56 protein-coding genes and 1 pseudogene (2 of these 57 running past the window's edge) are annotated in these 54,713 nt (G+C 59.8%); 26 read left to right on the top strand and 31 right to left on the bottom strand.

Annotation, left to right across the window (positions count from 1 at the left end):
* On the bottom strand, positions 1-11 hold the 5' portion of the coding sequence (locus tag AC3ITY_RS32230; protein ID WP_489306886.1) for an alanine/glycine:cation symporter family protein. It extends 1,441 nt beyond the left edge of the window; the window shows 11 of its 1,452 coding nt (coding positions 1-11); its start codon is at positions 9-11; the stop codon falls past the left edge of the window.
* A 494-nt stretch (positions 12-505) separates the two neighbouring features.
* Complete coding sequence (locus AC3ITY_RS32225; protein WP_489306885.1) at positions 506-1,930, bottom strand: aspartate ammonia-lyase; 1,425 nt, start codon at positions 1,928-1,930, stop codon at positions 506-508.
* A 180-nt stretch (positions 1,931-2,110) separates the two neighbouring features.
* Here AC3ITY_RS32225 and AC3ITY_RS32220 point away from each other — a divergent pair, with 180 nt between their 5' ends.
* Complete coding sequence (locus AC3ITY_RS32220) at positions 2,111-3,022, top strand: LysR substrate-binding domain-containing protein (protein WP_489306884.1); 912 nt, start codon at positions 2,111-2,113, stop codon at positions 3,020-3,022.
* Positions 3,023-3,086: 64 nt separating this feature from the next.
* Here AC3ITY_RS32220 and AC3ITY_RS32215 read toward each other — a convergent pair whose 3' ends face one another.
* Together AC3ITY_RS32215 and AC3ITY_RS32210 are read right to left on the bottom strand one after the other, a co-directional pair.
* On the bottom strand, positions 3,087-3,656 hold the full coding sequence (locus AC3ITY_RS32215) for a zinc metalloprotease (protein ID WP_489306883.1): 570 nt from the start codon (positions 3,654-3,656) through the stop codon (positions 3,087-3,089).
* A 63-nt stretch (positions 3,657-3,719) separates the two neighbouring features.
* Positions 3,720-4,283 carry a zinc metalloprotease gene (locus tag AC3ITY_RS32210; RefSeq protein WP_489306882.1) on the bottom strand — a complete coding sequence of 188 codons (564 nt, stop codon included), beginning with the start codon at positions 4,281-4,283 and terminating at the stop codon, positions 3,720-3,722.
* A 519-nt stretch (positions 4,284-4,802) separates the two neighbouring features.
* Here AC3ITY_RS32210 and purE point away from each other — a divergent pair.
* The 4 genes from purE to AC3ITY_RS32190 all read left to right on the top strand — a co-directional run bounded on the left by purE (position 4,803) and on the right by AC3ITY_RS32190 (position 7,524).
* Complete coding sequence (gene purE / locus AC3ITY_RS32205; protein ID WP_223455273.1) at positions 4,803-5,294, top strand: 5-(carboxyamino)imidazole ribonucleotide mutase; 492 nt, start codon at positions 4,803-4,805, stop codon at positions 5,292-5,294.
* An 11-nt stretch (positions 5,295-5,305) separates the two neighbouring features.
* A complete protein-coding gene (locus AC3ITY_RS32200) occupies positions 5,306-6,388 on the top strand; it encodes a 5-(carboxyamino)imidazole ribonucleotide synthase (RefSeq protein WP_489306881.1) in 1,083 nt (360 codons plus the stop codon).
* Positions 6,389-6,654: 266 nt separating this feature from the next.
* Entirely contained in the window at positions 6,655-6,900 is a 246-nt protein-coding gene (locus AC3ITY_RS32195) for a GlsB/YeaQ/YmgE family stress response membrane protein (RefSeq protein ID WP_007928514.1), read from the top strand.
* Between the two features lie 87 nt (positions 6,901-6,987).
* On the top strand, positions 6,988-7,524 hold the full coding sequence (locus tag AC3ITY_RS32190) for a DUF3299 domain-containing protein (protein WP_007992832.1): 537 nt from the start codon (positions 6,988-6,990) through the stop codon (positions 7,522-7,524).
* 132 nt (positions 7,525-7,656) lie between these two features.
* On the opposite strand, the gene AC3ITY_RS32185 is transcribed toward AC3ITY_RS32190, so the two are convergent.
* Together AC3ITY_RS32185 and AC3ITY_RS32180 are read right to left on the bottom strand one after the other, a co-directional pair.
* Positions 7,657-8,556, bottom strand: a complete 900-nt coding sequence (locus AC3ITY_RS32185; protein WP_489306879.1) for a D-hexose-6-phosphate mutarotase — start codon at positions 8,554-8,556, stop codon at positions 7,657-7,659.
* Between the two features lie 68 nt (positions 8,557-8,624).
* Entirely contained in the window at positions 8,625-9,029 is a 405-nt protein-coding gene (locus AC3ITY_RS32180) for an acyl-CoA thioesterase (protein ID WP_007942704.1), read from the bottom strand.
* A 363-nt stretch (positions 9,030-9,392) separates the two neighbouring features.
* Between AC3ITY_RS32180 and AC3ITY_RS32175 the strand changes: the two genes are divergently transcribed.
* The 8 genes from AC3ITY_RS32175 (at position 9,393) to AC3ITY_RS32140 (ending at position 20,063) form a co-directional block, all read left to right on the top strand.
* Entirely contained in the window at positions 9,393-10,691 is a 1,299-nt protein-coding gene (locus AC3ITY_RS32175) for an MFS transporter (RefSeq protein WP_489306877.1), read from the top strand.
* Between the two features lie 243 nt (positions 10,692-10,934).
* Positions 10,935-11,936 carry a phosphate ABC transporter substrate-binding protein PstS gene (locus AC3ITY_RS32170; RefSeq protein WP_007992839.1) on the top strand — a complete coding sequence of 334 codons (1,002 nt, stop codon included), beginning with the start codon at positions 10,935-10,937 and terminating at the stop codon, positions 11,934-11,936.
* 412 nt (positions 11,937-12,348) lie between these two features.
* Positions 12,349-14,382 carry an ABC transporter permease subunit gene (locus AC3ITY_RS32165; RefSeq protein ID WP_489311053.1) on the top strand — a complete coding sequence of 678 codons (2,034 nt, stop codon included), beginning with the start codon at positions 12,349-12,351 and terminating at the stop codon, positions 14,380-14,382.
* 15 nt (positions 14,383-14,397) lie between these two features.
* Entirely contained in the window at positions 14,398-16,068 is a 1,671-nt protein-coding gene (gene pstA / locus AC3ITY_RS32160) for a phosphate ABC transporter permease PstA (protein ID WP_489306875.1), read from the top strand.
* A 116-nt stretch (positions 16,069-16,184) separates the two neighbouring features.
* Positions 16,185-17,018, top strand: coding sequence for a phosphate ABC transporter ATP-binding protein PstB (pstB, locus tag AC3ITY_RS32155; protein WP_007971742.1), 834 nt, complete (start codon positions 16,185-16,187; stop codon positions 17,016-17,018).
* A 111-nt stretch (positions 17,019-17,129) separates the two neighbouring features.
* Positions 17,130-17,891 carry a phosphate signaling complex protein PhoU gene (gene phoU, locus AC3ITY_RS32150; protein ID WP_046038908.1) on the top strand — a complete coding sequence of 254 codons (762 nt, stop codon included), beginning with the start codon at positions 17,130-17,132 and terminating at the stop codon, positions 17,889-17,891.
* Positions 17,892-18,058: 167 nt separating this feature from the next.
* A complete protein-coding gene (locus tag AC3ITY_RS32145; protein ID WP_489306872.1) occupies positions 18,059-18,961 on the top strand; it encodes a response regulator in 903 nt (300 codons plus the stop codon).
* Between the two features lie 205 nt (positions 18,962-19,166).
* Complete coding sequence (locus AC3ITY_RS32140) at positions 19,167-20,063, top strand: peptidoglycan DD-metalloendopeptidase family protein (RefSeq protein ID WP_489306871.1); 897 nt, start codon at positions 19,167-19,169, stop codon at positions 20,061-20,063.
* A 37-nt stretch (positions 20,064-20,100) separates the two neighbouring features.
* Here the strand turns inward: AC3ITY_RS32140 and AC3ITY_RS32135 are convergent, their stop codons facing one another.
* The 3 genes from AC3ITY_RS32135 to phoB all read right to left on the bottom strand — a co-directional run bounded on the left by AC3ITY_RS32135 (position 20,101) and on the right by phoB (position 23,617).
* Positions 20,101-21,441 (bottom strand): hemolysin family protein, encoded by a 1,341-nt coding sequence (locus AC3ITY_RS32135; RefSeq protein WP_046038913.1) that lies wholly within the window; start codon positions 21,439-21,441, stop codon positions 20,101-20,103.
* Between the two features lie 124 nt (positions 21,442-21,565).
* Positions 21,566-22,852 carry a phosphate regulon sensor histidine kinase PhoR gene (gene phoR, locus AC3ITY_RS32130; RefSeq protein WP_259674430.1) on the bottom strand — a complete coding sequence of 429 codons (1,287 nt, stop codon included), beginning with the start codon at positions 22,850-22,852 and terminating at the stop codon, positions 21,566-21,568.
* A gap of 75 nt (positions 22,853-22,927) precedes the next feature.
* Positions 22,928-23,617, bottom strand: a complete 690-nt coding sequence (gene phoB / locus AC3ITY_RS32125) for a phosphate regulon transcriptional regulator PhoB (RefSeq protein ID WP_003229608.1) — start codon at positions 23,615-23,617, stop codon at positions 22,928-22,930.
* A 153-nt stretch (positions 23,618-23,770) separates the two neighbouring features.
* Here phoB and AC3ITY_RS32120 point away from each other — a divergent pair, with 153 nt between their 5' ends.
* Positions 23,771-24,154: a COG4315 family predicted lipoprotein gene (locus AC3ITY_RS32120; protein ID WP_223455288.1), complete on the top strand. Its 384-nt coding sequence runs from the start codon at positions 23,771-23,773 to the stop codon at positions 24,152-24,154.
* A gap of 78 nt (positions 24,155-24,232) precedes the next feature.
* Here the strand turns inward: AC3ITY_RS32120 and ubiA are convergent, their stop codons facing one another.
* Positions 24,233-25,123, bottom strand: coding sequence for a 4-hydroxybenzoate octaprenyltransferase (gene ubiA / locus AC3ITY_RS32115; protein WP_489306870.1), 891 nt, complete (start codon positions 25,121-25,123; stop codon positions 24,233-24,235).
* Positions 25,123-25,686, bottom strand: coding sequence for a chorismate--pyruvate lyase family protein (locus AC3ITY_RS32110; RefSeq protein ID WP_489306868.1), 564 nt, complete (start codon positions 25,684-25,686; stop codon positions 25,123-25,125). Before AC3ITY_RS32110 ends, ubiA begins: the two co-directional genes overlap by 1 nt.
* Positions 25,687-25,885: 199 nt before the next feature.
* Here AC3ITY_RS32110 and AC3ITY_RS32105 point away from each other — a divergent pair, with 199 nt between their 5' ends.
* From AC3ITY_RS32105 to AC3ITY_RS32085, 5 genes are all read left to right on the top strand, one after another.
* A complete protein-coding gene (locus AC3ITY_RS32105; RefSeq protein WP_007995385.1) occupies positions 25,886-26,056 on the top strand; it encodes a rubredoxin in 171 nt (56 codons plus the stop codon).
* 18 nt (positions 26,057-26,074) lie between these two features.
* Positions 26,075-27,223: an NAD(P)/FAD-dependent oxidoreductase gene (locus tag AC3ITY_RS32100; protein ID WP_489306866.1), complete on the top strand. Its 1,149-nt coding sequence runs from the start codon at positions 26,075-26,077 to the stop codon at positions 27,221-27,223.
* A 194-nt stretch (positions 27,224-27,417) separates the two neighbouring features.
* Positions 27,418-27,693: an HU family DNA-binding protein gene (locus AC3ITY_RS32095; protein WP_003195589.1), complete on the top strand. Its 276-nt coding sequence runs from the start codon at positions 27,418-27,420 to the stop codon at positions 27,691-27,693.
* A 546-nt stretch (positions 27,694-28,239) separates the two neighbouring features.
* The gene (locus tag AC3ITY_RS32090) at positions 28,240-29,145 is read left to right on the top strand and encodes a leucine-rich repeat domain-containing protein (RefSeq protein ID WP_489306865.1); all 906 of its coding nucleotides are present in this window, start codon (positions 28,240-28,242) and stop codon (positions 29,143-29,145) included.
* Between the two features lie 282 nt (positions 29,146-29,427).
* Complete coding sequence (locus AC3ITY_RS32085) at positions 29,428-29,811, top strand: hypothetical protein (protein WP_008018281.1); 384 nt, start codon at positions 29,428-29,430, stop codon at positions 29,809-29,811.
* A 98-nt stretch (positions 29,812-29,909) separates the two neighbouring features.
* On the opposite strand, the gene AC3ITY_RS32080 is transcribed toward AC3ITY_RS32085, so the two are convergent.
* The 6 genes from AC3ITY_RS32080 to exbB form a co-directional block, all read right to left on the bottom strand.
* The gene (locus tag AC3ITY_RS32080) at positions 29,910-31,313 is read right to left on the bottom strand and encodes an aminoacyl-tRNA deacylase and HDOD domain-containing protein (RefSeq protein ID WP_489306864.1); all 1,404 of its coding nucleotides are present in this window, start codon (positions 31,311-31,313) and stop codon (positions 29,910-29,912) included.
* Positions 31,314-31,391: 78 nt separating this feature from the next.
* A complete protein-coding gene (gene recG / locus AC3ITY_RS32075; protein WP_223455300.1) occupies positions 31,392-33,467 on the bottom strand; it encodes an ATP-dependent DNA helicase RecG in 2,076 nt (691 codons plus the stop codon).
* A 9-nt stretch (positions 33,468-33,476) separates the two neighbouring features.
* Positions 33,477-34,406 carry a hydrogen peroxide-inducible genes activator gene (locus AC3ITY_RS32070; RefSeq protein ID WP_489306863.1) on the bottom strand — a complete coding sequence of 310 codons (930 nt, stop codon included), beginning with the start codon at positions 34,404-34,406 and terminating at the stop codon, positions 33,477-33,479.
* 180 nt (positions 34,407-34,586) lie between these two features.
* Positions 34,587-35,336, bottom strand: coding sequence for an energy transducer TonB family protein (locus tag AC3ITY_RS32065; RefSeq protein ID WP_489306861.1), 750 nt, complete (start codon positions 35,334-35,336; stop codon positions 34,587-34,589).
* Positions 35,333-35,761 carry a TonB system transport protein ExbD gene (gene exbD, locus AC3ITY_RS32060; protein WP_007989589.1) on the bottom strand — a complete coding sequence of 143 codons (429 nt, stop codon included), beginning with the start codon at positions 35,759-35,761 and terminating at the stop codon, positions 35,333-35,335. The genes AC3ITY_RS32065 and exbD overlap by 4 nt, the downstream gene beginning before the upstream one ends.
* A gap of 6 nt (positions 35,762-35,767) precedes the next feature.
* Positions 35,768-36,727 (bottom strand): tonB-system energizer ExbB, encoded by a 960-nt coding sequence (gene exbB, locus AC3ITY_RS32055; RefSeq protein WP_489306859.1) that lies wholly within the window; start codon positions 36,725-36,727, stop codon positions 35,768-35,770.
* 188 nt (positions 36,728-36,915) lie between these two features.
* Here exbB and AC3ITY_RS32050 point away from each other — a divergent pair, with 188 nt between their 5' ends.
* A complete protein-coding gene (locus AC3ITY_RS32050; RefSeq protein ID WP_489306858.1) occupies positions 36,916-37,773 on the top strand; it encodes an SDR family oxidoreductase in 858 nt (285 codons plus the stop codon).
* Between the two features lie 128 nt (positions 37,774-37,901).
* On the opposite strand, the gene AC3ITY_RS32045 is transcribed toward AC3ITY_RS32050, so the two are convergent.
* The 6 genes from AC3ITY_RS32045 to AC3ITY_RS32020 form a co-directional block, all read right to left on the bottom strand.
* Positions 37,902-38,642, bottom strand: coding sequence for a hypothetical protein (locus tag AC3ITY_RS32045; protein ID WP_489306856.1), 741 nt, complete (start codon positions 38,640-38,642; stop codon positions 37,902-37,904).
* A 68-nt stretch (positions 38,643-38,710) separates the two neighbouring features.
* Positions 38,711-39,091: a RidA family protein gene (locus AC3ITY_RS32040; protein ID WP_003229509.1), complete on the bottom strand. Its 381-nt coding sequence runs from the start codon at positions 39,089-39,091 to the stop codon at positions 38,711-38,713.
* Positions 39,092-39,128: 37 nt separating this feature from the next.
* Entirely contained in the window at positions 39,129-41,234 is a 2,106-nt protein-coding gene (gene spoT, locus AC3ITY_RS32035; protein ID WP_489306855.1) for a bifunctional GTP diphosphokinase/guanosine-3',5'-bis pyrophosphate 3'-pyrophosphohydrolase, read from the bottom strand.
* A gap of 57 nt (positions 41,235-41,291) precedes the next feature.
* Positions 41,292-41,555 (bottom strand): DNA-directed RNA polymerase subunit omega, encoded by a 264-nt coding sequence (gene rpoZ / locus AC3ITY_RS32030; protein ID WP_007921129.1) that lies wholly within the window; start codon positions 41,553-41,555, stop codon positions 41,292-41,294.
* Between the two features lie 167 nt (positions 41,556-41,722).
* The gene (gmk, locus tag AC3ITY_RS32025; RefSeq protein WP_046038947.1) at positions 41,723-42,343 is read right to left on the bottom strand and encodes a guanylate kinase; all 621 of its coding nucleotides are present in this window, start codon (positions 42,341-42,343) and stop codon (positions 41,723-41,725) included.
* A 12-nt stretch (positions 42,344-42,355) separates the two neighbouring features.
* Positions 42,356-43,219 (bottom strand): YicC/YloC family endoribonuclease, encoded by an 864-nt coding sequence (locus AC3ITY_RS32020; protein WP_489306854.1) that lies wholly within the window; start codon positions 43,217-43,219, stop codon positions 42,356-42,358.
* Between the two features lie 268 nt (positions 43,220-43,487).
* Here AC3ITY_RS32020 and rph point away from each other — a divergent pair, with 268 nt between their 5' ends.
* Both rph and AC3ITY_RS32010 read left to right on the top strand, forming a co-directional pair.
* Entirely contained in the window at positions 43,488-44,210 is a 723-nt protein-coding gene (rph, locus tag AC3ITY_RS32015; protein ID WP_007989575.1) for a ribonuclease PH, read from the top strand.
* A 28-nt stretch (positions 44,211-44,238) separates the two neighbouring features.
* Entirely contained in the window at positions 44,239-44,607 is a 369-nt protein-coding gene (locus AC3ITY_RS32010) for a DUF4870 domain-containing protein (RefSeq protein WP_046038952.1), read from the top strand.
* A 178-nt stretch (positions 44,608-44,785) separates the two neighbouring features.
* Here AC3ITY_RS32010 and crc read toward each other — a convergent pair whose 3' ends face one another.
* On the bottom strand, positions 44,786-45,565 hold the full coding sequence (gene crc, locus AC3ITY_RS32005) for a catabolite repression control protein Crc (RefSeq protein ID WP_003229491.1): 780 nt from the start codon (positions 45,563-45,565) through the stop codon (positions 44,786-44,788).
* An 82-nt stretch (positions 45,566-45,647) separates the two neighbouring features.
* Between crc and pyrE the strand changes: the two genes are divergently transcribed.
* Complete coding sequence (pyrE, locus tag AC3ITY_RS32000; RefSeq protein ID WP_011336558.1) at positions 45,648-46,292, top strand: orotate phosphoribosyltransferase; 645 nt, start codon at positions 45,648-45,650, stop codon at positions 46,290-46,292.
* Positions 46,293-46,497: 205 nt separating this feature from the next.
* Here pyrE and argB read toward each other — a convergent pair whose 3' ends face one another.
* The 4 genes and pseudogenes from argB to coaBC all read right to left on the bottom strand — a co-directional run bounded on the left by argB (position 46,498) and on the right by coaBC (position 50,724).
* Positions 46,498-47,403, bottom strand: coding sequence for an acetylglutamate kinase (gene argB / locus AC3ITY_RS31995; protein WP_008047078.1), 906 nt, complete (start codon positions 47,401-47,403; stop codon positions 46,498-46,500).
* Positions 47,404-47,420: 17 nt separating this feature from the next.
* A pseudogene (locus AC3ITY_RS31990) lies at positions 47,421-48,797 on the bottom strand (phosphomannomutase/phosphoglucomutase); the annotation flags it as partial.
* A 257-nt stretch (positions 48,798-49,054) separates the two neighbouring features.
* Positions 49,055-49,510 (bottom strand): dUTP diphosphatase, encoded by a 456-nt coding sequence (gene dut / locus AC3ITY_RS31985; protein WP_007975171.1) that lies wholly within the window; start codon positions 49,508-49,510, stop codon positions 49,055-49,057.
* 5 nt (positions 49,511-49,515) lie between these two features.
* A complete protein-coding gene (gene coaBC, locus AC3ITY_RS31980; RefSeq protein ID WP_007989564.1) occupies positions 49,516-50,724 on the bottom strand; it encodes a bifunctional phosphopantothenoylcysteine decarboxylase/phosphopantothenate--cysteine ligase CoaBC in 1,209 nt (402 codons plus the stop codon).
* Positions 50,725-50,859: 135 nt separating this feature from the next.
* Between coaBC and radC the strand changes: the two genes are divergently transcribed.
* The gene (gene radC, locus AC3ITY_RS31975) at positions 50,860-51,534 is read left to right on the top strand and encodes a RadC family protein (protein ID WP_489306853.1); all 675 of its coding nucleotides are present in this window, start codon (positions 50,860-50,862) and stop codon (positions 51,532-51,534) included.
* A 131-nt stretch (positions 51,535-51,665) separates the two neighbouring features.
* On the opposite strand, the gene AC3ITY_RS31970 is transcribed toward radC, so the two are convergent.
* A complete protein-coding gene (locus AC3ITY_RS31970) occupies positions 51,666-53,252 on the bottom strand; it encodes an ABC transporter substrate-binding protein (protein WP_489306851.1) in 1,587 nt (528 codons plus the stop codon).
* A gap of 446 nt (positions 53,253-53,698) precedes the next feature.
* Here AC3ITY_RS31970 and rpmB point away from each other — a divergent pair, with 446 nt between their 5' ends.
* Both rpmB and rpmG read left to right on the top strand, forming a co-directional pair.
* Entirely contained in the window at positions 53,699-53,932 is a 234-nt protein-coding gene (gene rpmB, locus AC3ITY_RS31965; RefSeq protein WP_007975166.1) for a 50S ribosomal protein L28, read from the top strand.
* Between the two features lie 11 nt (positions 53,933-53,943).
* Entirely contained in the window at positions 53,944-54,099 is a 156-nt protein-coding gene (gene rpmG, locus AC3ITY_RS31960) for a 50S ribosomal protein L33 (protein WP_003177274.1), read from the top strand.
* A 95-nt stretch (positions 54,100-54,194) separates the two neighbouring features.
* Here rpmG and AC3ITY_RS31955 read toward each other — a convergent pair whose 3' ends face one another.
* Together AC3ITY_RS31955 and AC3ITY_RS31950 are read right to left on the bottom strand one after the other, a co-directional pair.
* On the bottom strand, positions 54,195-54,413 hold the full coding sequence (locus AC3ITY_RS31955; RefSeq protein WP_150753847.1) for a peptidase inhibitor: 219 nt from the start codon (positions 54,411-54,413) through the stop codon (positions 54,195-54,197).
* Between the two features lie 167 nt (positions 54,414-54,580).
* On the bottom strand, positions 54,581-54,713 hold the 3' portion of the coding sequence (locus AC3ITY_RS31950) for a cupin domain-containing protein (RefSeq protein ID WP_150724895.1). 230 nt of this gene lie beyond the right edge of the window; 133 of the gene's 363 nt are visible here — the last part of the coding sequence; the start codon falls outside the window, past its right edge; it ends in the stop codon at positions 54,581-54,583.

Genomic DNA, 54,713 nt, shown 5'->3' with positions numbered 1-54,713 from the left:
ACTTCGAGCATGGATTATTCCTCGCTGTTTTTTGTGTAGGCAACAATGCTGACCGGACAGACACATCGAGTTACACCCCTTGGCGCACGGCACAATGGGCGGTTCGAAGTTCGTCCCGGTTTCATATCGCGGGTTTGTTATTAGTTCGGGTTTCGCATGGGTTGTGGCCTCGCTACCGACGACCGCTCATGCGAAGAGGGGCGGCACTATACCGATGACAGTGCCGTCCGTCTGCACGGTTGTGGTGCATGCGGTGAAGCGAAGCCTTTGAAACACCCGACGTTACCGGCGCCGGGCTCCTGTAGGAGCGAGCTCGCTCGCGAAAAACTCAAGGGCGCCGCTGGCCATCAGGTTTACGCGTTATCGTTAAACATCTTTCGCGAGCAAGCTCGCTCCTACAAAGCAGTTAAAAAAAAGGGCCTGGAGAGTAATCTCCAAGCCCTCAAAAGGTGAGAGGTGTCTAGTCCCTCGACCTGGTGAGCGGTGCTACAAGTAACGCGTCGGGTTATGCCTTCAGAGGGACCAGACGCGGAGCAATCATGTTTTCCGGGCGCAGGATGTCGGCGAGCATGGCTTCGTCGAGCAGACCTTCTTCGCGCACCAGTTCCAGCACGCCGCGGCCGCTTTCAAGGGCGAGGCCGGCGATGCGGGTGGCATTTTTGTAGCCGATGTACGGGTTCAGCGCGGTGACCAGGCCGATCGAGTGCTCGACCAGTTCACGGCAGCGTGCTTCGTTGGCGGTGATACCGACGATGCAGTGCTCGCGCAGCATGTCCATGGCGCGTTGCAGCAGGCGGATCGAGTCGAAGATCTTGAAGGCGATCAGCGGCTCCATCACGTTCAGTTGCAGCTGGCCGCCTTCGGCCGCGATGGTCAGGGCCAGGTCGTTACCGATGATCTGGAACGCCACCTGGTTGACCGCTTCCGGAATAACCGGGTTGACCTTGCCTGGCATGATCGAGCTGCCTGGCTGACGTGCCGGCAGGTTGATCTCGTTGATGCCGGTACGTGGGCCGCTGGACAGCAGGCGCAGGTCGTTGCAGATCTTCGACAGCTTGACCGCGGTACGCTTGAGCATGCCAGAGAACAGCACGAAGGCGCCCATGTCGGAGGTGGCTTCGATCAGGTCGGCGGCCGGTACCAGCGGTTGACCGCTGATCACTGCCAGGCGCTCAACGGCCAGGAGCTGGTAACGCGGGTCGGCGTTGATGCCGGTGCCGATCGCGGTGCCGCCCAGGTTCACTTCAGTCAGCAGTTCCGGGGCCAGCGTCTTCAGACGGGCCAGGTCTTCGCCCATGGTGGTGGCGAACGCACGGAATTCCTGACCCAGGGTCATCGGAACGGCGTCTTGCAGCTGGGTACGACCCATCTTCAGGACGTGGTTGAATTCTTCACCCTTGGCCGCGAACGCCTGAATCAGGCTGTCGAGGCTGGCGAGCAGGGCGTCGTGACCCAGCAACAGACCCAGACGGATCGCCGTCGGGTAGGCGTCGTTGGTCGACTGCGCCATGTTCACGTCGTCGTTCGGGTGCAGGTACTGGTACTCGCCTTTCTGGTGACCCATGGCCTCCAGCGCGATGTTGGCGATGACTTCGTTGGCATTCATGTTGGTCGAAGTGCCAGCGCCGCCTTGAATCATGTCCACCACGAACTCTTCGTGGAAGTCGCCGCGGATCAAACGTGCACAGGCTTCACTGATGGCGGCGTGCTTGGCTTCGCTCAGGTGACCCAGCTCACGGTTGGCGTCAGCAGCGGCCTGTTTAACCATGGCCAGGCCGACAACCAGTTTTGGGTAGTGCGAAATCGGAACGCCCGAAAGGCGGAAGTTGTTCACCGCTCGCAGGGTCTGGATACCGTAATACGCTTGAGCCGGTACTTCGAGGGCGCCAAGCAGGTCATTTTCTGTGCGGAATGATGCAGCGGAGGACATGATAGAAATCATCTCAATATGGACCCGGTCTGTGCCGGAACGCTGCGAATGCTAGGCCTGTGGAGAATTTTGGGCCAATGCTGTTAAACACTAGGCTATGCATATTCGGCATAATGCCCGTGTGACGCCGGCTTGACGGCGAACGTGTGACCTAAATTGGTGCGTGTCCGGGAGGACGTGATGAATCTGGAAAGCAAATGGCTGGAGGACTTCAGTGCCCTGGCCGCCACCCGCAGTTTCTCCCAGGCCGCCGAGCGGCGTTTCGTGACGCAGCCAGCGTTCAGCCGGCGAATCCGCAGCCTTGAGGCCGCGTTGGGGCTGACCCTGGTCAACCGTTCGCGCACGCCGGTGGAACTGACGGCGGCGGGGCAATTGTTTCTGGTCACCGCTCGCACCGTAGTCGAACAGTTGGGCGAAGTGCTGCGCCATCTGCATCACCTGGAAGGTGGGCAGGGCGAAGTGATGCAAGTCGCTGCCGCGCACTCCCTGGCGCTCGGTTTCTTTCCGCGCTGGATCGCGCAGTTGCGCAACGAAGGCCTGAACATCGCGACGCGGCTGGTGGCGACCAACGTCGGTGACGCGGTGCATGCCTTGCGCGAAGGTGGCTGCGATCTGATGCTGGCGTTCTACGACCCGGACGCCGCCATGCAGATGGACCCGGAAATCTTCCCCTCGCTGCACCTTGGCCACACCGAGATGCTGCCAGTGTGTGCCGCCGACGCCGACGGCAAACCGCTGTTCGATCTGGAAGGCGAAGGCAGCGTGCCGCTACTGGCGTATAGCGCCGGAGCGTTTCTCGGTCGGTCGGTGAACATGCTGCTGCGTCAACGGGCGCTGCGCTTCACCACTATCTACGAAACCGCCATGGCCGACAGCCTGAAAAGCATGGCCCTGGAGGGCCTGGGCATCGCCTGGGTGCCGCAGTTGAGCGTGCGCGCCGAGTTGGCACGGGGTGAGTTGGTGGTCTGCGGCGGCCCGCAATGGCACGTACCGCTGGAGATTCGTCTGTACCGCTGTGCGCTCGTGCGCAAGGCCAACGTGCGGTTGTTGTGGCGCAAGCTGGAGGGTGGGGCGGCGGGCTCGAGTACTTGAAAGATGGTAAAGAGTGAGAGCCATTTCTGTTTTCACTCTTTACCGCTGCGTGATTCAACGCGTTTCAAGCGTACTCTTCGAGATAATTGCGGATGTTTTCCCTGTTTTTGTCGCTGAAGCGCTTGGCATCTCCTCTGAGCGTGGAAAAAACTGTTCCCGACACCATGATGGTTTCGCCCCACCAGCCGTTGTAATAAACCTCATAGTCCTCATGAGTTGCACCGAACATGTGACCAACTTCATGGGCGGGATACTGGTTGCCGCGAATAGATGAAATTGCACAATACCCCTTGGGACTGGCAATCCCGGCAGTAGAGCTGTTGAGGTTGTCGCGTGTCAGCAGAAGGAACTTTCGAGTGTGATCGTCGTAGCTGCCGGAGGTGTAGGTCATTTTTTGTTCCTCGACTTTTAGATACCAGTCATGAAGCGCTTGTTCAGGCGTATCAATTTTATAAGAGTGGTCACTAAGCGTCGGCGCATCTGAGGGCGGTATGAAGATGATCGCAAATGGCCGTCCAGATAGTGTTTCGAATTCCTCTGATAGCCAGTTGAAATGGTTCTCATAAAGTTCCTCAGTCTTGTAGTCAGAAAGATCTTTGTGAATGAAAACAAGTAGCATTAATGGGCGTGGCATTGTAGAAGCTCCAAGAGGTTTTGGCTTCAGTGGTTGATATGCCGAAGGAGGCGTCATTCAGAATCAATCGATTTGATTGAGGTAGCGGCGGATATTCTCTTCGTTTTTTTTGCTGAAGCGGAACGCAGTAGGCCCTTCTGTCGTGGCGTACATGGTCGATTTGGCGGGGCCATAGTAAGTAGAGATACTTTCTTCGGCATCTTCATGATTCGCGTTGAACATGTGACCAATCTCGTGGGCAGCAACGAAACTAGGCGTAGTCGAAGCGACTCCTACAATGCCCGAGCCATAGGCAACTCCCGCGATTTTGTCGTTGATGTCGTCATGCGTTAATAGCAGGAATTTGTAGAGGTTGCTGTAGACATCGAGTTGGACTGACTCGACGTACTCTAAAACTTTACCTTCTAGTGTATCTAACAGTTTAGCCAGGTCCTCGGTTTTATAATCGAGGCTGCTTATAGACGGTGCATCTGATGGGGGGACAAATGTGACGTCCATTGTACGGCCAGAAATCCGTGCAATTGTATCTGCTACCCAGTCAAAATGATCGAGGTAGAGCTTGTCTTTGTTGTAGCCGGCCAGGTCTTCGTGGATGAAGACGGTCAGCATTATTTGAAGTTTTTGCATGGTAATAAGTTCTCTTAAAGATAGAAATAGTTATGGCGTTTTTTGTTTTGTTGTTCGATGGTTGGGATTATTTTTGAGTTCCTCGCAAAGAGCGCTTAATATAGTTTTGACTTCAGCTATCGCTGAGATGTATGTGTTTAAATAGACCTGCGATGATTAAGTTAGCGGCGGCGTGATGTATTTGCGAGTAAGCGTGTATTTCTTTCTATTACGCAGTGCTGACTATTATAAAAAGTTGGTTTAAGGCCTTTTAGAAGTATGGAAAGTTTCACGTTCGGCTGGCTGAATCGTCTTCTCCCGGATGAGGTATGCCGGCTGACCTTTGAGTCAATAAATACGCCGCGTTGAGGTGAATGACAGATGGTCGCAACAGGGGCTGTTTATCTGCTTCATTGAGGTATACTGCGCGGCCTTCGGCCGGTTACGACCGGCCATAATTCGTACAATCAAGCCACGCATCCTGCGTGGCTTGTTGTTTTTTGACGCGCCTGCGGGCGCCCAGAGAGAAGAGGCACGACGATGAGTGCACTGGTTGGCGTGATCATGGGCTCCAAGTCCGATTGGTCCACCCTTAGCCACACCGCCGATATGCTGGAAAAGCTCGGCATCCCTTACGAGGTGAAAGTGGTTTCTGCCCACCGTACCCCGGACCTGCTGTTCCAGTACGCTGAAGAAGCCGAGGCGCGTGGCATCGAGGTGATCATCGCCGGTGCCGGTGGCGCGGCCCACTTGCCAGGTATGTGTGCGGCCAAGACCCACCTGCCGGTGCTGGGCGTACCAGTACAATCCGCAATGCTGTCGGGTGTTGATTCGCTGCTTTCCATTGTGCAGATGCCAGCGGGCATTCCGGTCGCCACCCTGGCCATCGGCAAGGCGGGCGCGATCAACGCAGCCCTGCTGTCGGCGAGTATCCTTGGCGCCAAGCACCCGCAGTTCCATACGGTGCTGAAAACCTTCCGTGCTGAGCAGACAGACAGCGTCCTGGACAATCCAGACCCACGCATCGCCTGAGGTTGTTGACGATGAAGATCGGTGTAATCGGTGGCGGCCAGTTGGGTCGCATGTTGGCGCTGGCGGGCACTCCGCTGGGCATGAACTTCGCTTTCCTGGACCCGGCGCCGGATGCTTGCGCAGCCGCGTTGGGCGAACACCTGCGAGCCGATTACGGCGATCAGGATCACCTGCGTCAGCTGGCCGATGAAGTCGATCTGGTGACCTTCGAGTTCGAAAGTGTTCCGGCCGAGACCGTGGCCTTCCTGTCGCAATTCGTCCCGGTCTATCCGAGCGCCGAAGCCCTGCGCATCGCCCGCGATCGCTGGTTCGAGAAGAGCATGTTCAAGGACCTGGGGATTCCTACCCCGGCGTTCGCCGACATTCAGTCCCAGGCTGATCTGGACGCTGCCGTGGCTTCCATCGGTCTGCCGGCGGTGCTGAAGACCCGTACTCTGGGTTACGACGGCAAGGGTCAGAAAGTCCTGCGCACCCCTGAAGATTTGGCTGGCACTTTTGCCGAGCTGGGCAGCGTGGCCTGCCTGCTGGAAGGCTTCGTGCCGTTCACCGGTGAAGTCTCGCTGATCGCCGTGCGTGCCCGCGACGGTGAAACCCGCTTCTATCCGCTGGTACATAACACCCACGAAAGCGGCATCCTCAAGCTGTCTGTGGCGAGCACCGATCACCCCTTGCAAGCCCTGGCCGAAGACTACTCCAGCCGTGTGCTCAAGCAGCTGGATTACGTCGGCGTGATGGCGTTCGAGTTCTTTGAAGTCGACGGTGGCCTCAAGGCCAACGAAATCGCCCCGCGGGTGCACAACTCAGGGCACTGGACCACCGAGGGTGCCGAGTGCAGTCAGTTCGAAAACCACCTGCGGGCCGTTGCCGGTCTGCCGTTGGGTTCGACGGCCAAAGTTGGCGAGAGTGCGATGCTCAACTTCATCGGCAAAGTGCCAGAGACCGAGAAGGTCGTGGCCATCGCCGATTGCCATCTGCATCACTACGGCAAAGCCTTCAAGGTCGGCCGCAAGGTCGGTCACGCCAACCTGCGTTGTGCAGATCGCGAAACGCTGACCGCGCAGATCCTCAAGGTCGAAGCGCTGATCGCCGAATAGTTTTATGTGGCAGCGGCGGAACCATTCAGGGACCGCCGTTCTCTCATGGCAGGATGCCAAAGTCTGACTAGGCTTTGGCTAGGTGTCCTGTCTCACCAATACTGTTCCTTTTTGACGGTGTCTGTTGCCGTCATGCTGCGTTGCCGCTCCTCGCCATAGCCAGCTATGACTCGTCGCGGCGCCTTGCCTGACAACAACAGTCACTCGCCAAAAGAGGAACATTATTGGTGAGACAGGACACATCTACCAAATCAGAGGGAAATGCCATGGGAATTATCGGAACCATCTTTATCGGCTTGATTGTCGGCCTGCTGGCGCGGTTCCTGAAACCGGGCGATGACAGCATGGGCTGGATCATGACCATCCTGCTCGGTATCGGCGGTTCGCTGGCGGCCACTTACGGCGGCCAGGCTCTGGGCATCTATCAGGCTGGCCAAGGCGCAGGCTTCATCGGTGCGCTGGTGGGCGCCGTTGTGTTGCTGGTGATCTACGGCCTGGTCAAAAAGAACTGATCCAGGCGACAAAGACCTCTCGGCCGCACAAGCCGGGAGGGCTAGAATGCTCGGCGTTTCCTGATCCTTCATATACCGAGCTCTTTCATGCGCCGTCTTTTGTTGACTCTTGTTTTACTGGGTTCTGGCCTCGCCCATGCCGGCGAACTGCCGGAAACCGACTGGCTCGAATTGATGCCCAAGTCGGACCAGAAGGCCCTCGAGGCCATGCCTGAAATCGACCACAACTCCCCTGAAGCCAATGGCACTTTCACCGACAAGGGTGGGATGAAGCAGGCCAAAGGCTTGCCGGCGGTGATGTACTCGACCAAGACCGTTGCGTCGATGAACGACAAGAACATCCGCATTGGCGGGTACCCCGTGCCGCTGGAGTCCGACGCCAAGGGCCGCAGTACGCTGTTCTTCCTGGTGCCGTACCCGGGCGCGTGCATCCACGTGCCGCCACCGCCACCCAATCAGCTGGTGCTGGTGCGCTATCCCAAGGGCCTGAAGCTGAACGATATCTACACGCCGCTGTGGGTTACTGGCACGCTGAAAGTCGAGAAGGTCAGCAATGACCTGGCCGATGCGGCGTATGCGCTGGATGCGGAGAAGGTCAGGGTAGTGAAAGAATCAGACTTGTAGAGGCTCAAATGTGAGGGCGAGCCTGCTCGCGATAGCGGCCTGACAGCCAACGATGATGTTGAATGTGATGACCTCATCGCGAGCAGGTCGGATCGCCGCACCGTCGCTCCCACATTGGTTTTGTGGTGTTGCTTAGAACGGCTTGCTACCGACGCTCACACCCAGTGTATGGATGGCACCTGGTTTCAGGCTCACCACATCGCCCATCACGTTCGCCGTCTCGATGCACAGCATGTGCTGCCAACCATCGTCGGCCATGTCGCTGAACGCAGCGGCGCGGTCGATCCATGGGTTCCAGATCACCGCGGTGCGCGAGCCCATGCTGGTCAGTTCGATGCGTCGCTCCCAGGCCGGATCGACGATGCTCAGCAGTGGCGGGGCGTCGAGATAGATGCGATCGGTCTCGCCGGTAAAACGCAAATCACCGGTCTGGGTGACGGTTTTCCAGTTGTCCAGGGTTTCGATGTAGTTGAGGCCATCCACACCTTCGACATGCACTTCGCGCACATCGCTGACGGCAAAGTAGCTGTGCAGCGCCTGGCTGATGCTGACGGTTTCAGAGCCCCGGTTGTGGCTGATCAGATGGATGTGCAATTGCTCGTCGAGGCGAATGCTCAGCGTCAAATCCACCTGGTGCGGCCAGCCGGGAAAGCCGCCTTCGGGGTAGGGCAGGAGGAATTCGACCTTCAGGGTTTCGCCTTCGGCTTCGATGCTGCCCAGTTCCCAATCCATCGCTCGCACGAAACCGTGAGCCGACGGCGCTTCATTGCTGACGCGCATCGCCTGCACGCTTTGCGGGTTGCGGTCAAAGTTGCCGAACCACGGCCAGCACACCGGTACGCCAGCACGGATACTCTTGCCGGTCTTGAACACGGCCTCGTCGTTGAGCCAGATCAGCGGCGGTTGACCAGCCAATTGATAGCTGAGGATGTGCGCGCCTTGCTGGGCCACCAGTAATTCGGCCTGACCGTGGCGAATGCGCCAGCAGTTCAGTTCATCCAGCTTTACGGCTTCAACATTGGGCGTGCTCATGGGACAGCTCTCGATCAGTAACGTGGACGACTATCGACCGCAAAACGGCTACCAAGTTTAGAAGCTTTTTAGCGAGCCCGCGGCGGAACCGAACGGGTGCGGCCGCTGCCGTCGATGGCAACGAACACAAACACCGCTTCGGTTACTTTACGCCACTCGCTGGACAGTGGATCGTCGCTCCAGACCTCGACCATCATCTTGATCGAGCTGCGGCCGATTTCCAGGGCCTGGGTATAAAAGGAGAGCTGAGCGCCCACCGCCACCGGAACCAGAAATGCCATGCGGTCGATTGCAACGGTGGCAACGCGCCCGCCAGCGACCTTGCTGGCCATCGCGGTGCCTGCCAAATCCATCTGCGCCACCAGCCAGCCGCCGAAAATATCGCCAAAGCCGTTGGTTTCGCGAGGGAGCGCGGTGATTTGCAGGGCCAGGTCGCCTTGCGGGATCGGATCTTCTTGTTCGAGCTCTATCATGCCGGGGGTGCCTCTGACCCGTGACTCTTCGTTTGTATTGCTGGTGGTAGCCGTCTTCGGGAAAAACGATTCAGCACCGAACATACTACGTTCGTCACGTTTTCCATAAGGCGCCTAAAGGGAAACTCTGCGAAATCGCCTATGAACCTGACAGGCGTTTTCGCACAGCAACCCCTCAAAAACCGGAGCAAGGTTTGAGTATATCGGTCGGTAGACTCCGCGACGACCGTCCGGTTCTCATTTTGACTGTCAAAAATGCACCTCTATGTGCTTTTTCGAACAATTTGCTATCGTGCCGGACCTGCCCAAACCTCAGCCAGCGTTGTTGAGGTTGCAGATCCGACTATAAGAGAAGCCCTTGCCATGACCACAGCGCCCTCGAGCATCGCGCAGCCAGACCAACCCGCACGTCCGCTGACCCGCAACGACTACAAGACTCTATCGCTGTCTGCCTTGGGCGGCGCGCTGGAGTTCTACGATTTCATCATCTTCGTGTTCTTCGCCACGGTGGTGGGCAAGTTGTTCTTTCCAGCGGACATGCCTGAATGGCTACGCCTGATGCAAACCTTCGGCATCTTCGCCGCCGGATACCTGGCACGGCCGCTGGGCGGCATCGTGATGGCGCACTTCGGCGACCTGCTGGGCCGCAAGAAAATGTTCACCCTGAGCATTTTCATGATGGCCGTGCCGACCTTGATCATGGGTCTGCTGCCGACTTATGCGCAGATCGGCATGTGGGCGCCAATTCTGTTGCTGTTGATGCGGGTGATCCAGGGCGCGGCCATTGGCGGTGAAGTGCCGGGGGCGTGGGTCTTCGTTTCCGAACACGTTCCGCAGCGGCATGTCGGCTACGCCTGCGGCACCCTGACCAGCGGCCTGACGGCGGGCATCCTTTTAGGCTCCCTGGTCGCCACGGCGATCAACAGCATTTACACCCCGGTAGAAGTGGCGGATTACGCCTGGCGGATCCCCTTCCTGCTTGGCGGCGTGTTCGGTCTGTTCGCGGTGTACCTGCGTCGCTGGTTGCACGAAACCCCGGTGTTCGCCGAGCTGCAACAGCGCAAGGCTTTGGCCGAAGAAGTGCCGTTGCGTGCAGTGCTGCGTGACCATCGTGGCGCCATCGCGATTTCGATGCTGCTGACCTGGCTGCTGTCTGCCGCCATCGTGGTGTTGATCCTGATGACCCCGACTGTGTTGCAGACGGTCTATCACTTCTCGCCAACCACGTCCCTGCAGGCGAACAGCGTGGCGATCGTGTTCCTGAGTTTTGGTTGCATCATTGCCGGCGCACTGGCCGATCGCTTCGGTGCGGGACGAATCTTCGTGATCGGCTGTACCGCGTTGCTCGCCAGTTCCTGGACCTTCTACCACAGCCTGGCCGATCATCCCGACTGGCTGTTCCCGATGTATGCCGTGACCGGTCTGCTGGTCGGCACCATCGGCGCGGTGCCGTATGTGATGGTCAAGGCGTTCCCGCCGGTGGTGCGCTTCAGTGGATTGTCATTCTCCTACAACGTGGCCTACGCCATCTTTGGCGGCCTGACGCCCATGATTGTCAGCCTGTTGCTCAAGGAAAGTGCGATGGGGCCTGCTTATTATGTGGCGGTGCTGTGCGGAGTCGGGATTGTGGTGGGTGCGTATCTCTGGAGGAAGGGGCGTTAAACGCTATTTTTTCATCGTCTATGCCGCCCCTATCGCGAGCAGGCTCGCTCCCACAGAGGATTTGAAATCGACGCAGATCCAGTGTGGGAGCGAGCCTGCTCGCGAATGAGGGTGACTCGAATCATCCTGCAAAGAACCGAATACTGGCCTTTCATCCAATTGTCATATTTCAGCCATAGAGTGTTCACACGGCCTGCTGATACTTGGCCCCGAATAACACACCCTATCTGCTAGGAGTAAGGCATGAAACTGAAGCGTTTGATGGCGGCAATGACTTTTGTCGCTGCTGGCGTTGCGACTGCCAACGCGGTTGCCGCTGTTGACCCTGCTATCCCGAGCTACACCAAGACCACTGGTGTGTCGGGCAACCTGTCCAGCGTTGGTTCCGATACCCTGGCCAACCTCATGACCCTCTGGGCCGAGAACTACAAAAAAGAATACCCGAACGTAAACATCCAGATTCAGGCCGCTGGCTCCGCCACTGCGCCACCTGCGCTGACTGAAGGCACCTCCAACCTGGGCCCGATGAGCCGCAAGATGAAGGACACCGAACTGGCTGCCTTCGAGCAGAAGTACGGCTACAAGCCAACCGCTATCCCGGTTGCAGTGGACGCCCTGGCTGTATTCGTACACAAGGACAACCCGATCCAGCACCTGACCATGGAACAGGTTGACGCGATCTTCTCGTCCACTCGTCTGTGCGGCGCCAAGACCGAAGTCAAAACCTGGGGCGACCTGGGCGTGACCGGCGACCTGGCCAACAAGCCGGTTCAACTGTTCGGTCGTAACTCGGTATCCGGCACCTACGGCTACTTCAAGGAAGAAGCCCTGTGCAAAGGCGACTACAAGCCAAATGTGAACGAGCAACCAGGTTCGGCTTCGGTCGTGCAGTCGATCAGCTCCTCGCTGAACGGCATCGGTTACTCGGGCATCGGTTACAAGACCGCTAGCGTGAAAACCGTTGCTCTGTCCAAGAAGGGCAGCACCGAGTTCATCGAAGACACCGAAGAAAACGCCCTGAACGGCAAATACCCGTTGTCCCGCTTCCTGTACGTATACGTGAACAAAGCCCCGAACAAGCCTCTGGCCCCGCTGGAAGCCGAGTTCGTGAAACTGGTTCTGTCGAAACAGGGTCAGGAAGTTGTAGTGAAAGACGGTTACATCCCACTGCCGGCCAAAGTAGCTGCCAAAGCTCTGGCTGACCTGGGTCTGGCGGAAGGCGGCGCTGAAGTCGCAAAAAAGTAACAAATTGAGTCTAGAGTGAACCCCTCTGGACTCACATGGGGGCGGTAGGAACCGCCCCCATACACCTCAAATTCTCTATCCGCTGCTGGTCACCGCCAGCGGCGGATTTGTTGCGTCACTGCATTGTCATCTTTCTGTCATACAGGATCGCTAGGGTGTGCGCATGAATGATCTGGCCAATTCCAACATGACTACTAATCCCCCCAAGCGAATTGACTTCAATACGCCTGAGCTACAACGCAAGCGCCGTATTCGCGCGCTCAAAGATCGTCTGACCCGCTGGTACGTCCTCGTTGGCGGCCTCGCTGTGCTGGGCGCGATCACCTTGATCTTCTTCTTCCTTGCCTACGTCGTCGCGCCCCTGTTCCAGGGTGCCAGCCTGAGCGCCAAGGACGCCATCACGCCAGCCTGGATGCAAGACGCCGGCAAGCCGCTGATGATCTCCCTGGAAGAGCAGAACCAGGTTGCGATGCGGGTTTCCGACAAGGGCCAGGCTTTGTTCTTCGACATCGACAGTGGCGCCGAACTCAAGCGCGTCGATTTGTTGATCCCGGCCGGTACCACCGTGACCTCCATCGCTGAAGACCAGCCAGGTCACCCGCTGGTGGCCGTGGGTTTGTCCAATGGTCAGGCACTGGTGTTCCGTCACACCTATAAAGTCAGCTACCCGGAAGGCAAGAAAACCATCACCCCGGCCATCGAGTACCCGTACGGCGAAGCGCCAATCGCGGTCAACGAAGCCGGCGGTGCGTTGGAGCACGTCAGCCTCAACGCCAACGACTCGACCCTGATGCTGGTTGGCGCCACCGGTTCACAACTCAATGTCCTGTCGCTGACCAGCGAAGAGAACATGATGACCGGCGAAGTCACCAACGAGCAGAAACGCATCGACCTGCCGCAGATGAACGAGCCGGTGAAGAACATCTTCGTCGACCCGCGTCAGCAGTGGCTGTACGTGATCAACGGTCGTGCCCAGGCCGACGTGTTCAGCCTGCGCGACAAGAGCCTCAACGGTCGCTACAAACTGCTTGATGACGGTGAAGCGCAAGTCACCGCCAGCACCCAACTGGTGGGCGGCATCTCGCTGATCATCGGTGACTCCAAAGGTGGCCTGGCCCAGTGGTTCATGGCGCGCGACCCCGATGGCGAGCAACGCCTGAAGCAGATCCGCACCTTCCAGATGGGCACCACGCCTATCGTCGAAATCACTGCTGAAGAACGCCGCAAGGGCTTCGTTGCCCTCGATGCTTCCGGCAAGCTTGGCGTGTTCCACAGCACCGCCCACCGCACCTTGCTGGTGGAGCCGGTCGCTGAAGGCCAGGGCGTTTTCGGTCTGTCGCCTCGCGCCAACCGCGTGATCGTGGAAGCCGGCGGCAAGTTGCACCCGCTGCTGCTCGACAACCCGCACCCGGAAGTCTCGTGGAGCGCGCTGTGGAGCAAGGTCTGGTACGAGAACTACGACGAGCCTAAATACGTCTGGCAATCGACCGCCGCCAACACCGACTTCGAACCCAAGCTGAGCCTGTCGCCGCTGACCTTCGGTACCCTGAAAGCCGCGTTCTACGCCATGCTGCTGGCCGCTCCACTGGCCGTTGCCGCTGCGATCTACACCGCGTACTTCATGGCTCCGGGCATGCGCCGCAAGGTCAAGCCGGTGATCGAGTTGATGGAAGCGATGCCGACGGTGATCCTCGGCTTCTTCGCCGGTCTGTTCCTCGCACCGTATGTGGAAGGGCATTTGCCAGGCATCTTCAGCCTGCTGATGCTGCTGCCGATCGGCATCCTGGTCGCCGGTTTCACCTTCAGTCGCCTGCCTGAGTCGATCCGCCTGAAAGTCCCGGATGGCTGGGAAAGTGCGCTGCTGATTCCGGTGATCCTGTTTGTGGGCTGGCTGTCGCTGTACATGAGCCCGTTCATGGAGAACTGGTTCTTCGGTGGCGACATGCGCATGTGGATCTCCCACGACCTGGGCATCACCTACGACCAGCGCAACGCCCTGGTGGTCGGCCTGGCCATGGGCTTCGCGGTCATCCCGAACATCTACTCCATCGCCGAAGACGCCGTGTTCAGCGTGCCTCGCGGCCTGACCCTGGGCTCCCTGGCCCTCGGTGCCACGCCGTGGCAGACCATGACCCGCGTGGTGATCCTCACCGCGAGCCCGGGCATCTTCTCAGCGCTGATGATCGGCATGGGGCGTGCGGTCGGTGAAACCATGATCGTGTTGATGGCCACCGGTAACACCCCGGTCATGGAAATGAACCTGTTCGAAGGCTTGCGCACCCTGGCAGCCAACGTTGCAGTGGAAATGCCCGAATCGGAAGTCGGCGGCAGCCACTACCGCGTGCTGTTCCTCTCGGCGCTGGTGCTGCTGTTGTTCACCTTCGTCATGAACACCCTCGCAGAACTGATCCGTCAGCGTCTGCGCAAGAAATACTCGTCGCTTTAAGAAAGGTAGAAGTCTGTGAAACAGAACTCCCTGAAAGGATGGTTCAAGAGCGGCGCCCCCGGCGTCTGGATCAGCGGTGGCGCGGTGTCCATCGCGGTCATCATGACCATTGGCCTGCTGGCAGTGATTGCCGTGCGCGGCCTGGGTCACTTCTGGCCGGCGGATCTGATCCACGCCAGCTACGACGTGCCGGGCCAGGGCCAGCACCTGGTCATCGGCGAAGTGGTGCAGAAGGAAGAAGTCCCCCGTGCCCGTCTGAAGAGCGCCGGCCTGCCGGTACCTGACGAAGGCCCTGAGTTCATGACCCGCGAGCTGATCAAGGTCGGCAACCGTGACCTGAACGGCAACGACTTCACCTGGATCGTCGGCGAGTGGCTGACCAACCAGACGACGCCGCCGGAGCTGATGGCCATCGAGCGTCGCGAGTGGGGCAACTTCTACGGTTACCTGGTCAACGTCAAACAGGATGGCAAAGTCATTGCTGAAGGCGAGGCCGCATGGCCTGAGTTGCAGGCCCGTGTCGACCGTGTGAACAAGCTGGCTGCACAGCTCAAGAACCTGGAAAAAACCGACATCGGCGCGATCAACGCCGGTCTCGAGCGCATCCGTTTGCACGGTCGCAAGCTTGAACTGGATGGCAAACTCGACGCCACTGCACAAGCAGACATGGAGTCGGAGCGCGCCGAACTCAATGCTCGCTATCAGGATGTTGAAGCGCGCCTGAGCGATCTGCATGCGCAGTTCAACCGCGACAGCCTGACCGCCCGCGATGCGAACGGTAAGGAAATCGAAATCGGCATCGGCAAAGTGGTACACGCCTATCAGCCGAACGCCATGAGCACGACCACCAAGATCGGTTTCTACTTCAGCAAGGTCTGGGAGTTCCTGAGCGACGACCCGCGTGAAGCGAACACCGAAGGCGGGATCTTCCCGGCCATCTTCGGCACCGTGATGATGACCCTGATCATGGCGATGATCGTGACCCCGTTCGGCGTGCTGGCGGCGGTGTACCTGCGTGAATACGCCAAGCAGAACGCGCTGACCCGGGTGATCCGCATCGCGGTGAACAACCTGGCAGGTGTTCCGGCCATCGTTTACGGCGTGTTCGGCCTGGGCTTCTTCGTCTACGTGCTGGGTGGCTCGCTTGACCGTCTGTTCTTCCCTGAAGCACTGCCGGCGCCGACTTTCGGCACACCGGGTCTGCTCTGGGCTTCGTTGACCCTGGCGCTGCTGGCGGTGCCGGTGGTGATCGTGGCCACCGAAGAAGGTCTGGCGCGGATTCCTCGCACCGTGCGCGAAGGCTCGTTGGCCCTCGGCGCGACCAAGGCTGAAACCTTGTGGAAGATCGTGCTGCCGATGGCCAGCCCGGCGATGATGACCGGCATGATCCTCGCCGTGGCGCGCGCCGCGGGTGAAGTGGCGCCGCTGATGCTGGTGGGTGTGGTGAAGCTGGCGCCGTCGCTGCCGGTGGACGGTAACTACCCGTACCTGCACCTGGACCAGAAGATCATGCACCTGGGCTTCCACATCTACGACGTCGGCTTCCAGAGCCCGAACGTCGAAGCCGCACGACCGCTGGTGTACGCCACGGCGCTGCTGCTGGTGCTGGTGATCGCCACGTTGAACCTGTCGGCGGTGTACATCCGTAACCACCTGCGCGAGAAGTACAAGGCGTTGGATAGCTGATTTCTTATGTGGGAGCGAGCCTGCTCGCGAAGCTTTTGGCGCCAGTGATGGCCCCTTCGCGAGCAGGCTCGCTCCCACAAAAACCGAACCGAATTTGTTAGCACAGGGAGCCTCCCATGCAGCACGAAGCACATACCCACGGCATCAACATGTCGGCCCTGGGTCGCGACAAACAGAGCCTGAACCTCGAGCAGGAAACCGTAGCCATCGAAGTGCCGGGCCTGAGCCTGTTCTACGGCGAAAAACAAGCGCTGTACGACGTCAGCATGAACATCCCGAAACAGCGCGTGACCGCCTTCATCGGCCCGTCCGGCTGTGGCAAGTCGACGCTGCTGCGTACCTTCAACCGCATGAACGACCTGGTTGACGGCTGCCGCGTTGAAGGCGAGATCAACCTGTACGGCAACAACATCTACCGCAAGGGCGAAGACGTGGCCGAGCTGCGTCGCCGCGTCGGCATGGTGTTCCAGAAGCCCAACCCGTTCCCGAAGACCATCTACGAAAACGTGGTCTACGGCCTGCGCATCCAGGGCATCAACAAGAAACGCGTCCTCGACGAAGCCGTTGAGTGGGCGTTGAAAGGCGCGGCATTGTGGGACGAGGTCAAGGACCGTCTGCACGAGTCGGCACTGGGCCTGTCCGGTGGTCAGCAGCAGCGTCTGGTGATCGCCCGTACCATCGCCGTTGAACCGGAAGTGCTACTGCTCGATGAACCGTGCTCGGCACTCGACCCGATCTCTACGCTGAAAGTCGAAGAGCTGATCTACGAACTGAAATCCAAGTTCACCATCGTGATCGTGACCCACAACATGCAACAGGCGGCGCGGGTGTCCGATTACACCGCGTTCATGTACATGGGCAAGCTGGTTGAGTTCGGCGACACCGATACCCTGTTCACCAATCCGGCGAAGAAGCAGACCGAAGACTACATCACCGGTCGTTATGGCTAGCAGCAGCCACGAGCCGCAAGCTTCAAGCGGCAAGTCAGAGCGGTTCGGGTACGACACACATCAGCTTGCAGCTTGTAGCTTGCAGCTCACAGCTTTTGCGGAGCAGACAACATGATTTCTAAGGAAGGCCTTACACACCACATCTCCCAGCAGTTCAACGCCGAACTGGAGGAAGTGCGCAGCCACCTCCTGGCCATGGGCGGGCTGGTCGAGAAACAGGTCAACGACGCGGTGACCGCGCTGATCGAGGCCGACTCCGGCCTGGCCCAGCAGGTGCGCGAGATTGATGACCAGATCAACCAGATGGAACGCAACATCGACGAGGAATGCCTGCGCATTCTGGCCCGTCGTCAGCCGGCAGCGTCCGACCTGCGACTGATCATCAGCATTTCCAAGTCGGTGATCGACCTGGAGCGCATCGGTGACGAAGCGACCAAGATCGCCCGTCGTGCCATCCAACTTTGCGAAGAAGGCGAAGCGCCGCGCGGTTACGTCGAAGTGCGCCACATCGGTGACCAGGTGCGCAACATGGTCCGCGATGCACTGGACGCCTTCGCCCGTTTCGACGCCGAACTGGCTTTGTCGGTGGCGCAGTACGACAAGATCATCGACCGCGAATACAAGACCGCCCTGCGTGAACTGGCCACCTACATGATGGAAGATCCGCGTTCCATTTCGCGGGTTCTGAGCATTATCTGGGTGCTGCGTTCGCTGGAACGTATCGGCGACCACGCGCGCAATATCTCGGAGCTGGTGATCTACCTGGTACGCGGCACCGACGTGCGGCACCTGGGGCTCAAGCGCATGAAGGAAGAAGTTGAAGGAACCAGTGGCGAAAGCGCTAATGTTCCGGGCAAAACTGACGATAAGTAAGGTTGCCCAAGTAAAGCGCCCGGCCTTTTGGCCGGGCGTTTTTGTTTGCGGCTTACGAATTCGAAAAGCAGCACCCGCGAACGAAAAGTCCGGCGTGACTGAAGGTTTTTGGCAATGTGCCATCAGCAAGGCGGTATGCTGGCCGGGATTTTTTAAAGGGGTGGTGGATGAGTAAGGTCAGTGTGTTGGTCGTGGACGACGCGTCGTTCATTCGTGACTTGGTGAAAAAGTGCCTGCGCAATTATTTCCCGGGCATGCGGATCGAAGACGCGATCAACGGCAGAAAGGCCCAGGCCATGCTGGCCAAGGAAGCCTTCGATCTGGTCCTGTGCGACTGGGAAATGCCGGAAATGTCCGGGCTGGAACTGCTGACCTGGTGCCGTGAGCAAGACAACCTCAAAGCCATGCCCTTCGTGATGGTGACCAGCCGTGGCGACAAGGAGAACGTCGTCCAGGCGATCCAGGCCGGAGTTTCCGGTTACGTCAGCAAGCCGTTCACCAACGAGCAGTTGATCACCAAGGTCAAGCAGGCGCTGCACAAGGTCGGCAAACTCGACGCCTTGACCAACGTAGCCGCGACCAAAACCAGCCCTGCCTTCGCTAACGACTCCCTCGCTGCCTTGACCGGTGGCAAGGCGCCCGTCGCCACGCCAACGGCTATACCTGCACCGTCCAAAGGCTTGCTCAACAACCCGCCGGTCAAGGCGCCTGCGGCCTCTTCGGCACCCGCCAGTGGCCGTGGACAGGGTCAACTGCGTTTGCCGAACGGCATCGCGCAATGCGTGATCAAGGCCTTGAGCCTCAAGGAAGCCCTGTTGGTGGTCAAGCGCACTGAGGCCCTGCCGCAGATCCTCGACAGCGCCGTGCTGGACCTGGAGCAGGGCGACAACGCCGAAGTCGCCCGCCTCAACGGCTATCTGCACGCCGTCGTGGCCCACGAACCGAAACCTGACAGCGACTGGCTGCAACTGACCTTCCGCTTTGTCGATCAGGACGCGCAGAAGCTCGATTACATTTCCCGCCTGATTGCGCGGGGTACGGCGCAGAAGCATTTCATTCCTGGCGCATGATGTAGCGTCGCCTGTCAGTCCGTCTTCGCGGGCAAGCCCGCTCCCACAGGTTCACTCCGACCTGTGGGAGCGGGCTTGCTCGCGAAGGGGCCATCAGTGCAACCGCACATCTGCTGAACACCCTTTCTGAAACATCTGCCGACTACCCGGGTCCATTGCAGCTGCTAGGCTCAATCCCAGATCTCACTCGACAGAATCCTTGCTCATGTTCACGCGCCTGCTGCTTTTATGTGGCCTGTTCATGGTTGCCACCTCGACCATGGCCATGACCATCTACAAATCCAAAGACGTCTATGGCGTGGTTTCCTACAGCGACCGCCCCAGCAAAGGCGCCCATGTATTCGTTTTTCGCGATGGCATGGTCGAGCACCTTGAGCGTCAGGTGCGCCTCATCATCATGAAGAAGAACGGCGTGCACAGCGTGTACGTGCGCAATGACCTGTATGCGCCGGTAGAAGTCGAATTGAGTTTTGCCGGGGTGAAGAACGCCAGCGGTGTGCCGGGCGGGACGATTCGGCGCGTGATACCGCTACGCAGCAGCGTTCGCCTGGCACAGCTCACGGCGACTAAAGGTGGGAGGCCCCTCGCGTACGTCCCGAAGTTCCAATACTCCCTGGGCGACCCCTCAGGGCCCACGGTGGGCTATCGGTACCCGTTGCCCTGGCGTGGCGGACCGTTTCGGATAAGCCAGGGTGCCAATGGCCCCTACAGCCACTTCGGGCCCAAGAGCCGATACGCCATAGACATCGCGATGCCTGAGGGCACGCCGATCATTGCCGCGCGAGGCGGGGTGGTGGTGAAAACCGAGAACAGACAGAGCGGGCGCGGCACCGACGCATCCGGCAATTTCGTGCGGGTGCTGCACGATGACGGAACCATGGGCGTGTACCTGCACCTGAAGAAAGGTTCGGTCTGCGTGCGGGAAGGTCAGCGGGTAACGGTAGGGAGTGCGTTGGCGTTGTCCGGCAACACCGGCAACAGCACCGGGCCGCATTTGCACTTCGTGGTGCAGCGCAATACCGGGCTGGGGCTGGTATCGATTCCGTACCAGTTCAACCAGCCGGTCAGCGCGCTGCCCAACTTTGCGTTGGGCAAGCAGTGATGCGTTGTCTGGTCTGACGCCATCGCGGGCAAGCCAGTTAATCCAGCATCAACACCTTGGCCAGGACAATCTTCGGCCCTTTCATCTTCTTGATGATGATCCGCAGGCCTTCGACTTCCAGCACTTCTTCCTCTTCCGGAACCCGCTTGAGGCTTTCATAGACCAGCCCGGCAAGGGTTTCGGCTTCGACGTGGTCGAGGTCGATGCCCAGCAGTCGTTCAACCTTGAACAGCGGCGTATCGCCCCGCACCAGCAGTTTGCCCGGCTGATACGCGAGGATCCCGCGTTCGGCCTTGCGGTGTTCGTCCTGGATATCGCCCACCAGCACTTCCAGCACGTCTTCCATGGTCAGGTAGCCGATGATGTTGCCGTCGGCCTCCTCGACCACGGCGAAGTGCGAGCCGCCCTTGCGGAACTGCTCCAGCAACTGCGACAGCGGCATGTGCCGCGACACGCGCTCCAGTGGGCGGGTCAGTTCGGCCAGGTTGAACGACTCGGGAATGTGGTCCAGCGCCGCCAGCTCCAGCAGCAGATCCTTGATGTGCAGCAGGCCGACGAACTCCTGACGTTCGCTGTCGTACACCGGGTAGCGGCTGAACTTGTGGCGACGGAACATCGCCAGGATCTGCTTGAGCGGCGCGTTGAACTCCAGGGTCACCAGGTCTTCGCGAGAGTTGGCCCAGTCGACTACTTCCAGTTCGCCCATTTCCACCGCCGAGGCCAAGACACGCATGCCTTGGTCGCTCGGGTCCTGGCCACGGCTGGAGTGCAGGATCAGTTTAAGTTCTTCACGGCTGTAGTGATGCTCGTGATGCGGGCCGGGCTCACCTTGCCCCGCAATGCGCAGGATGGTGTTGGCGCTGGCGTTGAGCAGGTAGATGGCCGGGTACATGGCCCAATAGAACAGGTACAGCGGCACGGCGGTCCACAGCGACAGCAATTCGGGTTTGCGGATCGCCCAGGATTTCGGGGCCAGTTCGCCGACCACGATGTGCAGGTACGAAATGATGAAAAAGGCGGTGAAGAACGATATGCCTTTGACCACTTCGTCCGATTGGACGCCCACCGCGCTGAGCAGCGGTTCGAGAATGAGTGCGAACGCCGGCTCACCAACCCAGCCAAGGCCCAGGGAGGCGAGGGTGATACCCAGTTGGCAGGCGGACAGGTATGCGTCGAGCTTGCTGTGTACGGTGCGCAGGATGTGCCCGCGCCAGCCGTGTTTATCAGCGATGGCCTCGACCCGGGTCGAGCGCAACTTGACCATGGCAAATTCCGCCGCAACGAAAAATCCGTTGAGCAAAACCAGGATCAGAGCAAAAAGAATCATGCCGAAGTCGGCGAAAATTGTAGCGAGGGTCAAGCCAGGGGAAGGGTCCATGATGGAGTTTTGCGGGTTCCGTGAATTCGAGAAGGAAAGAAAAAACTGCGCCTGAAAAGCAGGCGCAAGTCAGCCAATGTAGCGGCTGACTTGGCGATTGCCTAGTGGCTCGTGCTGGCCGGTATCAATCGGCGGTGCTGATAACCCGTGATTTGGTGACCTGGGCCGGGGCAAAGTGGCAGGTAAAGGTGCTGCCGTGGCCCGGTACGCTGCTGATTTCCATCCGTGCCCGATGACGTAACAAAACGTGTTTGACGATCGCCAGCCCCAGGCCAGTGCCGCCGGTGTTGGAGTTGCGGCTGGAGTCGACGCGATAGAAGCGTTCGGTCAGGCGCGGCAGGTGTTTGGCATCGATGCCGATCCCGGAATCCTGCACGCTCAGGTGCGCCCCCTGGTCATCGCCCCACCAGCGAATGCGGATATTGCCTTCGGCCGGGGTGTATTTCACCGCGTTGAACACCAGGTTGGAAAACGCGCTGCGCAACTCCGCTTCGCTGCCCTTGAGCAGGATTGTCGGGTCGGCTTCCAGGGTGATTTTCTGGTTTTTCTGGCCTGACAACTGCTGCGCGTCGCTCTTGATCGATTGCAGCAAGCCGTCGATCGGCACCGGCTGGTTGTCCGACGGATAATCGGTGGCTTCCAGCTTGGCCAGCAACAACAGGTCGTTGAGCAGGGTCTGCATGCGTCCGCCTTGTTGCTGCATCTGCTGCAAGGCACGGCCCCAGCGCGGGTTCACCTCGTCGACGTTGTCGAGCAAGGTTTCCAGGTAGCCGCAGATCACCGTCAACGGTGTGCGCAGTTCATGGGAAACGTTGGCGATGAAGTCTTTGCGCATTTGCTCAAGCTGATGGATGCGCGTCACATCGCGCACCAGCATCAAGTGTTCGTTGTTGCCGTAACGGGTGATGTACAGCTGGATGCGCACGCGGTCGTTGGTTGGCGAGGGGATTTCCAGCGGCTCGGCGTAGCTGTCTTGCTCGAAGTATTCCTTGAAGCGCGGATGGCGCACCAGGTTGGTCACCGGTTGGCCGCTGTCTTGTGGCGTCTTGAGGCCCAGCAGGGTTTCAGCGGCGCGGTTCCACCACTCCAGATTGCCGTCGGTGTCGAGCATGATCACCGCATCCTTGAGTGCGGCGGTGGACTCCTGAACCCGGTCGATCACCGCTTGCAGGCGCCCGCGTACCCGTTGGTCGCGGCGTTGCAGGTGGTAAATGCTGTCGAACACCTCGCCCCACAGGCCGTAGCCGTCGGGTGGCGCTTCATCGGGTTTGTGCAGGCGCAGCCACTCGTGCAGACGCAGCAATTGCTTGAGGGTCCAGGCCAGGTAAAGACCCAGGCCTGCGGCGAGGCTCCAGCCGTAATAGCCGGTGATCAGGCCGATCACCAGGCAGGCGGTGACCAGCAGCAGCATGTGGCGAATCAGGGTGCCATGCCAGTTTTGGTTCACGAAAAAAATACGTCCTTGAAAGTGGAACCGCTGCGATCATCAGGCCTTGGTTGAGAACCGATAGCCAGTGCCGCGCACGGTTTGTACCAGATTTTCGTAAGCATCGCCGAGGGCTTTGCGCAGGCGGCGAATGTGCACGTCAACCGTACGCTCTTCGACGTAGACGTTGCCGCCCCAGACCTGATCCAGCAACTGGCCACGAGTGTAGGCGCGCTCCTGGTGGGTCATGAAGAATTGCAGCAGGCGGTATTCGGTCGGGCCCATCTCGGCAGGACGGCCGTCGATGGTCACGCGGTGGCTGATCGGGTCCAGCAGCAGGCCGCCGACTTCGATCGGTGCTTCGCCATCGGTCGGGCCCGCGCGACGCAGCACGGCCTTCAGGCGCGCTACCAGCTCACGGGGGGAAAACGGTTTGGTGATGTAGTCGTCAGCGCCGACTTCCAGGCCCTGGATCTTGTTGTCCTCTTCACCCTTGGCGGTGAGCATGATGATCGGGATGTCCCCGGTCAGTTCATCACGCTTGAGACGACGGGCCAGTTCGATGCCGGACGTGCCGGGCAGCATCCAGTCGAGCAGGATCAGGTCCGGTTTGCGGTCGACGATAATGGCGTGGGCCTGCTGGGAGTTTTCAGCCTCCAGGCAGTCATAGCCGGCCATTTCCAACGCAACGGCGATCATTTCGCGAATAGGCGCTTCGTCGTCGACGATCAGAATGCTCCTGCCAACCATGCCCTTAATCCTCTTGTCATTTAACTGTCTTGCGCCGCATTAGATAACGGAATTATTGCAGTCGTGTGACAGTATTTTAGTTGCCCTGCGATTGTAGCGAACCTGGACTAAGCTCTAATTCCGAATCCTGACAACCACAAAAGGAAGGTTTCCATGAACTACATTGCTCAATCCTGGAAGGCTTTGCTGGTCACTGCTGCGTTAACGCTGCCGACACTGGCCTTTGCCGCCGACCCGGCGATGATGAAAGACGGCATGATGGTCGATCACAAGGGCATGACTGTGTACACGTACGACAAGGACAAGGATGGCAAGTCGATGTGCAGCGGTGAGTGCGCCGAATACTGGCCGCCAATGATGGCGCCGGCGGGTGCCAAGGCTGAGGGTAAGTGGACAGCCGTCAAGCGTGATGATGGCACAATGCAATGGTCCTACGGCGGCAAGCCGCTGTACTACTACAAGGACGACAAGGCACCCGGAGAAATGAAGGGCGATAAGAAGAAAGACGTCTGGCACGTCGTTCACGAGCATATGTAACGGTTGTAGACTGCCGCACCAGATCGCTGCCTACGTTGCTCTGCAGGAGCTGCTGAAGGCGGCGATCTTTTTGACGCGTCAACGTAGCGCGTAATCCAGCACAATCCCGACGAAAATCGCCAAACCCGCCCAGTGATTGTGCAAAAACGCCTTGAAGCAGCGCATGCGGTCCTTGTCGCGGGTGTACCAGAACTCCCACGCAAAGCAGCCCGCCGCCGCCAGTAACCCAAGGTGGAACCAGCCACCGAGCTCGAACTTCGACCCCGCCAACAACAGGCAACCCAGCGCCAGCCCTTGCAGGGCCAGGATGATCGCCCGGTCCGCGTCGCCGAACAGGATTGCCGTGGACTTCACGCCGATCTTCAGGTCGTCATCGCGGTCAGTCATCGCGTAATACGTGTCGTAACCCACGGTCCACATCAGGTTGGCGATCCACAGCAGCCACGCGACAGCCGGCAATTCACCGGTTTCTGCGGTGAACGCCATCGGCATCCCCCATGAAAATGCGGCGCCCAGCACCACTTGCGGGTAATAGGTGTAGCGCTTCATGAACGGGTAACTGAACGCCAGCGCCAGGCCGCCCAACGACAGCCAAATGGTCGCGGCATTGGTGCATAGCACCAGCAGGAAACTCACGCCCATCAGCAATGCAAAGAACACCAGCGCCTCTTTGGAGCTGATCTTGCCGCTCACCAGCGGCCGCTGCTCGGTTCGCTTCACATGACCATCGACCTTGCGGTCCGCCCAGTCGTTGATCACGCAGCCGCCGGCGCGGGTCAGCACCACACCGAGGACGAAAATCACGATATTGGCCAGGGACGGCGAACCATTGCCGGCAATCCACAGCGCCCACAGCGTTGGCCACAGCAGCAGGTAAATGCCGATCGGCTTGTCCATGCGGGTCAGTTGAATGAAATCCCAGGCCCGAGGGTTCAAACGGTTCAAGGACTTGAGCAGGCTTTGGTACATCAAAGGTTCTCCGATTGGACGCAGGTGGCGTCCCACAGGGAAGGCAGGAATATTTCGGCCACCAAAACGCTCAAGGCACCGCGGTCGAAGCGCGAACGGCGGCCCCACAGCTCAGGCGATTGCACCTCGGCGGGCAGCCACGCTTGCGGATAATGGCAAACCTCGATGGCCCGGCGCTGGAAGGCCTGATCGCAAAACAGCAATTCGCCCAGCGAGCGGCTGCCCAGTTCGTCCATGTGCAAGCCGTCGCCTTGCAATGCACTGCGTGAGGCCACGCTGCGCGCAAACACCCACGCCTGGCCATGACCGCGCAAATACACCTCGCGCACCCAGCCCTCACTGCCATTGGCCAGGTCCAGTGCTGCGCACTCGTCGGCGCGCAGGGGTTGCCAGCCTTCGAACATCGGCGAGACGCTGAAGGCATCATTCGACAGATGAATCAGACGCCTGGTCAGCGAGCCTTCGTCGAACAGCCAGTCGAGGGTGGAGGCATCGGGGAGGGGCGCCAGTTCGCTGCGCGAGAGCCAGAGGGGAGCTGGAGAGGGGGATTCTGTGTGATGCACAATGAGTCATTATTGGCAGCAAATGAGGCGGCGAGCTTAACATGTCAGCCGCCGATATCGATTGAAATGGCCTGCCGTTGCGCCGAACAGGCTTGCATCCGACGGCCCCGATCAGTACAAAACGCGCTGAGTTGGACGGCAGTGCTACAACCATCGACCGTCCGGCCGGCAAAACGCCTGAACCCTGAGGAAGTACCTGATGAAAAAGTGGCAATGTATCGTCTGCGGCCTGATCTACAACGAAGCCGACGGTTGGCCGGATGACGGCATTGCGCCGGGCACCCGATGGGAAGACGTTCCGGCAGACTGGCTGTGCCCGGACTGCGGTGTGGGCAAAATGGATTTTGAAATGATCGAAATCGCTGCCTGAATAATTGAGGAGTAAGGAATGAACGCACCTGTCGTAATCATTGGCACCGGCCTGGCGGGCTACAACGTGGCCCGCGAGTTTCGCAAACTCGATAGCGAAACCCCGCTGCTGCTGATTACCGCCGATGACGGGCGCTCCTACTCCAAGCCGATGCTCTCCACCGGCTTCGGCAAAAACAAGGATGCCGACGGCCTGAGCATGGCCGAACCCGGCGCCATGGCCGAGCAGCTCAAGGCCGAAATACGCACCCACACGCGCATCAGCGGCATCGACCCGGGCCACAAGCGCCTGTGGATCGGTGAAGAAGCGGTAATCTACCGCGACCTGATCCTGGCCTGGGGCGCCGAAACCGTGCGCGTGCCCATTGAAGGCGACGCGGCGGATTGCGTATTCCCGATCAACGATCTGGAAGACTACGCACACTTCCGTGCGGCGGCGGCTGGCAAGCGCCGCGTGCTGCTGCTCGGCGCGGGCCTGATCGGCTGCGAGTTCGCCAACGACCTGACCCTGGGCGGCTACGAAGTGCAACTGGTTGCGCCGTGCGAACAAGTCATGCCGACCCTGCTGCACCCGGCGGCCGCCGCTGCGGTGCAGGCTGGCCTCGAAAGCCTCGGCGCGCGCTTCCACCTCGGCCCGGTGCTCAACCGCCTGCAACGCGTGGCTGGCGGTCTGGAAGCGCACCTGTCCGATGGCCAGGTGATCTTGTGCGACGTGGTGGTCTCCGCCATAGGCCTGCGCCCGCGCGTCGACCTCGCGGCAGCAGCCGGTTTGCAGGTCAACCGTGGCGTCATGGTCGACCGGCACCTGAAAACCTCCCACGCCAACATCTACGCCCTGGGCGACTGTGCCGAGGTCGATGGGCTGAATCTGCTGTACGTCATGCCCCTGATGAGCTGTGCGAGGGCGCTGGCGCAAACCCTGGTCGGCAACCCGACCGCCGTCACCTATGGCCCGATGCCAATCACCGTCAAAACTCCGGTCTGCCCGTTGGTGGTGTCCCCGCCGCCACGGGGCGCAGAGGGCATTTGGACCGTCGAAGGGCAGGGCGCCGACATCAAGGTGTTATGCCGCGATGCCGCGGGCAAGCTGCTCGGTTACGCCCTCACCGGTGCCGCCGTGATGGAAAAACTGGCCCTGAACAAAGAGCTTCCGGCTCTGTTGGCGTAAATACCGGTCGTTCTGTCGGAATCCCCCCCCTTTTGCCCTAACAATGGCCGCGCCGATACTGGCGCGGGGTCTCACTGCGTGCCATCCTCACTCCCGTCTGCCGCAGAGTAGAGCACCTGCGGCGCTTTTGGCGCTGCTCCGCAGAGAGCAGCACGGACATAACAACAACAAACCGTCAAAGGGGCTTCACTCACATGCGTAAACCAGACCTCGCTGCAGCCATCGCTGAAAAAGCAGACCTCACCAAAGAACAAGCCAACCGCGTTCTCAACGCCGTTCTTGAAGAAATCACCGGTGCCCTGCACCGCAAAGACAGCGTGACGCTGGTGGGCTTCGGCACCTTCCTGCAACGCCATCGCGGTGCCCGCACCGGCAAAAACCCGCAAACCGGTGAACCCGTCAAAATCAAGGCCAGCAACACCGTTGCGTTCAAGCCAGGCAAATCGTTGAAAGACAGCGTTAATCCGTAATCCGTGTTCACCTCCCGCGCAGCGGGGGAGTGGAATAAAAAATGGGCATGCCAACTTGGTTGGGTGCCCATTTTTTGTGGGTGGCGAGAGTGTTTTTTATCAATCGCGTCGTCAAGCGCATCACCGATTTGATGTGCGTTATTCATTACCTGATTGCCCAACGAAAACCCCGATTTTGCTGGAACTGATCTGGTTGGGTTTTCTGCCTTGTGAGTCAACTGATTCTGCATTGTTGCTTGGCGATCATGGTCACCATTTCCGGTTCGCTCAAATGGTCGCGGCGTTCTTTCTCACGATGGCGTCTCGAAAATGATCGTTTTCGAGAGCGTCAGCCCGTGCCAATGGCTTAGCGTGATTTAAATTCCGTTTTCTGAGGCGACCCCAAGTTTTTCTAGTGCATTTTACGGTGCGCCGCATACCGTTCCCTCCGCCACCCGGCTCCGGATTATTCTAAATGGGTCTTACCAACTGTCAGTTGTGACAGTTAAAAGGGGGCGTCCGATGATTTATAAAAGAGTCTCCTTAAACACTGGCAAGGTGACCGACATGACCTCGAACACAGTAACTGCAAAGGCTTTTACTCCCGTGACAATCCCGGCGCCGATCAAGACTCTCTTTGACGACATTTCATTTGCTCAAGTGGCGGCCGAGCATATTTCAGACGCCACGGGCACGCCGGTGACTATCGAAGACACGGTGACGCAGGACATGCTGGATAAAGTGACGGTATTGAGAGTGCTGAGCGGGTCGCCGTTAAAAATCACCAACTTGCGAGGCATTGGGCATCTGCGCAACTTGCAGGACGTGATGCTAGAGCGCCAATTTGTCACTCGTCTGCCTGAAGACTTCGGGATGTTGGCAAAGTTGACGTCGGCGTACTTCATCAACTGCAAACTCAAATCAATTCCAGACTGGATCGGAAATCTTGAAAGCCTGATCAGCCTGAACCTGAGTTCTCAATTGCCTCTGGGCATTATGAGGGGCGGTATTCCGGAGTCGATCGGCAACCTGACAAAACTGGAACGCTTCGACGTGGGCAATAACAATAACCTGTGCGGAAAACTCCCGGATTCCTTTGCCAGGCTGACCGCCCTCAAACACCTGTTGGTTCAGAGCAACGGGTTTGAAGACCTGACTGTCTTGAATGAAATGCCTCCGACCACCTCCATCAATGCCCGCAATCAAGCCTTGGGCATTTTTGAATTGGGCAATGTGGCGCAAAACAGTTTGTTGCCCATCAGGCTGCCTGAAATATTTGTACAGGCCCTGACACCGGGTGACGTCCTGTATGAAAAAGACGGTGTCGAAATCGTGGGCAGTCCAGGTGCGTCTCTGGATAAAAACCACCGTTATGTGCATTTGCCAGCCAGCACCTCTGGCACATTCGAAGTGATGCTGGCTATTCATGGCCGGCTGACCAATGTGAGTTATCGCTACACGGTGACCGCGTAACGGCCAACCGGTCGTTTGCCTATTGAATGAAGTGACCTGACATAAGCCGTGCGCAGGGACGCGACAGCGTTTCCGCGCACGGCTCATTAACCTGGAAGGGGCGTCGGCGAATGTTATGGCGAGTGATTTTGCCGGGGTTCTTTTGTAGAAGCTTCGTCAGTGACTTGGTAGTCATCGGCGTCAAAAATGGCAGCATCTTCTCGAAAATAAAGCGGATGGTGGCGTTCTATTTTTTAGCCGTTACACTGCCCTCGCCGTTTATTTTTCTTTTGAGGCTTGCGCATGAAATTTCGTTTTCTGCTGTGGATGCTGGGTTTGTTGATGGGTAAGGCCAGCCGGACCAATCCGGCGTTTCAGCAGCAGTTGGGTGACAAGGACCTGGTGTTTCAGTTGCAGACCCTGGACGGGAAAGTGGCGCGGCATTTCCGCGTGAAGGACCAGCGCATCACCAGCCAATCGGGTGTGCATGCCGAGCCTGCGTTTGCGATTGCCTTTAAAGACGCCGCGTACGGCTTTGCCACGATGCAGGCGAAGAACAAGCAACTGGCGTTCATGACGGGGATTCAGGACAAGTCGATTCAGATCAAGGGCAACCCGGCGCTGGTGATCTGGTTCCAGGGGCTGACCAAGTATTTGAAGCCGAAGAAGGCCAAGCCCAAGGCTTGAGGGCTGTCAGTTAGACCGCGTGATATTCATCGCGAGCAGGCTCGCTCCCACAGGGATCACCTGAATCCTGTGGGAGCGAGTCTGTTCGCGATTGCTTTTCAGCCTTGGGTGAATTGCGACGCCAGTTCGCGCAGCAGCACTTCGGCCTCGAGGACTTTGCTGACCACGTCGTTGGCTTTTTCGCGGCTCAGGCCAAGGCGTTCGAGCAGGGTGTCGGGGATGTCTTCGTCGGGGCCGGAGCCGATGCCACGGCTGCGCAGCAGGCGCACCGACAGGCACACAAGGTTCGGGTATTCGGCGAAGTCGCCGTCGTAGTGAGGATCGTGCTGGAAGCGCAGGGCGGTGGCCAACTCTTCAGGCATGTCCCAGTAGCGCATCAGCCACGTGCCGATCTGTTCGCGGCTGATGCCCAGCAGGTGTTGTTCCACGAAGCTGTGGCACAGGTGCGGGTTGACCTCCAGGTGGCGGCAGATCAGCGAGAAGTGCGGCGGGAACACATGGGCCAGTAGCAGGTAGCCGAAGTTGTGCAGCAGGCCAGCCAGGTAGGTCAGGCCAGCTTCTGGACGCTGGGCGCGCGGCATGGCGCGGGTCAGGCCTTCGATGACGGCGGCGGTGTAGATCGATTGCTGCCAGTACGGCGTGGAGTGTTGCGGGTGGTCCTTGGGCAGGCTCAGGGTTTTGCCCAGGGCCAGGCCCAGCGCCAGGTTGATCACCAGGTCGAAGCCCAGCACCCGGACGATGGCGTCTTCCACCGAGCGGATCTTGCCCGGCGAGGCGTAGTAGGGCGATGCTGCCCAGCTCACGACTTGTGCGGCCAGCGCCGGGTCGGTTTCGACCACGCCGGTGATGTCGTCGATGGTGGCGTTGGGGTCGACGCGCAGCTTGATGATTTTTTGCGCGGTTTCGGCCAGCGGCGGAATTTCGATGGTCGCTTCCAGACGCTGCTGGATGCGCCGCGCGGTGAACGCCTGGACGGCCTGGGTGATTTCCTCGCGGTCGTCATCGGGGCGGTTGAGGTTCGGACGGATGCTGGTCAGGTTTTCGCCGAAGTTGGCGGCGCTGGCCTTGGTCAGCATGGTCGTCTTGAAGTCTTCGCTGGAAATTTCCAGTAGCACGCCCGGCTCACCGGAGTTGATCAGCAACTTCGGCTCGTGCAGCAGGCTTGCGTCGTACAGGCACGGTGAACTGGTCAGCGCCGGCAGGCCCGGCAGCAAGCTGAGGTTGTGCTTGCCGAGCATTTTTGTCAGGCGTTCGGTCGGTACGGCGGCGAGGCGGCGACCGGTGAGTTCAGTGAGGCGATTGAGGTCCAGCAATTGGCTCTGCGGGAACAGCACCATCAGCACGCCAATGCTGTCATCCAGCAGAACGGCCTGCACTTTGCGCGCGGCATTCAGGCCGTGGTGGTCCAGCACTTCTTCGTAGGCAATGCCCAACTTGCCCAGCATCAGCCGAATGACCGACGGTGCGTGCGGGGTGTCGGGTGCGAAGGCAACTTCGGTCATGGTCTGTATCCGGACTAAAACAATTGCAGGAGTATAACCAGCTTGCTTGGGGCCACGCCTCAGAAACCGTGACGGTTGTCATACTTGGCCGTATTGTTGGCCATGACGCAGCCAGCGGTCGAGTAGCGGGCTGACGTGGGTCGGCCAGCGCTCGAGCAATGCCTGGGCGGCATCCCGCACGGCGGGCAGCAAATCGGCATCGCGCATCAGGTCGGCGACCTTGAATTGCAGCAAACCAGTCTGCCGGGTGCCGAGCATCTCGCCGGGGCCGCGCAGTTCCAGATCCTTTTCGGCGATGACGAAACCGTCGTTGGTTTCACGCATGATACCCAGGCGCTGGCGGCCGATCTGCGACAGCGGCGGATGGTAGAGCAGCACGCAATGGCTGACGGCGCTGCCCCGGCCGACGCGGCCGCGCAGCTGGTGCAATTGCGCCAGGCCCAGGCGTTCGGGGTTCTCGATAATCATCAGGCTGGCGTTGGGTACGTCGACGCCCACTTCGATCACCGTGGTCGCTACCAGCAATTGCAGGTTGCCGGCCTTGAACTCGGCCATCACCGCGGCTTTTTCCACAGGCTTCATACGGCCGTGGATCAGCCCGACTTTCAACTCGCCGAGGGCGGCGGTGAGGTCCTCAAAGGTGGTTTCGGCGGCCTGGCAGGTCAGCTCCTCCGACTCTTCGATCAGCGTGCACACCCAATAGGCCTGACGCCCTTCGGCACACGCGCTGCGCACCCGTTCGATGACTTCGACCCGCCGGGTGTCGGTGATCAGCACGGTGTTGACCGGGGTTCGGCCGGGGGGCAGTTCGTCGAGGATCGAGGTGTCGAGGTCGGCATAGGCGCTCATGGCCAGCGTGCGCGGAATCGGCGTGGCGGTCATGATCAGCTGGTGCGGGCACATGCGCCCACCGACGCCTTTCTGCCGCAAGGCCAGACGCTGCTGTACGCCGAAACGGTGCTGTTCGTCGATGATCACCAGCGCCAGATTCTTGAATTGCACTTCGTCCTGGAACAGCGCGTGGGTGCCGACCACCATTGGCGTGCCGCTGGCGATTTGCTCCAGTGCGGCTACGCGGTTCTTGCCCTTGAGCTTGCCGGCCAGCCATGCGACTTCAATGCCCAGCGGCTCGAGCCAGCGCTTGAAGGTGATGAAGTGCTGCTCGGCGAGAATCTCGGTGGGTGCCATCAGTGCAACCTGATAACCGGCCTCCAGCGCTTGCAGCGCGGCAAGGGCGGCGACCACGGTTTTGCCGGCGCCGACGTCGCCCTGGATCAGCCGCAGCATCGGTTCGTGCTGGCTGAGGTCGTAGGCGATTTCGTTGCCGACCCGTTGCTGGGCGCCGGTTGGGTTGAAGCCGAGGTTGGCCAGGTACTTGGCTGGCAGTTGCGTGGCTTTGGGCATCGCTGGCGCACGCAGGGAGCGCATGCTTTCACGCAGGCGTTGTTGCGACAGTTGATGGGTCAGCAGTTCTTCGAAAGCCAGACGGTGCTGTGCCCAGTGGTGACCGAGGGCCAGTTCATCGACGTCGGCATCGGCGGGCGGGTTGTGCAGGTAGCGGATCGCATCGGCCAGTGGCGCCAATTGATAGTCGCGGGCCAGTTCGTTCGGCAACCAGTCGGGCAGGCTGCTGGGGCCGAGCAGGGTGAGGGTCTGCATGCACAACTGGCGCAAGCGCTGTTGGGTCAGGCCTTCGGTGAGCGGGTAGACCGGGGTCAGGGTTTCATCCACCGGTGGCGGTTCGTCGCCAGTGATGGCTCGGTATTCCGGGTGGTAGATCTCCAGCCCCGAAGCACCGGGCCGCGCCTCACCGTAGCAGCGAATCCGCGTGCCGCGTTTGAGGCCTTCTTTTTGCGCGTTGCTGAAATGGTAGAAACGCAGGCTTAAGCCCCCGGTGCCGTCCTGCAGCCGAACCACCAGGCTGCGCCGACGGCCCATGACCACATCGGCACCGCTGACAGTGCCTTCGATGACCGCATCCTGACCGGGCCGCAGTGCGCCGATCGGCACCACGCGAGTGCGGTCCTGATAACGCAGGGGCAGGTGAAACAACACGTCCTGGAGGTTTTCCAGGCCGACCTTGGCCAGCTTCTCGGCCATGGCTTCACCGACACCCTTGAGTGCCGTCACCGACACTTGCGACAACTCGCTCATGACCGTTGCTTAGCCCGCAGCGACTTGCGCTGCTGGCTTGGCCACCGAGCACAGGCGAATGGAGTCAGCGAGGATTTCAATCGCTTTCGGGCGCGGGAAGCTGGCGCGCCAGGCAATGGCCACGGTGCGGAACGGTACGGGTGCCGACAACGGTCGCACTTCGATCACGCCGGGGGCGTAGTGATGGCTGTCGACCGCCGACAACGGCAGGATCGAAATCCCCAGGCCCGAGGCGACCATGTGGCGAATGGTTTCCAGTGAGCTGGATTCCACCGTGGTGTGTTTGGCGCCGTCGCTGCCCTTGGTCAGGGTCGGGCAGGCTTCCAGTACCTGATCGCGGAAGCAGTGGCCTTCGCCAAGCAGCAGCAGGCTCTTGTCGTTGAGCAGGCTGGAGTCGATGGATTCTTTTTGCGTCCACGGGTGCTGCGCCGGCATCAACACGTAGAACGGCTCGTCGTAGAGTTGCAGGGTCAGCACGTCGGCTTCATTGAACGGCAGGGCGATGATGATCGCGTCGAGCTCGCCGTTGCGCAGTTTGTCGCGCAGCACGTGGGTGAAGTTTTCTTCGATGTACAACGGCATCTGCGGGGCGACCCGGTGCAGTTGTGGAATCAGGTGCGGAAACAGATACGGCCCGACGGTGTAGATCGCGCCGACCTTGAGTGGGGCGGTCAGCTGGTTCTTGCCGGCCTGGGCCAGTTCGCGGATGCCCTGGGCCTGTTCTAATACCTTTTGCGCCTGGGCCACGATGCCTTCGCCGACCGGCGTCAGGCGCACGGCGCTCTTGCTGCGCTCGAAAATCAGCACACCGAGTTCGTCTTCAAGCTTTTTCACGCCCACCGACAGGGTCGGCTGGCTGACGTGGCAACGCTCGGCCGCGTGGCCGAAGTGCTGCTCTTGGGCGAGGGTAACGATGTAGCGTAATTCTGTGAGGGTCATAGCAAGCGTCCATGTAGTTGCGGGCCAAGCATACCGGCTGCAATCGATAGACGCACGTTATCAGACGTAGGAGCGAGCTTGCTCGCGAAAAACCTGAGATCGCCCCGGGGTGTCAGGCTTCAAGCGTTATCGTTCGCCTCATTCGCGAGCAAGCTCGCTCCTACAGTGGTTCAGCGGTTTTCAACGCCGGCGCTTTTCCAGCGAATACACAAACGGTGCAACGATTTCGATGGAGCCATTGGTCAGCATGTCGGCCGGTGGCTTGGGCAGCGGTTGGGCGCGGCGGATCATTTCCAGGGTGGCCCGGTCCAGATCGGCAGTACCCGAGGCGCCTACCAGCTCAAACGACAACACATTGCCTTCGGCATCCACGACGAAACGCAGACGGTTCATGCCTTCCTTGCCCCGCGCCTGGGCACTTGCAGGGTACTTCTTGTACTTCTGCAGGTGTGCCAACAGCGTGCCTTGCCAACTGGCCTTGGCCGCCATTTGAGCAGGCGACGGACCCGGCGCAGGCTGGGCGGATTTCTCCGTCGGTACCTGAGTCTGCTGGGTTTCGGCAGGTTTCTCTTCGGCCGGTTTTTCCTTCGGCGGCTCGGGTTTCTTTTCTACCGGCTTGGGCGGTTGCGGCTTCGGCTTGGGTTTGACCGGCTTGGGCACGGCAATTTCAGCTTTCGGCGCTTCAGCGAGCTTGGGAATCGGCAGTTCTTCAACCGGAGCCGGTGGCTGCACAGGGGTGACGACCTTCGGCGGAGCAGGCGGTGGCGGGGCAGGAACCGGTGCCAGTTCGACCATCATTGCCTGAGGGGGCAACTCGATGGGTGGACGGGCGGACCAGTTCAGCGCCAGCGCGATGGCCAGAGCGTGAACACCCAGCACTACAGCCAGGCTACCGCTGTAACGCGTCAGCTTATGGCGCGTCGTGATCATTTCTTGGCTGCCGTCTCAAGTCCGACCAGACCGACCTTCAGGTAACCGGCAGAACGCAGGTTGTCCATCACGCTCATCAGATCGCCGTAATCCACGCCTTTGTCGGCCTGGAAGAAGATTGTCGTGTCTTTCTTGCCCTGGGTCTTGGCGTCGAGGGTGGCGCCGAGTGCTTCGGCCTTCACTTCGTCTTCACCGAGGAACAGGCGCTGGTCAGCCTTGACGCTGAGGAACACCGGCTTCTCTGGCCGCGGCGCCGGCTTGGCGGTCGAGGCGGGCAGGTCGACCTTGATGTCCACGGTGGCCAGCGGTGCCGCCACCATGAAGATGATCAACAGCACCAACATCACGTCGATGAACGGCGTAACGTTGATTTCGTGGTTTTCGGACAGATCGTCGTCTGCCCCTTCTTTCAAATGCAGGCCCATGGCCGATTACCCCACTTTCACCATGTGCGGTTGCGAGCTGCGCTCAGGCTGGTGGTCGAGGTCGCGGCTGACCAGCAGCAGGACCTGTGCCGACGCGTCGGACACCTGAGCCTTGTAACCGGCGATGGAGCGGGCGAAGACGTTGTAGATCACGACCGCAGGGATCGCTGCAACCAGGCCCAGCGCGGTAGCCAGCAGGGCTTCGGCGATACCGGGCGCCACGACGGCGAGGTTGGTGGTCTGGGTCTTGGCGATGCCGATGAAGCTGTTCATGATGCCCCACACGGTACCGAACAGGCCGACGAACGGCGCGGTGGAACCGATGGTGGCCAGCACGCCGGTGCCGCTGCTCATGTTGCGACCGCAGGCCGCGACCAGGCGCTCAAGACGGAAGCTGACGCGTTCCTTGATGCCTTCTTTCTCACGGCTGTTGACCGACAGACGCATCTCTTCAAGGGCGTCATGTACTAGCAGGTTGGCCAGGGTGCCTTCCTTCGCCGCGGTGGCGCTGGCTTCCTTGAGGGAGGCGGATTTTTTCAGTTGGGCGATTTCACCGCGCAGACGACGCTTGGCGCTCATCAGCTCCAGGCCCTTGGCGATCCAGATGGTCCAGGTGATGATCGAGGCGATGGCCAGGCCGATCATCACGATTTTCACGATGATGTCGGCGTTCTTGTACATGCCCCACGGCGACAGGTCGTGGGCCATGCCCAGAGTGTTGTCGGCTTCGAGGACTTCAGGGACGTCTTCACCCAGCGCTTCTGCCGGTGCGGCCTGGGCAGGATCGGTCGCGACCGGTGCAGCGTGATCGGCTGGAGCCGGCGCGGTGGCGGCTGGTGTGGCTGGCACCTGGGTATCGGCGAAAGCGGCGACTGGCGCGAGCATCAGGCTGAGGAACAGGGCGGCCACCGCGCTCCAGGCGCGAGGTCGTTTGGTTGGCGAAGCGGAGAATTGATTGCGTGTCATGCTGGCCGGACCTGAGAGAAAAAACGTGTGATGTTCTTCCAGGCCTCGAAGGCCGAGAACAAAAGTGGGGAGGCATTATTGCAATTAATTCTTGTTAACAAAAGTAATAGCGTCTCTTTTTTTCCTGCATTGCTAGCCGCCTGTCTATTGCCGGCGCTAGTCTGTGGCTTTGCGATGGGAGTTTTCTGATGTCTGCGCCTACTGTTTTGATCGCCGGCTGCGGTGATGTCGGCAGCCGCCTGGCCACACAATTGCTGGCGGCGGGGTGGGAGGTCCATGGCCTGCGACGCGACGTTTCACGCCTGCCCAAGGGCGTCATCGGTGTTGCCGGTGACTTGTTCAACAAAAATTGTCCGGATACCTGGCCAATCGGCGCCGTGGATTACCTGGTGTATTGCGCGGCGGCCACCGATCACGACGAAGCCGGCTACCGCGCTGCGTATGTCCAGGGCCTGGAGCATGTGCTGGAATGGCTGAACGACTACGGGCAGATGCCCAATCGCCTGTTGTTCGTTTCCAGCAGCAGTGTCTACGGTCAGCAGAATGGCGAATGGGTCGACGAGTCTTCACCGGCCGTGGCGGCGGGCTATTCCGGGCGTGTAATGCTCGAAGCCGAGCAAATTGCCCTCAAAAGCGGCATTCCGGCCAGTATCCTGCGCTTGACCGGCATTTACGGCCCCGGCCGTGAATGGCTGCTGACCCAGGTGCGCCGGGGTTATCGCGTGGCGGTCGAACCACCGTTGTATGCCAATCGGATTCATGCCGACGATGCCGCAGGGTTGATCGCGTGCCTGCTTGAGGCGGATCGGCGTGGCGTGGCGCTGGATGATGTCTACATCGGCGTAGACGATGCGCCGGCAGCGCTGGCCGATGTGGTGGGCTGGTTGCGTGAGTATCTGGGTGTGACCGAATGGGCCGATGACGACAGCGTGCGACGCACCGGCAGCAAGCGCTGCAGTAATGCGCGGGCCAAGGCGTTGGGCTGGACGCCGAAGTATCCGAGTTTTCGCGAGGGGTATGCGGCGATTCTGGAAGGGCGCTGCTGACGTTCAGGCAGTCTGAAACAATTGTGGGAGCGAGCCTGCTCGCGATGAGGTCGTAACATTCAACATCATCGTTGACTGTCATGCCGCCATCGCGAGCAGGCTCGCTCCCACAGGGGGTTATGCGTTGCTTACTGCTTCTCGAGCAACCACTTGCGCTCACCCGGGGTGAACGAAGGCATCTCGTCCGCCTGCGCCGTGTTCACGGTCTGGAAAATCTCCAGCTCTTTGCCCTTGCGCGCAAAGATCCAGGCGTTGCCCTGCCCGTTGAGTTGCAGCCACATGTTGTCATTGCCGCCGCTCATGGATGCGCAATCACCGGCCAGGCACAACGCATAGCGATCGCTGCCTGGCAGGCCGGTCACCTGGCCGTCGGCCTGGAATTGAACCGTATTGCCTTCGCCTGGGCCGTTGACGATTGTCCAGCCGCCGCCCATGTAGGCTGAATACAGCGCACGTTCGAAACTGGCACCCATCGGTGCGCCATCCGGTACCTGGATCTGTACGCGGTCGAAGACTTGCTCGGGCTCGTTGTCGCTGGCGGACTGGCTCAGTTGCTTGCCGTCACGCTTCAGCTCACTGGCCGAGCTGCCATAAAAGTCGACTTTCCAGGCGCCGGACTCTTCACCCAGCAGCTTGCCATCGACATTTTCAAAGCCGTTGGTGTAGCGGGCCTGACCGGCCTTGGTGTTGATGTCCCATTCCAGGTTCGGGCCATAGGCCTGGAGCGCTTCACGCAGGGGGACGCCTTTGGCGGCAGCATCGATCGCCACCTGGTTGATCCAGGTGCCGCTGATGTCGCGGTCGGCAGGGTTGCTGGCACATCCGCCCAGGAACAGGGCGAGCAGCGAGAGAGCAAGCGCTTTGCGCATGGGTGGAATCCTTTCAAGCATTCTTTACAGCAGAGCAGTCGGCGCAGCCCGAGGCTGCGCCGTACGCATTACTCGATGACCAGGATGGCATCCATTTCAACCTGCGAACCCTTTGGCAGGGCTGCTACGCCGATAGCGGCGCGGGCAGGGTAAGGCTGGTCGAAGTACTTGCCCATGATCTCGTTGACCTTGGCGAAGTGGCTCAGGTCGGTGAGGAAGATGTTCAGCTTGACGATGTCCTTGAACGAACCGCCAGCGGCTTCAGCCACGGCCTTGAGGTTCTCGAACACCTGGACGGTCTGGGCCTCGAAGCCTTCAACCAGTTCCATGGTTTTTGGGTCCAGGGGAATCTGACCCGACATGTAAACGGTGTTGCCAGCCTTGATCGCCTGGGAGTAAGTGCCGATGGCGGCCGGGGCCTTGTCGCTGGTGATAACAGTCTTGGTCATTGATGACTCCTTGTAATGAGGTGGCTACGTTTGCGAGCTATGCACGCATGCGGGTGATGCGAATTACCCCGGTCAAGGCGCGCAGTTTCTTGATCACGCGGGCCAGGTGCACGCGGTCGTGCACGCTGACCACCAACTGGACCACGCTGATGCGACCATCGCGTTCGTCCATGCTGATTTTCTCGATGTTGCCGTCGGCGGCGTTGACGCTGCTGGCCAGCAGGGCGATCAGGCCACGCTGGTGCTCCAGCTCGACGCGCAGCTCAACGTTGAATTCGCCGGTGACATCCTTGGCCCACGAGAGCTGGATGCATTTTTCCGGGTTGTGGCGGATTTCGCTGATATTGCGGCAGTTGTCCAGGTGCACGACCATGCCTTTGCCGGCGGACAAGTGGCCGACAATCGGGTCGCCCGGGATCGGCGTGCAACACTTGGCGTAGCTGAGCACCAGGCCTTCGGTGCCGCGAATCGCCAGCGGGCCTTCAGCACTTGGCAACTGTTCGCCTTCGCCCAGCAACCGGCGGGCCACTACATAGGCCATGCGATTGCCCAGGCCGATGTCTTCCAGCAGGTCTTCGATCAGTTCCAGGCGGTACTCGACGAGCATGGCCTTGACGCGCTCGGCCGGAACTTTCTCCAGCGCGCTGTCGAAACCATTGAGGACCTTGTTCAGTAGGCGCTCGCCGAGGCTGATGGATTCGGAACGGCGTTGCAGTTTCAGTGCATGGCGTATGTGCGTGCGCGCCTTGCCGGTAACCACGAAGTTGAGCCAGGCCGGGTTCGGCCGCGCGCCGGGAGCGCTGACGATCTCGACCGTGGAGCCGCTTTGCAGCGGTTCGGACAGCGGCGCGAGACGGCGGTTGATCCGGCAGGCAATGCAGCTGTTGCCTACGTCGGTGTGCACCGCGTAAGCGAAGTCGACCGCCGTGGAGCCCTTGGGCAGCTCCATGATCCGGCCTTTGGGCGTGAACACGTAGACCTCGTCCGGGAACAGGTCGATCTTCACGCTTTCGATGAATTCCAGCGAGTTGCCGGCGCGTTGCTGCATTTCCAGCACGCCCTTGACCCACTGGCGGGCGCGGGCATGGGTGCCTTTCGGCTGCTCGTCACCGCTGGATTTGTACAGCCAATGGGCGGCGATGCCGTTGTTGGCCATCTCTTCCATTTCACGGGTGCGGATCTGGATCTCGATCGGAACACCGTGCATGCCGAACAGCGTGGTGTGCAGCGACTGATAGCCGTTGGCCTTGGGGATCGCGATGTAATCCTTGAAGCGTCCCGGCAGCGGCTTGTACAAATTATGTACAGCACCCAGCACGCGGTAGCAGGTATCGACCTTGTCGACGATGATCCGGAACGCGTAGACGTCCATGATCTCGTTGAAGGCCCGACGCTTGCCGCGCATTTTCTTGTAGATGCCGTAGAGGTGTTTCTGGCGACCGCTGACCTCGCCCTGGATGCCATCGATGGCCAGGCAGTGGCTTAAGGATTCTTCGATCTTGTTGACGATTTCCTTGCGGTTGCCCCGGGCGCGTTTGACCGCCTGGTAGATCCGCGCGGAACGCATCGGGTGCATGGCCTTGAAGCCGAGGTCTTCGAATTCTATGCGGATGGCGTGCATGCCCAGCCGGTTGGCGATGGGCGCATAGATTTCCAGGGTTTCCTTGGCGATGCGCCGGCGTTTTTCACCGGACAGCACTTCCAGGGTCCGCATGTTGTGCAGGCGGTCGGCCAGCTTGACCAGGATCACGCGAATGTCGCGGGCCATGGCCATGGCCATTTTCTGGAAGTTTTCGGCTTGTGCCTCGGCCTTGGTCTCGAAGTTCATCTGGGTCAGTTTGCTGACCCCGTCGACCAGTTCGGCCACGGTTTCGCCGAACTGCGCTTGCAGCGCTTCCTTGGCAATACCGGTGTCTTCGATCACGTCATGCAGCATCGCAGCCATCAGGCTCTGATGGTCCATGTGCATGTCGGCAAGAATATTCGCAACCGCGAGGGGATGCGTGACGTACGCCTCGCCGCTACGGCGGCGTTGGCCGTCGTGGGCTTGTTCGGCGTAGAAATACGCTCGGCGGACCAGATTGACCTGGTCCTTGCCGAGGTAGGTCGATAAGCGATCGGCGAGGGCGTCTATGCTCGGCATGATGTCTCCTGCCGTAAGCTTTTATCCCGCGCCGTGCTACGTCGACCAGGCATAGGCTTAGACGGCCTCGTTGGACTCGTCCTCAAATGCAGCAAAAAGCGGTTCATCTTCAACGATTTCGGCTTCGGCGATAGCTGCGTAGTCGATCAGGCCTTCAGCGATTTCGCGCAGGGCGACGACGGTAGGCTTGTCGTTTTCCCATGCTACTTTCGGCTCTTTGCCGCCGGTGGCCAGTTGACGGGCACGCTTGGTAGAGAGCATGACCAGCTCAAAGCGGTTATCCACGTGTTCTAGGCAGTCTTCAACGGTTACGCGGGCCATGGTCTTCCTCGTAGCAAATGCAATATGCGCGCTGCCCGGATGGGCGAGCGGACTCAACAGTTTAAAAAATCACCAGCGATTAGGGAAGCGCTGATTTTTTGACCAAGCCCTTCAACGCGCTGCAAGTACCAATGTAAAGCCCTTGCAGCGGTTTTGGGAAGAGCTGATTAACCGAGCAATTCAGCCAGCAATTTGCCGTGACGCTGCTGCTGACGCTTCTGAATCAGCTGATTGGCGCGGAAAATCGCCTTCAGGTCGTGCAGCGCGTGGGCGAAATCGTCGTTGATGATCAGGTAGTCGTAGTCGACGTAGTGGCTCATTTCGCTGACGGCTTCGCGCATCCGGCCGTCAATGACTTCGTCACTGTCCTGGCCTCGATTGGTCAGGCGCTGGTGCAGGGCCTGCAATGACGGCGGCAGAATGAAGATCGAGCGGGCCTGAGGCATCAGCTTGCGCACTTGCTCGGCACCTTGCCAGTCGATTTCCAGAATCAGGTCGTGGCCTTCGTCCAGGGTCTGCTGCAGGTGGCTTTGCGAAGTGCCGTAGAGATTGCCGAACACTTCGGCGCGCTCGAGGAAATCCCCGTGCTCGATCATCTTCACGAACTCGCTGCGGTCGACGAAGTGATAGTTCACGCCATTCACTTCACCGGGGCGCATGGCGCGGGTGGTGTGGGAGACCGAGACGCGGATCTCCGGATTTGCGTCGGTCAGGGCCTTGACCAGACTGCTCTTGCCCGCGCCCGAAGGGGCGGAAATGATGTACAGGGTGCCGGTGCTGTGTGTCATGTCGGGGTAGCCTTACTCAATATTCTGCACTTGTTCGCGCATCTGCTCGATCAACACCTTGAGGTTGACCGCAGCCTGGGTGCTGCGCGGGTCGAAGGCTTTGGAGCCCAGTGTATTGGCTTCGCGGTTGAGTTCCTGCATCAGGAAGTCCAGGCGCCGACCGGCGGCGCCGCCAGATTTGAGCACCCGGCGAACTTCGATGATGTGAGTGCTCAGGCGATCCAGTTCTTCGGCGACGTCGCTTTTTTGCGCGAGCATGACCATTTCCTGCTCCAGGCGCTGCGGATCCATCTCGGCCTTCATGTCGGCGAAGCGGTCGAGGACTTTCTGGCGCTGGGTGGCGAGCATTTGTGGGACCAGTTCGCGCAAGGTCACCACATCTTCTTCGATGGAGCTCAGGCGCTCGTTGATCAGTCGCGCCAGCTCCGCGCCTTCGCGCTCGCGGCCGGCCTTAAGTTCCTTGAGGCCTTGGTTGAACAGGGCCAGCGCTTCGGCGTTCAAGGCTTGCGGGTCGGAGGCGTCGCCTACCAGTACGCCGGGCCAGGCCAGGACTTCCAGCGGGTTCAGCGCTGCCGGGTTTTTGATCAGGCTGGCGATGGTCTCGGCGGCGGCGACCAGTTGCGCGGCGCGCTCCTGATCGATTTGCAGCGCCTTGCCGGTGTTTTCTTCGGTGAAGCGCAGGGTGCATTCGAGCTTGCCCCGGGATACTCCCTGGCGCAGGGCCTCACGAACAGCGCCTTCGAGGTCGCGGAAGGATTCCGGCAGGCGCAGGTGGGGTTCCAGGTAGCGGCTGTTGACCGACCGTAACTCCCAGCTCAGGGTGCCCTGGACGCCGGCTTTCTCGACGCGGGCGAAGGCGGTCATGCTGTGCACCATGGAGGTACCTCGCAAGGCAGATCGGCACAGAACCGAGGTTCCGGGAATCCGATATCAATGAATTAAAGCCGACTGGCAGCAAAGGCGCAGGATTGTAGCGCAGTGACGCGGATGCGCCCAAACACACGGTGTGACAAAGAGCGGCAGGCCTGCACCGACGCGCGGTGCAGAGCCCTCGGTCGTCGGCTGAATTTTTTAGAAGTGCCCAGTGGCGGCCGTCGGCTCTATAATGCTCCGCAGTTTTCCGTCCCCAGTACAGGTACTCCGTATGATACGTCCAAGTGGTCGCGCTGCCGATCAGCTCCGCTCGATCCGCATCACCCGCAACTACACCAAACACGCCGAGGGTTCTGTGCTGGTCGAGTTCGGCGATACCAAGGTCATCTGCACCGTCAGCGTTGAACCGGGCGTACCGCGTTTCCTGAAAGGCCAGGGCCAGGGTTGGCTGACCGCCGAGTACGGCATGCTGCCGCGCGCTACCGGCGAGCGTAACCAGCGTGAAGCCAGCCGTGGCAAGCAAGGCGGGCGTACCCTGGAAATCCAGCGTCTGATCGGTCGCTCCCTGCGCGCCGCGCTGGACATGTCCAAGCTGGGTGACGTCACCCTGTATGTCGACTGCGACGTGATCCAGGCCGATGGCGGTACCCGCACGGCTTCGATCACCGGCTCCATGGTTGCGCTGATCGATGCCTTGAAAGTCATCAAGAAGCGTGGCGGCCTGAAGGGCGGTGACCCGGTCAAGCAAATGATCGCTGCGGTTTCCGTGGGCATGTACAAGGGTGAGCCTGTGCTCGACCTCGATTACCTGGAAGACTCGGCCGCCGAGACTGATCTGAACGTGGTGATGACCAGCGCTGGCGGTTTCATCGAAGTCCAGGGCACTGCCGAAGGCGCGCCATTCCAGCCTGAAGAGCTGAACGCCATGCTGGAGCTGGCGAAGAAAGGTATGAACGAGATTTTTGAACTGCAAAAGGCCGCATTGGCCGACTGACCGGACTGCTCCAGGCAAGGAGGACACCATGAGTGACGAGCAACTACCGCTGCCCACGCCGAGCCAAGAGGTGCGTCAGTGGGCCATGTTTTGCCACTTGTCCGCCTTGCTGGGTATCTGGATTCCGTTCGGCACGATCATCGGCCCACTGATTCTCTGGCAAATGAAGCGCGAGATGGACCCGTTCATCGATGCCCAGGGCAAGGAAGCGCTGAACTTTCAGATCACTGTCGCCATTGCCTCAGCCATTTGCTTCCTGCTGATGGTGGTGATTATCGGGTTCTTCCTGTTTGGCCTGATCGCTATCGGTGCGTTGGTGCTGACGATCATTGCTGGGGTGAAGGCCAATGAAGGGCAGCCTTATCGGTACCCGTTCACCTGGCGATTGATCAAATAACGATCAACGAAGATCCACTGTAGGAGCGAGCCTGCTCGCGATAGCGGTCTGACAGCCACTGCATCGGTATCTGATACATCGTCATCGCGAGCAAGCTCGCTCCCACAGAAAAGCAAAAACTAGTACCCACAAAAAAGCCAACATTGCTGTTGGCTTTTTTGTGTCTGCGAAACGACGCTTAAATGGTCAGCGTCCAGTCGTAGTCCACGATCAGTGGCGCGTGTTGCGAGAACCGCGGCTGGCGTGGCAGGCGTGCGCTGCGTACGAAGCGGCGCAGGCCCGGAGTCAGCAGTTGATAGTCGAAGCGCCAACCGAGGTTGAGCATCTCCGCCTGTTCGTTGTCCGGCCACCAGCTGTACTGGTCGCCTTCACGGCTGACTTCACGCAGGGCGTCGACATAACCCATGTTGCCGACAATCTCGTCCATCCAGGCACGTTCAGGTGCCAGGAAGCCCGGAGATTGCTGGCTGTCGCGCCAGTTCTTGATATCCAGCTTCTGTTGCGCCACGTACAGCGAGCCGCAATAAATGTACTCACGACGCTTGCGTCGCTGTTTATCCAGGTACTTGCCGAAGTCGTCCATGAGCTTGAACTTCTGGTTCAAGTCCTCATCGCCGTTCATCCCCGAAGGAAGCAGCAAGGTGGCAATACTCACTTTGTCGAAATCTGCTTGCAGGTAGCGCCCGTAGCGGTCGGCCGTCTCGAAACCGAGACCGCTGATGACAGCCTTCGGTTGCAACCGCGAATACAAAGCCACGCCGCCTTGGGCAGGGACTTCAGCATCGCAGGCATAAAGGAAGTAGCCATCCAGTTGGAAGGCTGGGTCATCCAGTTCAAAGGCGGAGGCACGGGTGTCCTGCAGGCAGATGACGTCGGCATTCTGTGCTTGCAGCCAACTGAGCAAACCACGCTCGACTGCAGCCTGAATACCATTGACGTTCACACTGATGATCCGCATAAATGGCCCCAAAAATCGCGTGCGTGTATGATACACGGCGTCAAGCTAATTAGCTAAATCCGTGGTATTTGGGGTTTTTTTCATGCAGGCGTATCAGCGCGATTTCATCCGTTTTGCCATCGATCGCGGCGTTTTGCGCTTCGGTGAGTTCACCCTGAAGTCCGGGCGTACCAGTCCTTACTTCTTCAACGCCGGCTTGTTCAACTCGGGTTCGGCCCTGGCGCAACTGGGGCGTTTCTACGCCGCAGCTATCGCCGAAAGCGGCATTCCCTTCGACGTGCTGTTTGGCCCGGCCTACAAAGGCATCCCTTTGGCGGCGACCACTGCCGTGGCCCTGGCCGAGCATCACAACCGTGACCTGCCGTGGTGCTTCAACCGCAAGGAAGCCAAGGCCCACGGCGAAGGCGGCAGCCTCGTTGGAGCACCGCTGACCGGCGACGTTCTGATCATCGACGACGTGATCACCGCCGGCACCGCAATCCGTGAGGTGATGCAGATCATCGCTTCCCAGGACGGCGCCAAGGCAGCCGGCGTGCTGATCGCCCTGAACCGTCAGGAGCGTGGCAATGGCGAGTTGTCGGCGATCCAGGAAGTCGAGCGTGACTTCGGCATCCCGGTGATCAGCATCGTTTCGCTGAACCAGGTGCTGGAATTCCTCGCGGACGATCCGCAGCTCAAGCAGCACTTGCCAGCCGTGGAAGCGTACCGCGCGCAATTCGGCGTTTAATCGTTATTCCCTGTAGGGAGCTTGTGTGGCGAGGGAGCTTGCTCCCGCTGGGCTGCGTAGCAGACCCAAGAATGTTGTGAGTGCTGTGCACTCAAGCGGGAGCAAGCTCCCTCGCCACAAAAAAGCAGCTTTCCATAGGGGAAGCGGTGCAAAAAAAGACCCCGCTCAGCCAGGCCGAGCGGGGTCTTTTTGTTTGCGCGATCGCTTAGGGACGCTTGCGATTGCTGATCAGGGTGCCCACGCCGGTATCGGTGAAGATTTCCAGCAGGATCGCGTTTGGCACGCGACCATCGATGATCAGCGAGCTGCCCACACCGCCCTGGACCGCTTCCAGTGCGCAACGGATCTTCGGCAGCATGCCGCCGTAGATGGTGCCGTCGGCGATCAGGTCGTCGACTTGCTGGGTTGTCAGGCCGGTCAGGACCGTGCCCGACTTGTCCATCAGGCCGGCGATGTTCGTCAGCAGCATCAGCTTCTCGGCTTTCAACGCTTCGGCGACTTTACCGGCCACCAGGTCAGCGTTGATGTTGTACGACTCGCCGTTGGCGCCGACGCCGATGGGCGCGATCACCGGAATGAAATCGCCCTTGACCAGCAGGTTCAGCAGGTCGGTGTTGATCCCGACCACTTCGCCAACATGGCCGATGTCGATGATTTCCGGGGTGGTCATTTCCGGCGTCTGACGGGTAACGGTGAGCTTCTTCGCGCGAATCAGCTCGGCGTCTTTACCGGTCAGGCCGATGGCGCTGCCGCCGTGACGGTTGATCAGATTAACGATGTCCTTGTTGACCTGGCCGCCGAGGACCATTTCCACCACGTCCATGGTCGCGGCGTCGGTGACGCGCATGCCGTCGACGAAATGGCTCTCGATCGACAGGCGCTTGAGCAGGTCACCGATTTGCGGGCCGCCGCCGTGAACGACTACCGGGTTGATGCCCACGGCTTTCATCAGCACGATGTCGCGGGCGAAGCCGGTTTTCAGCTCCTCGCTTTCCATCGCGTTGCCGCCGTATTTGATCACCAGTGTCTTGCCGACATAACGGCGGATGTAAGGCAGCGCTTCGGACAGGACCTTGGCGGTGTTGGCGGCGGCTTCGCGTTCGAGGGTCATTCAGGGCTCCGGGTGAATCAGAACGGTAGTTGGAGATCAGGTGCAACGCGCTTGAGCTGGATGCGGAACACATCCTTGATGCGTTGCAGTTCAGCCTCGTCATCGGCCTCGAAACGCAGCACCAGCACCGGTGTGGTGTTGGATGCGCGTACCAGGCCCCAGCCTTTGGCATAGTCGACTCGCACGCCGTCAATGGTGGTCAGGTCAGCGCCTTCGCCCCACTGCGCATCGTGCAATGCATCAATGATGCTGAATTTGCTCTCTTCGGTCACATGGATATTGATTTCCGGCGTAGAAATATCGTTCGGGAAGGTCGCGAACAGCTCTTCGGCCGAGGATTTTTCCTTGCTGAGGATCTCCAGCAAGCGTGCGGCGCTGTAAATGCCGTCGTCGAAACCGAACCAGCGCTCCTTGAAGAAGATGTGCCCGCTCATTTCGCCAGCCAGCAGGGCGCCGGATTGTTTCATTTTCTTTTTGATCAACGAGTGACCGGTCTTCCACATTAACGACCGGCCACCGTATTCCTTGATCAGCGGAATCAGGCGGCGGGTACATTTGACGTCGAAGATGATCTCGGCGCCCGGGTTGCGCGCCACGACGTCGCGGGCGAACAGCATCAGCAGGCGGTCCGGGTAGACGATGCTGCCGGTGTTGGTCACCACGCCGACGCGGTCGCCATCGCCGTCGAAGGCCAGGCCGATGTCGGCCTTGGTTTCCTTGACCTTGGCGATCAGGTCCACGAGGTTTTCAGGCTTGCCCGGGTCCGGGTGGTGGTTCGGGAAGTTGCCGTCCACTTCGCAGAACAGCGGGATGACTTCGCAGTTCAGCGCTTCGATCAGTTGCGGGGCAATCACGCCGGCCGCGCCGTTGCCGCAGTCGACGACCACTTTCAGGCGCCGGGCCAGCTTGATGTCCTGGACGATTTCGGTGGTGTAGCGGTCGAGGATCTCGACCTGGGTGATGCTGCCCTGGCCGCTGCTCAGGTCGTTGGTCTTGAGGCGGTCGTGCAGGGCCTGGATCTGTTCGTTGGCCAGGGTGTCGCCGGCAATGACGATCTTGAAGCCGTTGTAGTTCGACGGGTTGTGGCTGCCGGTGAGCATCACGCCGGATTTGCCGGCGAGCACGTTGGCGGCGTAGTAGAGCGCTGGAGTCGGGACCAGGCCGACATCACTGACGTGGCAGCCGCTGTCGGCGATGCCTTTGATCAGTTGCGCGACCAGCTCCGGGCCGGACAAGCGGCCATCGCGACCGACGGATACGTTTGGCTCGCCCTGGGCCAGGCTTTGGGAGCCGACGGCGCGGCCGATCCAGTAAGCGGTTTCGGCGTTCAGGAATTCCGGGACGGTGCCGCGGATATCGTAGGCGCGGAAGATGCTGTCAGGGAACTTGGGTGCGACTTTGGCCGGGGTGTTCATCTGTGGAAATGCTCCATCTCGAAAGTGACTGGACAGGCCGCCGAGTCATTCGGCGGCAGGTTCAAACTGTAGGGTATGACGGCGTTTTCCACAGAGAGTTCGTGGTGTGAAAGGGCCATGACACCCCTGACGGCAAGGGTTTGACCGGGCAATGCCTTGATTTTCGGAGCTAAACCTTGCGGATGACAATTTGAATTTTGTGGCGAGCTCCCTCGCCACAATGGATCTCTATCGTATCAACGGGTACCGGTATGGCCGAAACCGCCAGTGCCGCGTTCGGTTTCAACAAACTCTTCAACCATCTCGAAGTGAGCCTGCACCACCGGCACCAGCACCAGTTGTGCCAGACGCTCGCCGACCGGCATGGTGAATTCGGTCTGGCCACGGTTCCAGCAGGAGACCATCAATGGGCCTTGGTAGTCGGAGTCGATCAGGCCCACCAGGTTGCCCAGCACGATGCCGTGCTTATGGCCCATCCCCGAGCGCGGCAGAATCAGCGCTGCCAGGTTCGGGTCACCGATATAGACCGACAGGCCGGTGGGAATCAGCACGGTTTCACCCGGCTTGATCACGGTGTCCTGTTCCAGCATGGCGCGCAGGTCGAGGCCGGCGGAGCCTGGTGTGGCGTATTGCGGCAGCGGGAATTCGGTACCGATGCGTGGGTCGAGGATCTTGGCTTGCAAAGCGTGCATGTAAATTAAACCTGGTTCAGACGTTCGGCGATAAAAGTGATCAGCTGGCGAGCAATCTTGCTCTTGCTGGTCTGGGCGAAGAGTGTGGCGTGAAGCTCACGGTCGATGACGCTGCAGGCGTTTTCTTCGCTGTTGAAGCCAATGCTCGGGTTGGCGACGTCGTTGGCGACGATCAGATCGAGGTTCTTGTCTTTCAACTTGCGTGCAGCGTAATCGAGCAGGTGTTCGGTCTCGGCGGCGAAACCGACACTGAACGGGCGGTCGGGGCGGGTGGCGATGGTGGCCAGGATGTCCGGGTTACGCACCATCTGTAGCAACAAGCCGTCGCCGTTCGTAGGATCTTTCTTGAGTTTCTGTGGTGCGACGACTTCCGGGCGATAGTCCGCGACTGCTGCCGAGGCGATGAACAGGTCGCAAGGGATCGCCGCTTCACACGCGGCGAGCATGTCACGGGCGCTGACCACGTCGATGCGGGTGACACGATCCGGAGTCGGCAGGTGCACGGGGCCGGTGATCAGGGTCACGCGGGCACCGGCTTCCACGGCGGCTTCGGCCAGGGCAAAGCCCATTTTTCCGGAGCTGTGGTTGGTGATGTAGCGCACCGGGTCGATGTTTTCCTGGGTCGGGCCGGCGGTGATCAGCACGTGTTTGCCGGTCAGCGCCTGACGCTGGAAGCAGTCGGCGGCGCACTGGGCCAGTTCAAGGGCTTCGAGCATCCGCCCCAGGCCGACGTCGCCGCAGGCCTGGCTGCCGGAGGCCGGGCCGAAGACCTTGATGTCGCGACTTTCTAGGGTTTGCAGGTTGGCCTGGGTCGCCGGATCGCGCCACATCGCCTGGTTCATTGCCGGTGCAACGGCGACCACTGCGTCGGTGGCCAGCACCAGCGTGGTCAGCAGATCATTGGCAATGCCTTGGGCCAGGCGGGCGATCAGGTCCGCGGTGCCGGGAGCGATCAGCACCAGATCGGCCCATTTGGCCAGTTCGATGTGGCCCATGGCCGCTTCGGCCGCCGGGTCCAGCAGGTCCAGGTGGACCGGGTGCCCGGACAGGGCCTGCATGGTCAGCGGGGTGATGAACTCTGCGCCGCCACGAGTCATGACCACGCGCACTTCGGCGCCCTGGTCGATCAGGCGGCGAACCAGGTCGGCGCTCTTGTAGGCAGCGATACCGCCGCCGACGCCCAGAACAATGCGTTTCCGATACAGCCGCTGCATAGGCCTGCCTTTCAATTCGTTGGTGACATACGTGGCGAAACCCCCTCCCCAGGATGAATTCGCCCGCAAAAAAGATGGGCTACGATATCACAGCGACCGCTATGGAACAGCGGTGCCCACAGACAGGGAGGTGCTATGAGTATTCGCGATTGGCCGGCGGCGGAGCGGCCGCGGGAGAGGTTGCTTGAACAGGGCGCGGGAAGCCTTTCGGACGCCGAATTGCTGGCGATCTTTTTACGCACAGGCGTGGTAGGTAAAAGCGCCGTAGATTTGGCGCGACACCTGTTGAATCAGTTTGGCAGCCTGCGTTTGCTGCTTGAGGCCGATCAGGAAACGTTCAGCAAGCAGTTGGGACTTGGGCCGGCGAAATTTGCACAGTTGCAGGCTGCGCAAGAAATGAGCAGGCGTCATCTGTCCGAGCGTGCGCGCCAAAAATCGGCACTGGAGAATCCTCACGCGGTTCGCGAGTACCTGAAATCGATGCTGCGCCACGAGCCACACGAGGTGTTTGGTTGCCTGTTTCTCGATTCCAGGCATCAGGTACTGGCGTTCGAGACGCTGTTTCGCGGCTCCATCGACAACACCAGCGTTCATCCACGAGAGGTGGTCAAGCGCGCCTTGGCCAACAACGCAGCGGCATTGATCCTCTGCCACAACCATCCTTCGGGCAACACCGACCCCAGTCAGTCCGACCGGGTGCTGACCAAGCGCCTGCAAAAGGCGCTGGAGTTGATTGACGTACGGGTGCTCGACCATTTCATCATTGGAGACGGTGATCCACTGTCGATGGCGGAGTACGGGTGGATGTAGGGGCTGTGAAGTTAGCGAAACCCATGTGGGAGCGGGGCTTGCGAAAGCGGTGTATCAGTCAGCATTGATGGCGACTGACACTCCCTCTTCGCGAGCAAGCCCGCTCCCACAAGGTTTTGTGTTGAGGCGAGTTACTTGAAGTTGACCTTCGAGTAATCCTGCCGACCGAACGGGCTGACCGAGTACCCCTCGACATCCTTGCGTGTCAGCGCGAAAGCCGTCGGGTGGGCCAGGGGCAGCCACAGTGCCTGCTGCTGGATCTGCGCCTGGGCCTGTTCGTAGAGCTTGCTGCGCACACCTTGCTCGCCGGTGGTCTTGCCGGCGCTGATCAGCTTGTCCAGGTCCGCGTTGCAGTAGCGGGCGAAGTTGGTGCCGGACTTGACCGCGGCGCAGGAAAACTGCGGCGTGAGGAAGTTGTCCGGGTCACCGTTGTCACCGGCCCAGCCCATGAACAGCAAGTCGTGTTCACCGGCCTTGGCGCGGCGGATCAGTTCGCCCCATTCGATCACGCGGATTTCAGCCTGAATGCCGATTTCCGCGAGGTCAGACTGCAGCAGTTGAGCGCCGAGGCTTGGGTTGGGGTTAAGCAGGCTGCCGGAAGGGCGGGTCCAGATGGTGGTCTGGAAGCCGTCCTTGAGTCCGGCCTTGGCCATCAAGGCTTTGGCCTTCGCGATGTCGTGAGGGTAACCCGGCAGGCCTTTGGCATAGCTCCAGGTGTTGGGCGGATACGGACCGTTGGCCGCCTCGGCAGTGTCTTCGAACACGGCTTTGACATAGTTGGCCTTGTCGAAGGCAAGGTTGATGGCCTGGCGGACTTCAGGCTTGTCCAGTGGCGGATGCTGACTGTTGATGCCGACGAATGCGGTCATGAATGCGTCAGTCTTTTCGACTTTAAGCGTCGGCTCTTTCAGCGCTTCCTGTACGTCCAGAGGCTTGGGCGACAGGGCGATCTGGCATTCGTTACGGCGCAATTTCTGCAGGCGCACGTTGGCGTCCGGCGTGATGGCGAAGATCAGCGGATCTACAGAAGGTTTGCCGCCGAAGTATTCGGGGTTGGCTTTGTAGCGAACCGAGGCGTCCTTCTGGAAACGGGTGAACACGAACGGCCCGGTGCCGATCGGCTGGCTGTTGAGCTTCTCAGGCGTGCCGGCCTTCATCAGTTTGTCGGCGTATTCGGCCGAATAGATCGAGGCGAAACCCATGCTCAGGGTCGCCAGGAAGGTCGAATCCGGGTGGTCGAGGGTGAAGCGTACGGTCTGCGGATCGAGGGCGTCGATCTTCTTGATCAGTGCAGGCAACTGCATCGATTGCGCATGCGGAAAGCCGCTCTGGGCGACTTTGTGCCACGCATTGGCCGGGTCGAGCATGCGGTCGAAGCTGAAAATCACGTCCTCGGCGCTCAGGTCACGCGTCGGGTTGAAGTACTCGGTGTGATGGAATTTCACCTGCGGGTGCAACTTGAAGGCGTAGGTCAGGCCGTCGGGGCTGATTTCCCAACTGTCGGCGAGGCTGGCGACCACTTTGCCACTGGCCGTGTCGAAGTCCACCAGGCGATTCATCAACACATCGGCCGAGGCATTGGTGGTGGTCAGCGAGTTGTACTGCACCACGTCGAACCCTTCAGGGCTGGCCTCGGTGCAGACGCTCAGGGCGGCGGCAAAGGCCTGTGGACTCAGCAGAAGCGGGGCGAGCAATAGCGGTAGGGCAGCGAGGCGCATGGTCGGCTTCCTTTACAGATCGAAGGCCCATCTGCAAGTGCAGTCTGGAAAAGGCTTACCCTAGTGGGCTCTTTTGTAAATGACTATCCCCTTTTTCATTTTGGGGGGACTATAGGCGCCAGATTTTGCTGTGCGGCGGTTGAGCAAAACCCCAGGTTGGCTCGATGAGCGATTCTCTGCGACGAGCGGTCGCCATCGACGATAGCCTTTGTCCAAGGCGCTCGGAGCCCGGAAAACGGGGTTTTTGTGAATTCTACGCACACTGAATGTTGTTGCTCTTCAGTCTTTCTGGTATAAAGCAGCGCTCTTTTCTAGGGGCCCGGTTCCTTCACTGTAGGTGTAGCCGGTAAGACCTCTAAAGAAACGCGGCGCCTGGCGCCAAATGACTGAGAGATTAAGCGGCCAACCCATGCCGGGTTGGGCATGTGGTTTTAGAGGGCTGAGGCATGTCTAGAGTATGTCAAGTTACCGGTAAGGGTCCGGTAACCGGGAATAACATTTCCCACGCAAACAACAAAACCCGTCGTCGTTTCCTGCCGAACCTGCAGCATCACCGCTTCTGGGTTGAAGAAGAGAAACGTTTTGTGCGTCTGCGCGTATCTGCCAAAGGCATGCGTATCATCGACAAGCGTGGCATCACTGTCGTGCTGGCCGAACTTCGCCGCGATGGCAAGGTTTAAGGGAGCTAATCATGCGTGAATTGATTCGTTTGATTTCGAGCGCCGGTACTGGTCACTTCTACACTACCGACAAGAACAAGCGTACTACCCCGGACAAAATCGAGATCAAGAAATATGATCCGGTTGTTCGCAAGCACGTGATCTACAAAGAAGGCAAAATCAAGTAATTGATTTTTCCCTCTTACGAAAAAGGCCCGTATCGCGAGATACGGGCCTTTTTTGTTGCGCGGGAATCAAGTTGTTTCGTCAATGCCGAAACGAATCATCCGCAGTTGATGCTGACGATGATTCTGTCGGCATTGGTATGCAGGTTGATGCGTCGAGGGCGCAGGTCCCAGCTCGAAGGGTACTTCGGTCCAGTGGCTCGCACTGGCGCGCCATTGGCCAGGGCGCGAACTTCTTCAAGCAGTTGCGGGGTGCATTTCTGGCCGATGGTGTATTGGGCGATGGCGAGATCGCATTGATCGGGTAAGACTGGCATGTTGCCTCCTTGCATGACTGTTGGTTGGGTGCCTACGTCGCCGGGTGGCAGCACGTCCTGTGCGTTACCGTCCCGACGATGAAATGCGTGGCACCTGTCAGCAAGTCTTACCCGGTGTCGCTGCTTTGGGCCAGTGGCAGAATGTCAGCGACTGTTTCTATGTGGGTTCAAGCCTTCTGTTCAAACGCCACGTAGATCTTGCGGCACGGCTCCAGCACTTCCCAGGTGCCTTTGAATCCGGCGGGGATCACGAAGCGGTCGCCAGCGCGCACGGTTTTGCTGTTGCCGTCGTTGTCGCGC

This window comes from Pseudomonas sp. GL_091, from assembly GCF_057837725.1.
This window is presented reverse-complemented; position numbering and strand designations above follow the sequence as displayed.

Bases quoted from the DNA above. Each gene is read 5' to 3' on its own strand.
- gmk (WP_046038947.1), bottom strand. From the start codon at position 42,343: ATGACACACAGCACCGGCACCCTGTACATCATTTCCGCCCCTTCGGGC.
- AC3ITY_RS32190 (WP_007992832.1), top strand. From the start codon at position 6,988: ATGCGCCGTCTTTTGTTGACTCTTGTTTTACTGGGTTCTGGCCTCGCC.
- AC3ITY_RS32175 (WP_489306877.1), top strand. From the start codon at position 9,393: ATGACCACAGCGCCCTCGAGCATCGCGCAGCCAGACCAACCCGCACGT.
- AC3ITY_RS31955 (WP_150753847.1), bottom strand. From the start codon at position 54,413: ATGCCAGTCTTACCCGATCAATGCGATCTCGCCATCGCCCAATACACC.
- phoU (WP_046038908.1), top strand. From the start codon at position 17,130: ATGATTTCTAAGGAAGGCCTTACACACCACATCTCCCAGCAGTTCAAC.
- phoR (WP_259674430.1), bottom strand. From the start codon at position 22,852: ATGCTGCTGCTGGTCACCGCCTGCCTGGTGATCGGCCTGATCACCGGC.
- crc (WP_003229491.1), bottom strand. From the start codon at position 45,565: ATGCGGATCATCAGTGTGAACGTCAATGGTATTCAGGCTGCAGTCGAG.
- AC3ITY_RS32100 (WP_489306866.1), top strand. From the start codon at position 26,075: ATGAACGCACCTGTCGTAATCATTGGCACCGGCCTGGCGGGCTACAAC.
- AC3ITY_RS32215 (WP_489306883.1), bottom strand. From the start codon at position 3,656: ATGCCACGCCCATTAATGCTACTTGTTTTCATTCACAAAGATCTTTCT.
- dut (WP_007975171.1), bottom strand. From the start codon at position 49,510: ATGCACGCTTTGCAAGCCAAGATCCTCGACCCACGCATCGGTACCGAA.
- AC3ITY_RS32080 (WP_489306864.1), bottom strand. From the start codon at position 31,313: ATGACCGAAGTTGCCTTCGCACCCGACACCCCGCACGCACCGTCGGTC.
- exbD (WP_007989589.1), bottom strand. From the start codon at position 35,761: ATGGGCCTGCATTTGAAAGAAGGGGCAGACGACGATCTGTCCGAAAAC.
- AC3ITY_RS32065 (WP_489306861.1), bottom strand. From the start codon at position 35,336: ATGATCACGACGCGCCATAAGCTGACGCGTTACAGCGGTAGCCTGGCT.
- AC3ITY_RS32105 (WP_007995385.1), top strand. From the start codon at position 25,886: ATGAAAAAGTGGCAATGTATCGTCTGCGGCCTGATCTACAACGAAGCC.
- recG (WP_223455300.1), bottom strand. From the start codon at position 33,467: ATGAGCGAGTTGTCGCAAGTGTCGGTGACGGCACTCAAGGGTGTCGGT.
- rpmB (WP_007975166.1), top strand. From the start codon at position 53,699: ATGTCTAGAGTATGTCAAGTTACCGGTAAGGGTCCGGTAACCGGGAAT.
- AC3ITY_RS32135 (WP_046038913.1), bottom strand. From the start codon at position 21,441: ATGGACCCTTCCCCTGGCTTGACCCTCGCTACAATTTTCGCCGACTTC.
- pstB (WP_007971742.1), top strand. From the start codon at position 16,185: ATGCAGCACGAAGCACATACCCACGGCATCAACATGTCGGCCCTGGGT.
- AC3ITY_RS32140 (WP_489306871.1), top strand. From the start codon at position 19,167: ATGTTCACGCGCCTGCTGCTTTTATGTGGCCTGTTCATGGTTGCCACC.
- radC (WP_489306853.1), top strand. From the start codon at position 50,860: ATGAGTATTCGCGATTGGCCGGCGGCGGAGCGGCCGCGGGAGAGGTTG.
- AC3ITY_RS32020 (WP_489306854.1), bottom strand. From the start codon at position 43,219: ATGGTGCACAGCATGACCGCCTTCGCCCGCGTCGAGAAAGCCGGCGTC.
- AC3ITY_RS32195 (WP_007928514.1), top strand. From the start codon at position 6,655: ATGGGAATTATCGGAACCATCTTTATCGGCTTGATTGTCGGCCTGCTG.
- exbB (WP_489306859.1), bottom strand. From the start codon at position 36,727: ATGACACGCAATCAATTCTCCGCTTCGCCAACCAAACGACCTCGCGCC.
- AC3ITY_RS32145 (WP_489306872.1), top strand. From the start codon at position 18,059: ATGAGTAAGGTCAGTGTGTTGGTCGTGGACGACGCGTCGTTCATTCGT.
- AC3ITY_RS32070 (WP_489306863.1), bottom strand. From the start codon at position 34,406: ATGACCCTCACAGAATTACGCTACATCGTTACCCTCGCCCAAGAGCAG.
- ubiA (WP_489306870.1), bottom strand. From the start codon at position 25,123: ATGTACCAAAGCCTGCTCAAGTCCTTGAACCGTTTGAACCCTCGGGCC.
- purE (WP_223455273.1), top strand. From the start codon at position 4,803: ATGAGTGCACTGGTTGGCGTGATCATGGGCTCCAAGTCCGATTGGTCC.
- AC3ITY_RS32120 (WP_223455288.1), top strand. From the start codon at position 23,771: ATGAACTACATTGCTCAATCCTGGAAGGCTTTGCTGGTCACTGCTGCG.
- coaBC (WP_007989564.1), bottom strand. From the start codon at position 50,724: ATGCAGCGGCTGTATCGGAAACGCATTGTTCTGGGCGTCGGCGGCGGT.
- AC3ITY_RS32045 (WP_489306856.1), bottom strand. From the start codon at position 38,642: ATGCGCAAAGCGCTTGCTCTCTCGCTGCTCGCCCTGTTCCTGGGCGGA.
- rpmG (WP_003177274.1), top strand. From the start codon at position 53,944: ATGCGTGAATTGATTCGTTTGATTTCGAGCGCCGGTACTGGTCACTTC.
- AC3ITY_RS32090 (WP_489306865.1), top strand. From the start codon at position 28,240: ATGACCTCGAACACAGTAACTGCAAAGGCTTTTACTCCCGTGACAATC.
- AC3ITY_RS32225 (WP_489306885.1), bottom strand. From the start codon at position 1,930: ATGTCCTCCGCTGCATCATTCCGCACAGAAAATGACCTGCTTGGCGCC.
- AC3ITY_RS32040 (WP_003229509.1), bottom strand. From the start codon at position 39,091: ATGACCAAGACTGTTATCACCAGCGACAAGGCCCCGGCCGCCATCGGC.
- AC3ITY_RS32185 (WP_489306879.1), bottom strand. From the start codon at position 8,556: ATGAGCACGCCCAATGTTGAAGCCGTAAAGCTGGATGAACTGAACTGC.
- AC3ITY_RS32180 (WP_007942704.1), bottom strand. From the start codon at position 9,029: ATGATAGAGCTCGAACAAGAAGATCCGATCCCGCAAGGCGACCTGGCC.
- phoB (WP_003229608.1), bottom strand. From the start codon at position 23,617: ATGGTTGGCAGGAGCATTCTGATCGTCGACGACGAAGCGCCTATTCGC.
- AC3ITY_RS32095 (WP_003195589.1), top strand. From the start codon at position 27,418: ATGCGTAAACCAGACCTCGCTGCAGCCATCGCTGAAAAAGCAGACCTC.
- rpoZ (WP_007921129.1), bottom strand. From the start codon at position 41,555: ATGGCCCGCGTAACCGTTGAAGACTGCCTAGAACACGTGGATAACCGC.
- spoT (WP_489306855.1), bottom strand. From the start codon at position 41,234: ATGCCGAGCATAGACGCCCTCGCCGATCGCTTATCGACCTACCTCGGC.
- AC3ITY_RS32210 (WP_489306882.1), bottom strand. From the start codon at position 4,283: ATGCAAAAACTTCAAATAATGCTGACCGTCTTCATCCACGAAGACCTG.
- AC3ITY_RS32200 (WP_489306881.1), top strand. From the start codon at position 5,306: ATGAAGATCGGTGTAATCGGTGGCGGCCAGTTGGGTCGCATGTTGGCG.
- AC3ITY_RS32165 (WP_489311053.1), top strand. From the start codon at position 12,349: ATGCAAGACGCCGGCAAGCCGCTGATGATCTCCCTGGAAGAGCAGAAC.
- AC3ITY_RS32220 (WP_489306884.1), top strand. From the start codon at position 2,111: ATGAATCTGGAAAGCAAATGGCTGGAGGACTTCAGTGCCCTGGCCGCC.
- AC3ITY_RS32170 (WP_007992839.1), top strand. From the start codon at position 10,935: ATGAAACTGAAGCGTTTGATGGCGGCAATGACTTTTGTCGCTGCTGGC.
- AC3ITY_RS31970 (WP_489306851.1), bottom strand. From the start codon at position 53,252: ATGCGCCTCGCTGCCCTACCGCTATTGCTCGCCCCGCTTCTGCTGAGT.
- AC3ITY_RS32010 (WP_046038952.1), top strand. From the start codon at position 44,239: ATGAGTGACGAGCAACTACCGCTGCCCACGCCGAGCCAAGAGGTGCGT.
- rph (WP_007989575.1), top strand. From the start codon at position 43,488: ATGATACGTCCAAGTGGTCGCGCTGCCGATCAGCTCCGCTCGATCCGC.
- argB (WP_008047078.1), bottom strand. From the start codon at position 47,403: ATGACCCTCGAACGCGAAGCCGCCGCCAACACCGCCAAGGTCCTGTCC.
- AC3ITY_RS32050 (WP_489306858.1), top strand. From the start codon at position 36,916: ATGTCTGCGCCTACTGTTTTGATCGCCGGCTGCGGTGATGTCGGCAGC.
- pyrE (WP_011336558.1), top strand. From the start codon at position 45,648: ATGCAGGCGTATCAGCGCGATTTCATCCGTTTTGCCATCGATCGCGGC.
- AC3ITY_RS32085 (WP_008018281.1), top strand. From the start codon at position 29,428: ATGAAATTTCGTTTTCTGCTGTGGATGCTGGGTTTGTTGATGGGTAAG.